The 54567-nt window shown below is 70.3% G+C and carries 56 protein-coding genes, 1 tRNA gene and 1 pseudogene (1 of these 58 only partly in view); 37 read left to right on the top strand and 21 right to left on the bottom strand.

Translation table 11 applies throughout. The features are described from left to right. Positions 1-2071 carry the 3' portion of an alanine--tRNA ligase gene (gene alaS / locus IC605_RS20280; RefSeq protein ID WP_216328374.1) on the top strand. It extends 983 nt beyond the left edge of the window, so only the last 2071 of its 3054 coding nucleotides appear in the window; its start codon lies off the left edge, out of view; it ends in the stop codon at positions 2069-2071. Positions 2072-2177: 106 nt separating this feature from the next. On the opposite strand, the gene IC605_RS20275 is transcribed toward alaS, so the two are convergent. Then, complete coding sequence (locus IC605_RS20275) at positions 2178-2546, bottom strand: MmcQ/YjbR family DNA-binding protein (protein ID WP_216328372.1); 369 nt, start codon at positions 2544-2546, stop codon at positions 2178-2180. 214 nt (positions 2547-2760) lie between these two features. On the opposite strand from IC605_RS20275, the gene IC605_RS20270 reads away from it, so the two are divergent. The 3 genes and pseudogenes from IC605_RS20270 to IC605_RS20260 all read left to right on the top strand — a co-directional run. After that, positions 2761-3429: a response regulator transcription factor gene (locus tag IC605_RS20270; protein ID WP_102127617.1), complete on the top strand. Its 669-nt coding sequence runs from the start codon at positions 2761-2763 to the stop codon at positions 3427-3429. Positions 3430-3535: 106 nt separating this feature from the next. Next, the gene (locus IC605_RS20265) at positions 3536-4450 is read left to right on the top strand and encodes a P1 family peptidase (protein ID WP_216328370.1); all 915 of its coding nucleotides are present in this window, start codon (positions 3536-3538) and stop codon (positions 4448-4450) included. Next, positions 4408-4794: pseudogene (locus IC605_RS20260) on the top strand (HIT family protein); the annotation flags it as partial. The gene IC605_RS20265 and the pseudogene IC605_RS20260, both read left to right, overlap by 43 nt. Before the next feature lie 114 nt (positions 4795-4908). Here IC605_RS20260 and IC605_RS20255 read toward each other — a convergent pair. Continuing rightward, positions 4909-5649, bottom strand: coding sequence for a GNAT family N-acetyltransferase (locus IC605_RS20255; RefSeq protein ID WP_216328369.1), 741 nt, complete (start codon positions 5647-5649; stop codon positions 4909-4911). Positions 5650-5741: 92 nt separating this feature from the next. Here IC605_RS20255 and IC605_RS25280 point away from each other — a divergent pair, with 92 nt between their 5' ends. The 4 genes from IC605_RS25280 to IC605_RS20235 all read left to right on the top strand — a co-directional run bounded on the left by IC605_RS25280 (position 5742) and on the right by IC605_RS20235 (position 8864). Further along, the gene (locus IC605_RS25280) at positions 5742-6110 is read left to right on the top strand and encodes an MliC family protein (protein WP_216328366.1); all 369 of its coding nucleotides are present in this window, start codon (positions 5742-5744) and stop codon (positions 6108-6110) included. A gap of 49 nt (positions 6111-6159) precedes the next feature. Beyond that, positions 6160-6519, top strand: coding sequence for an MliC family protein (locus IC605_RS20245; protein WP_216328364.1), 360 nt, complete (start codon positions 6160-6162; stop codon positions 6517-6519). Positions 6520-6676: 157 nt separating this feature from the next. After that, the gene (locus IC605_RS20240; RefSeq protein ID WP_216328362.1) at positions 6677-7837 is read left to right on the top strand and encodes a DUF418 domain-containing protein; all 1161 of its coding nucleotides are present in this window, start codon (positions 6677-6679) and stop codon (positions 7835-7837) included. A 232-nt stretch (positions 7838-8069) separates the two neighbouring features. Then, complete coding sequence (locus tag IC605_RS20235) at positions 8070-8864, top strand: AIM24 family protein (protein ID WP_216328360.1); 795 nt, start codon at positions 8070-8072, stop codon at positions 8862-8864. 93 nt (positions 8865-8957) lie between these two features. Here IC605_RS20235 and IC605_RS20230 read toward each other — a convergent pair whose 3' ends face one another. After that, a complete protein-coding gene (locus IC605_RS20230; RefSeq protein WP_216328358.1) occupies positions 8958-9431 on the bottom strand; it encodes a hypothetical protein in 474 nt (157 codons plus the stop codon). Between the two features lie 40 nt (positions 9432-9471). On the opposite strand from IC605_RS20230, the gene IC605_RS20225 reads away from it, so the two are divergent. The 6 genes from IC605_RS20225 to IC605_RS20200 all read left to right on the top strand — a co-directional run bounded on the left by IC605_RS20225 (position 9472) and on the right by IC605_RS20200 (position 14171). Beyond that, complete coding sequence (locus IC605_RS20225) at positions 9472-9960, top strand: hypothetical protein (protein WP_216328356.1); 489 nt, start codon at positions 9472-9474, stop codon at positions 9958-9960. A gap of 56 nt (positions 9961-10016) precedes the next feature. Next, positions 10017-11177: a radical SAM family heme chaperone HemW gene (hemW, locus tag IC605_RS20220; RefSeq protein ID WP_343216677.1), complete on the top strand. Its 1161-nt coding sequence runs from the start codon at positions 10017-10019 to the stop codon at positions 11175-11177. A 62-nt stretch (positions 11178-11239) separates the two neighbouring features. After that, positions 11240-12643: a dihydrolipoyl dehydrogenase gene (gene lpdA, locus IC605_RS20215; protein WP_216328354.1), complete on the top strand. Its 1404-nt coding sequence runs from the start codon at positions 11240-11242 to the stop codon at positions 12641-12643. Between the two features lie 53 nt (positions 12644-12696). Further along, positions 12697-13383 carry a hypothetical protein gene (locus tag IC605_RS20210; protein ID WP_216328352.1) on the top strand — a complete coding sequence of 229 codons (687 nt, stop codon included), beginning with the start codon at positions 12697-12699 and terminating at the stop codon, positions 13381-13383. Further along, positions 13380-14021 (top strand): hypothetical protein, encoded by a 642-nt coding sequence (locus IC605_RS20205; RefSeq protein WP_216328349.1) that lies wholly within the window; start codon positions 13380-13382, stop codon positions 14019-14021. The genes IC605_RS20210 and IC605_RS20205 overlap by 4 nt, the downstream gene beginning before the upstream one ends. A 73-nt stretch (positions 14022-14094) precedes the next feature. Continuing rightward, a tRNA-Arg gene (locus tag IC605_RS20200) sits at positions 14095-14171 on the top strand. 87 nt (positions 14172-14258) lie between these two features. Here the strand turns inward: IC605_RS20200 and IC605_RS20195 are convergent. Beyond that, positions 14259-14624, bottom strand: coding sequence for a DUF1499 domain-containing protein (locus tag IC605_RS20195; RefSeq protein ID WP_216328347.1), 366 nt, complete (start codon positions 14622-14624; stop codon positions 14259-14261). A 163-nt stretch (positions 14625-14787) separates the two neighbouring features. Between IC605_RS20195 and IC605_RS20190 the strand changes: the two genes are divergently transcribed. Together IC605_RS20190 and IC605_RS20185 are read left to right on the top strand one after the other, a co-directional pair. Beyond that, entirely contained in the window at positions 14788-14961 is a 174-nt protein-coding gene (locus IC605_RS20190) for a hypothetical protein (RefSeq protein ID WP_216328345.1), read from the top strand. Positions 14962-14988: 27 nt separating this feature from the next. Further along, positions 14989-15219, top strand: a complete 231-nt coding sequence (locus tag IC605_RS20185; RefSeq protein ID WP_216328343.1) for a hypothetical protein — start codon at positions 14989-14991, stop codon at positions 15217-15219. 61 nt (positions 15220-15280) lie between these two features. Here IC605_RS20185 and IC605_RS20180 read toward each other — a convergent pair whose 3' ends face one another. Together IC605_RS20180 and IC605_RS20175 are read right to left on the bottom strand one after the other, a co-directional pair. Continuing rightward, positions 15281-15520 carry a hypothetical protein gene (locus IC605_RS20180; protein WP_216328341.1) on the bottom strand — a complete coding sequence of 80 codons (240 nt, stop codon included), beginning with the start codon at positions 15518-15520 and terminating at the stop codon, positions 15281-15283. A 132-nt stretch (positions 15521-15652) separates the two neighbouring features. After that, entirely contained in the window at positions 15653-16516 is an 864-nt protein-coding gene (locus IC605_RS20175) for a peptidoglycan-binding domain-containing protein (protein ID WP_216328339.1), read from the bottom strand. 108 nt (positions 16517-16624) lie between these two features. On the opposite strand from IC605_RS20175, the gene trmH reads away from it, so the two are divergent. From trmH to IC605_RS20160, 3 genes are all read left to right on the top strand, one after another. Then, complete coding sequence (gene trmH, locus IC605_RS20170; protein ID WP_216328337.1) at positions 16625-17275, top strand: tRNA (guanosine(18)-2'-O)-methyltransferase TrmH; 651 nt, start codon at positions 16625-16627, stop codon at positions 17273-17275. Positions 17276-17346: 71 nt separating this feature from the next. Next, entirely contained in the window at positions 17347-18150 is an 804-nt protein-coding gene (locus IC605_RS20165; RefSeq protein ID WP_216328335.1) for a TerC family protein, read from the top strand. A gap of 103 nt (positions 18151-18253) precedes the next feature. Next, a complete protein-coding gene (locus IC605_RS20160; protein ID WP_216328333.1) occupies positions 18254-19498 on the top strand; it encodes a 2,3-bisphosphoglycerate-independent phosphoglycerate mutase in 1245 nt (414 codons plus the stop codon). Positions 19499-19559: 61 nt separating this feature from the next. Here the strand turns inward: IC605_RS20160 and IC605_RS20155 are convergent, their stop codons facing one another. Continuing rightward, positions 19560-20087: a P-loop nucleotide/nucleoside kinase family protein gene (locus tag IC605_RS20155; protein ID WP_216328331.1), complete on the bottom strand. Its 528-nt coding sequence runs from the start codon at positions 20085-20087 to the stop codon at positions 19560-19562. Between the two features lie 151 nt (positions 20088-20238). On the opposite strand from IC605_RS20155, the gene IC605_RS20150 reads away from it, so the two are divergent. After that, positions 20239-20766, top strand: coding sequence for a HEAT repeat domain-containing protein (locus IC605_RS20150; protein WP_216328329.1), 528 nt, complete (start codon positions 20239-20241; stop codon positions 20764-20766). Between the two features lie 165 nt (positions 20767-20931). Then, entirely contained in the window at positions 20932-23379 is a 2448-nt protein-coding gene (locus tag IC605_RS20145; RefSeq protein ID WP_216328327.1) for a transglycosylase domain-containing protein, read from the top strand. 15 nt (positions 23380-23394) lie between these two features. Here IC605_RS20145 and IC605_RS20140 read toward each other — a convergent pair whose 3' ends face one another. After that, positions 23395-24366 (bottom strand): phosphotriesterase family protein, encoded by a 972-nt coding sequence (locus tag IC605_RS20140; protein WP_216328325.1) that lies wholly within the window; start codon positions 24364-24366, stop codon positions 23395-23397. Between the two features lie 197 nt (positions 24367-24563). Here IC605_RS20140 and IC605_RS20135 point away from each other — a divergent pair, with 197 nt between their 5' ends. Continuing rightward, the gene (locus tag IC605_RS20135; protein ID WP_216328323.1) at positions 24564-25835 is read left to right on the top strand and encodes a hydroxyacid-oxoacid transhydrogenase; all 1272 of its coding nucleotides are present in this window, start codon (positions 24564-24566) and stop codon (positions 25833-25835) included. A gap of 6 nt (positions 25836-25841) precedes the next feature. Here IC605_RS20135 and IC605_RS20130 read toward each other — a convergent pair whose 3' ends face one another. The 3 genes from IC605_RS20130 to IC605_RS20120 are packed head-to-tail and all read right to left on the bottom strand — an operon-like array spanning position 25842 to position 27263. Next, complete coding sequence (locus tag IC605_RS20130; RefSeq protein WP_216328321.1) at positions 25842-26186, bottom strand: YraN family protein; 345 nt, start codon at positions 26184-26186, stop codon at positions 25842-25844. Positions 26187-26196: 10 nt separating this feature from the next. Continuing rightward, entirely contained in the window at positions 26197-26865 is a 669-nt protein-coding gene (locus IC605_RS20125) for an HAD family hydrolase (protein ID WP_216328319.1), read from the bottom strand. Beyond that, a complete protein-coding gene (locus IC605_RS20120; protein WP_246581102.1) occupies positions 26862-27263 on the bottom strand; it encodes a putative dsRNA-binding protein in 402 nt (133 codons plus the stop codon). The genes IC605_RS20125 and IC605_RS20120 overlap by 4 nt, the downstream gene beginning before the upstream one ends. A gap of 105 nt (positions 27264-27368) precedes the next feature. On the opposite strand from IC605_RS20120, the gene IC605_RS20115 reads away from it, so the two are divergent. Continuing rightward, a complete protein-coding gene (locus IC605_RS20115; protein WP_216328317.1) occupies positions 27369-28640 on the top strand; it encodes a uracil-xanthine permease family protein in 1272 nt (423 codons plus the stop codon). 71 nt (positions 28641-28711) lie between these two features. Here the strand turns inward: IC605_RS20115 and uvrB are convergent, their stop codons facing one another. The 3 genes from uvrB to IC605_RS20100 are packed head-to-tail and all read right to left on the bottom strand — an operon-like array spanning position 28712 to position 32239. Continuing rightward, on the bottom strand, positions 28712-30727 hold the full coding sequence (gene uvrB, locus IC605_RS20110; protein ID WP_216328315.1) for an excinuclease ABC subunit UvrB: 2016 nt from the start codon (positions 30725-30727) through the stop codon (positions 28712-28714). A gap of 26 nt (positions 30728-30753) precedes the next feature. Next, positions 30754-31293, bottom strand: coding sequence for a P-loop NTPase family protein (locus tag IC605_RS20105; RefSeq protein WP_246581101.1), 540 nt, complete (start codon positions 31291-31293; stop codon positions 30754-30756). 49 nt (positions 31294-31342) lie between these two features. Then, positions 31343-32239, bottom strand: coding sequence for a LysR family transcriptional regulator (locus IC605_RS20100; RefSeq protein WP_216328313.1), 897 nt, complete (start codon positions 32237-32239; stop codon positions 31343-31345). Between the two features lie 150 nt (positions 32240-32389). Between IC605_RS20100 and aceE the strand changes: the two genes are divergently transcribed. Together aceE and IC605_RS20090 are read left to right on the top strand one after the other, a co-directional pair. Further along, the gene (gene aceE, locus IC605_RS20095) at positions 32390-35107 is read left to right on the top strand and encodes a pyruvate dehydrogenase (acetyl-transferring), homodimeric type (RefSeq protein ID WP_216328311.1); all 2718 of its coding nucleotides are present in this window, start codon (positions 32390-32392) and stop codon (positions 35105-35107) included. A gap of 127 nt (positions 35108-35234) precedes the next feature. Continuing rightward, a complete protein-coding gene (locus IC605_RS20090) occupies positions 35235-37064 on the top strand; it encodes a 2-oxo acid dehydrogenase subunit E2 (RefSeq protein ID WP_216328309.1) in 1830 nt (609 codons plus the stop codon). A gap of 61 nt (positions 37065-37125) precedes the next feature. Here IC605_RS20090 and IC605_RS24850 read toward each other — a convergent pair whose 3' ends face one another. Then, positions 37126-38418: an ankyrin repeat domain-containing protein gene (locus IC605_RS24850; protein ID WP_246581100.1), complete on the bottom strand. Its 1293-nt coding sequence runs from the start codon at positions 38416-38418 to the stop codon at positions 37126-37128. A gap of 32 nt (positions 38419-38450) precedes the next feature. Next, complete coding sequence (locus tag IC605_RS20075; protein WP_216328307.1) at positions 38451-39620, bottom strand: acetyl-CoA C-acetyltransferase; 1170 nt, start codon at positions 39618-39620, stop codon at positions 38451-38453. Positions 39621-39721: 101 nt separating this feature from the next. Between IC605_RS20075 and IC605_RS20070 the strand changes: the two genes are divergently transcribed. Continuing rightward, on the top strand, positions 39722-40303 hold the full coding sequence (locus tag IC605_RS20070) for a DoxX family membrane protein (RefSeq protein ID WP_216328305.1): 582 nt from the start codon (positions 39722-39724) through the stop codon (positions 40301-40303). 112 nt (positions 40304-40415) lie between these two features. Continuing rightward, positions 40416-40853, top strand: coding sequence for an acyl-CoA thioesterase (locus IC605_RS20065; RefSeq protein WP_216328303.1), 438 nt, complete (start codon positions 40416-40418; stop codon positions 40851-40853). On the opposite strand, the gene IC605_RS20060 is transcribed toward IC605_RS20065, so the two are convergent. The 3 genes from IC605_RS20060 to dcd form a co-directional block, all read right to left on the bottom strand. Continuing rightward, a complete protein-coding gene (locus IC605_RS20060) occupies positions 40850-41239 on the bottom strand; it encodes a DoxX family protein (protein ID WP_425514233.1) in 390 nt (129 codons plus the stop codon). The genes IC605_RS20065 and IC605_RS20060 overlap by 4 nt on opposite strands. A 46-nt stretch (positions 41240-41285) precedes the next feature. Beyond that, positions 41286-41507 (bottom strand): hypothetical protein, encoded by a 222-nt coding sequence (locus IC605_RS20055; protein ID WP_216328300.1) that lies wholly within the window; start codon positions 41505-41507, stop codon positions 41286-41288. Positions 41508-41579: 72 nt separating this feature from the next. Then, the gene (gene dcd, locus IC605_RS20050) at positions 41580-42143 is read right to left on the bottom strand and encodes a dCTP deaminase (RefSeq protein ID WP_216328297.1); all 564 of its coding nucleotides are present in this window, start codon (positions 42141-42143) and stop codon (positions 41580-41582) included. Between the two features lie 39 nt (positions 42144-42182). On the opposite strand from dcd, the gene IC605_RS20045 reads away from it, so the two are divergent. Together IC605_RS20045 and IC605_RS20040 are read left to right on the top strand one after the other, a co-directional pair. After that, complete coding sequence (locus IC605_RS20045; protein WP_216328295.1) at positions 42183-42932, top strand: metallophosphoesterase family protein; 750 nt, start codon at positions 42183-42185, stop codon at positions 42930-42932. A 30-nt stretch (positions 42933-42962) separates the two neighbouring features. Then, positions 42963-44042 (top strand): hypothetical protein, encoded by a 1080-nt coding sequence (locus IC605_RS20040; RefSeq protein WP_246581099.1) that lies wholly within the window; start codon positions 42963-42965, stop codon positions 44040-44042. A 51-nt stretch (positions 44043-44093) separates the two neighbouring features. Here the strand turns inward: IC605_RS20040 and wrbA are convergent, their stop codons facing one another. Both wrbA and glpX read right to left on the bottom strand, forming a co-directional pair. After that, positions 44094-44702, bottom strand: coding sequence for an NAD(P)H:quinone oxidoreductase (gene wrbA, locus IC605_RS20035; RefSeq protein ID WP_216328293.1), 609 nt, complete (start codon positions 44700-44702; stop codon positions 44094-44096). An 89-nt stretch (positions 44703-44791) separates the two neighbouring features. Continuing rightward, positions 44792-45802 (bottom strand): class II fructose-bisphosphatase, encoded by a 1011-nt coding sequence (gene glpX / locus IC605_RS20030; RefSeq protein ID WP_216328291.1) that lies wholly within the window; start codon positions 45800-45802, stop codon positions 44792-44794. 298 nt (positions 45803-46100) lie between these two features. Here glpX and pgm point away from each other — a divergent pair, with 298 nt between their 5' ends. The 8 genes from pgm to IC605_RS19990 form a co-directional block, all read left to right on the top strand. Next, entirely contained in the window at positions 46101-47744 is a 1644-nt protein-coding gene (gene pgm, locus IC605_RS20025; protein WP_216328289.1) for a phosphoglucomutase (alpha-D-glucose-1,6-bisphosphate-dependent), read from the top strand. Continuing rightward, positions 47741-48190: a hypothetical protein gene (locus IC605_RS20020; RefSeq protein WP_216328287.1), complete on the top strand. Its 450-nt coding sequence runs from the start codon at positions 47741-47743 to the stop codon at positions 48188-48190. The genes pgm and IC605_RS20020 overlap by 4 nt, the downstream gene beginning before the upstream one ends. Before the next feature lie 320 nt (positions 48191-48510). Beyond that, positions 48511-48915, top strand: a complete 405-nt coding sequence (gene rpsL, locus IC605_RS20015; protein WP_102126478.1) for a 30S ribosomal protein S12 — start codon at positions 48511-48513, stop codon at positions 48913-48915. A 112-nt stretch (positions 48916-49027) separates the two neighbouring features. Next, positions 49028-49498: a 30S ribosomal protein S7 gene (gene rpsG, locus IC605_RS20010; RefSeq protein WP_102126464.1), complete on the top strand. Its 471-nt coding sequence runs from the start codon at positions 49028-49030 to the stop codon at positions 49496-49498. Positions 49499-49624: 126 nt separating this feature from the next. Next, positions 49625-51718 carry an elongation factor G gene (gene fusA, locus IC605_RS20005; protein WP_216328286.1) on the top strand — a complete coding sequence of 698 codons (2094 nt, stop codon included), beginning with the start codon at positions 49625-49627 and terminating at the stop codon, positions 51716-51718. An 82-nt stretch (positions 51719-51800) separates the two neighbouring features. Further along, positions 51801-52205 carry a hypothetical protein gene (locus tag IC605_RS20000; protein ID WP_216328284.1) on the top strand — a complete coding sequence of 135 codons (405 nt, stop codon included), beginning with the start codon at positions 51801-51803 and terminating at the stop codon, positions 52203-52205. A 90-nt stretch (positions 52206-52295) separates the two neighbouring features. After that, a complete protein-coding gene (ggt, locus tag IC605_RS19995) occupies positions 52296-54050 on the top strand; it encodes a gamma-glutamyltransferase (protein ID WP_216328282.1) in 1755 nt (584 codons plus the stop codon). A 267-nt stretch (positions 54051-54317) separates the two neighbouring features. After that, on the top strand, positions 54318-54567 hold a 250-nt coding region (locus IC605_RS19990; protein ID WP_246580693.1), incomplete at its 3' end, for a GTP-binding protein.

Raw genomic sequence — 54567 nt, 5'->3', positions numbered from 1 at the left:
TCACGCCTACCTCCTCGGCCTGCGCGAGCCGACGCTCTACAAGCTCGTGCCCCTCGTCGTCGAGAAGATGGGCGGCGCGTACCCCGAACTGGTGACGGAGGAGGCGCGGGTGACGGCGGCCATCCGGGCGGAGGAGGAGCGGTTCTTGAAAACGCTGGAGAGCGGGATGCCTCTAGTAGAAAAGTCGATAGCAGAGTCCATGAGTGGTTCACTGGATGGCGTCCGTCGCATTCAAGAGCTTATGTCTTCTCCAGAATTTTCGAGGGCCATTCGAGATAGTAATGTTCAACTACTCGAAACGCTGAAAAGTATCCAGTCAAGTCCAGTTCTTGAGAGTATCAAGCAGACCCAAAAACAATTATCTTCTGCATCTCATATCGCCTCTATTGAAACCATCCGAGATAACAATAAGATTTTAGCGCAAGCCTTACGCAAAACTCAGGAAAGCCCTTTAGCAGAGAGCCTTCGACGTTTACAAGAGCAATTCAAGGCGAGCGGTCTCGATACTTCTATCTCGCAAACCCCACAATTCGGCGAAAGCATTAAATCTACGCTCTCCTCCCTTGAACCTAAGTTGAAAGGCGAAGTGGCATTTCAACTGTCTGATACTCACGGCGTTGCATTGGATTTAACAAAGGAGATCGCCGAGGAGTACGGCGTCAGCGTGGACGAGGCCGGGTACGCCGAGAGCCTGGAGAAAGCGCAGGAACTCGCGCGGGCCGGGAGCAAGTACGGCAAGTCCGAACTCTTCGGCGGCGGGCAGGAGGCGCTGGAGGGGCTGCCGCCAACGCAATTTGTCGGCTACGACGACCTCGACACGCAGGGCGAGGTGCTTGCCATCGTCGGTGCGGGCGAGCGGCTGGACCACCTGACGGCGGGCAGCGAGGCGACCGTCGTCCTCTCGCGCACGCCCTTTTACGCGGAGGGCGGCGGCGAGGTCGGGGACACGGGCGTGCTGGAGTGGGAGGGGGCCAACGGTCAGGCGGGACGCGGCCTGGTGCGCGACACCCGCAAGACGCCGGGCGGCGTGTTCCTCCACGACGTGCTGGTGGAGGAGGGGACCCTGACCCCCGGCCTGACGGTGCGCGCCCTCGTCGCCCCCGAGCGGCAGGCGATCCAGCGGCACCACACGGCCACCCACCTCCTGCACGCGGCCCTGCGCGCGGTGCTGGGCTCGGGCGTGCGGCAGGCGGGCTCGCTCGTCGCCCCGGACCGCCTGCGCTTCGACTTCAGCCACGGCGCGGCGCTGAGCGCGGACGAGATCGCGGCGGTCGAGCGGCTGGTCAACCGCTGGGTGACGGCCAATTTCCCGGTGACGTGGCGCGAGATGCCGCTGGAGGAGGCGCGGGCGGCGGGGGCCACGGCCCTCTTCGGCGAGAAGTACGGCGACCGGGTGCGGGTGGTGAGCGTCGAGGGCGGCGTGCCCTTCGAGGGGCGGACGGTGACGAGCAAGGAGCTGTGCGGCGGGGCGCACGTGGCCCGCACCGGGGACATCGGCGCCTTCGTGATGGTGTCCGACGAGAACGTGGCGGCGGGCGTGCGCCGCATCGAGGCGCTGGCGGGCGAGGCGGCGAGCACCTGGGTCCGCGAGCGCCTGAACACGGCGGGCCGGGTGGCCGGGCTGCTGAACACCAACCTTGACGGGCTGGAGGGGCGCGTTTCTGGCTTGCAGGCCGCGCTCAAGTCTGCACAGCAGGAAGCGGCACAGGCCCGGCGTCAACTCGCCGAGGCGCAGATGGGCGGGGGAAGCGGCGTGGCCTCCCAGGTGCGCGAGCTGGGCGGCTTCAAGGTCGCGGCGCTGCGGCTCTCCGGCATCGAGGGCAATGAGCTGCGCGGGGCCGCCGACAAGCTGCTGGACGGGAGCGGTGCCGACCTCGCCGTGATCGCCAGCGACAAGGGGCTGGTCGTCAAGGCGACGAAGGACGCGGTGAGCCGGGGCGCGCACGCGGGGCAACTCGTGGGCAGGCTCGCCGCCGCCGCCGGGGGCAAGGGCGGGGGCAGGCCCGACATGGCGCAGGCGGGGATTCAGAACCCGGAAGCGGCGTTGGGGGCGCTGGAGACGGCGTTCTAGCCCCTCGAAAACAGGAATGGAGAAAGCTGGGGCCGATGCTCCGGCTTCTTTCCTTTGCGGTGCGCCCTGGGAAAAGGACAGGTCGCCGTCCCCAACGACACCCCTCTCACCCCAGCCCCAGTTCCGCCCGCTCGGCCCGCGTCATGCCGCGCACGACGAGCGCGTGGCTGCCCGCCAGCAGTTCCCGCAGCAGCGTGTCCGGCACCGTGCCGTCGAGCGTGACCGTCACCCAGTGGCGCTTGTTGAGGTGATACCCGGGGGCAATGGCGGCGTACTCGGCGCGCAAGTCCTCGCCCCGTTCCGGCGTGACCTTCACGGACAGGCTCGCCGGGTCGGCCAGGATGTCGGTCAGCGCGTACATCTTGCCGTCCGGTCCGCCCACCTTGAACACCAGAGTCGTTTCACCGAAGGGGAAGGTCTCCCGCGAGTGGGGAAGGGCCGCCGCCGCCGCTCGCACCTCGCCGATAGAACGCATGGGGGCAGCGTAGCCAGCTCGCAAGGGCCGGGGCTCGGGGAGAAGGCCTCCTCCGGGCGGAAAACGGTGCACAGAACAGAAAAGTGACGTGCTGACGGGCCTTTTTCGGCGGCGGTGTTAAGGGAGCATAAACCGGGGCAGTTCCCGCCTCCCTCTCTCCGGCCCCTACGATGGCGGGAAACAGGCTTATCGCCGGGAGAAAAAGGCATACCTCATGGACCAACGTATCCTGCTGATCGAAGACAATCCCGATATCACCCGCGTCGTCCAGTACGAGCTGGAGCAGGCCGGGTACAAGGTGCTGACCGCCCCCGACGGGGTGACGGGTCTGACGAGCGCCCGCGAGAACAGCCCCGAACTCGTCATCCTCGACCTCGGCCTGCCCGACTTCGACGGCGCCGAGATCGCCCGCCGCCTGCGCAAGACGAGCAGTGTGCCCATCATCATCCTGACCGCGATGGACGCCGTGGACCGCAAGGTCAACCTCCTGGAGGCGGGCGCCGACGACTACATGACCAAGCCCTTCCACCCGGAGGAACTCGTCGCCCGGGTCAAGGTGCAGCTTCGCCACCAGCAACACGGCGAGGTGATCTCCATCGGCGCCCTCGAAATCCACCCGCAAAAGCGGCTGTGCCACTACAACGGCCACGAGGTCCGTCTCTCACCCAAGGAGTTCGACCTCCTGACCTTCCTGGCCCGCCAGCCGGGCCGCGTGTATTCGCGCGCCGAGATCGAGCGCGAGGTCTGGAACGGCGAGCTGCCCAGCAACTCCAACGTGGTGGACGTGCACATGGCGAACATGCGCGCCAAGCTGCGCGACCTCGACGGGTACGGGATCATCCGCACGGTGCGCGGCATCGGGTACGCGCTGAAGACGCCTTAGAAGCGGTTCGCTCTCAGCGATCAGCAGAAGCGCCCTGGGGGAGTCCCCGGGGCGCCGTCGTTGCGTCGTCTCCTCGGCCATGTGCCCGGCGTGCTGCAATACGGGAATGACCCTGCCCAATTCCACCCTCACCGCCGTGCCCGGCTTTCGCGTGGGCCACTGGACCGACTCCGTGGGCCAGACGGGCTGCACGGTGATCCTCTGCCCCGACGGGGGCGCGGTCGCCTCCGCGAGTTTTCTCGGGCCAAGTCCGGGCACGCGCGAGGGGGTGCTGCTCTCGCCCGAGAAGAAGGTCGAGCGGGTCCACGCCCTGCTGCTGACGGGCGGGAGTGCCTTCGGTCTCGCGGCGGCGAGCGGCGTGGTGCGGGTGCTCGAAGAACGCGGGGTCGGACACGAGACGCCCTGGGCGCGCGTGCCCCTCGTCCCGGCGGCGGTGGTCTACGACCTCGGGGTGGGGGACCCCCGGGCCCGCCCCGGCGAGCGCGAGGGCGAGGCGGCGGCCCGGTCGGCGTCGGACGCCCCGGTCGGGCGCGGACGGGTGGGCGCGGGCACGGGCGCCACGGCGGGCAAGTACCTGGGGCAGGACTTCACCGTGCCGGGCGGCCTGGGCAGCGTCTTCGTGGAGCGCCACGGCGTCCGGGTCGGGGCGCTGGCGGTCGTCAACCCCATCGGGGACGTGCTCGACGAGCGCGGCGGCGTGCTGGCCGGGCCGGGTGTGGGGCCGGGGGCGGCGGCCTTCGGGGGCGGCACCGTCACGCCGGGCGACGTGGAGAGCACCACCCTCGTCGCCGTCGCCACCGAGCACACGCTCACCAAGAACGAGGCCCGCCGCCTCGCCGACGCCGCGCAGACCGCGCTGGGCCGGGTGATCCACCCCAGCCACACCTTCTGGGACGGGGACAGCGCTTTCGTCCTGAGCGCCTGCACCCTGCCCCCCGCCGATCCCATGCTCCTCGGCGCCCTCGTGCAGGAGGCGGTGTGCGCGGCGGTGCGGGACGCGGTGCGGACGGCGAGAGGGTGACCCACGCCCCGTCCGGCTACGTCTGCCCCTTCTGCCTCCTCGCGGCGGGGGTGGTGAATGGGCACGTCTGGAGCCGCGAGAGCGACGTGGTATACCGGGACGCCCAGGTCATCGCCCTGATCGCGGCGAAGCAGTGGCCGGGCACGCCGGGGCACGTCCTGGTCATTCCCACCGCTCATCACGAGAACCTCTCCACCCTCCCGGACGACCTCGGCGCGCGGATTCACGCCCTGTCGCGCCGGGTGGCCCTCGCCATGAAGGCCGCGTACGGCTGCGAGGGTGTGAGCTTGCGGCAGCACAACGAACCCACCGGAAATCAGGACGTGTGGCATTATCACGTCCACGTCTTTCCACGCTGGGCGGGCGACGACCTGTCCCTGACCCACGGTGCGGTGATGCCCGCCCAGCGGCGAGCCGGGTACGCGGCGCGGTTGACGGCGCACCTCGGTCCCCCACATTCACTCCCGCGTGAAGGTCAGCCGCGCACCCGCCAGCGCGAACCCGGCGCGGCGCACGTTGCGCTCGCTGCCGCTTTCCGGCGTGACGAACACGCTGGCGAGGTCGGCTCCCATGCGGGCGGCGAGATGCAGCCGCGCGGCGAGGAGGGCCGTCTGGACCCCCCGGCCCCGCCACCCCGGCAGGGTCGCGGCGCTGTAGAACGCGGCGATTCCTCCTTGCAGGCTCAGGGCCGCCACCCCGGCGGGCACCCCCTCCACCCCCGCGACGAGGCGGCGCGTGCCCGTCAGGCGGGCGTTCACCCGCATGACTCCCTCGCTGCCCGCCCCGAAGCCCCGCGCGGCGAGGTCCGCCCAGGCGTCCGGGTCGGGCTCCTCGCGGACGTCCAGGTCGGGGGGCGGGGGCAGGTGCGTCAGGTCGTGGGTGTAGGCGTGCAGCACATGGTCGAGCGCGTACCCGCGCGCCCGGAGGAGGGGCAGCAGGGGCGGCGCGGCGTGCGACAGGACGTGCAGGGTGGCCCGCTCCCCGCGCGCCGCGCTGAAGGTCTCGAAGGCGTTCAGGTCCGGCTCCGTGAGCCCCGCGCCTCCGTCGTGCCAGGCGGCGTTGACGGGCAGGTCAGGCCCGGCGTGCGCGGCGACGAGCGGGCCGAAGCGCTCCACCCCCCCGAACTCGCGGTAACGCCCCTGCCCCGCTGCCTCCGCACGGGCGAGGCGGGCGAGGGAGTCGGGCACCGGGGGGGTCACGTCGTCAGCGTACCCGGTGCGCCCGGCCCGGTGGGTCGGACAGAAACCGTGGGCGCCTCCACCCTGGGAGAGCGGTGTGAAATACTCGGCACGTGAACCCCTTCACTGTGGTTTTGCGGGTCGGCCTCTGCCTGACGGCGCTGCTCCCGGCGGGCGGCACGGCGTTCGCCGACGGTGCGCCCGGCCTCACCACGGCCTCTGCCCCGGCGGGCCAGGACCGGGTGATCGAGCGGGTCGTCTTCCGCTGTCAGGGGGGCGTGCGCGTGCAGGTGACCCGGATGCCGAACCGGGCCCGGATCGAGTTCGCGGGGCAGACCCGGACCCTCGACCTCGCCGACGGGGTGAACGGGGTGCGTTACCGCAGCGGCGGCTTCGCCTGGGTCAACGACGGCAAGGTCGCCTCCATGCAGAACACCCGCAGCGGGGCCCAGCCCGTCAGCGGCTGCGTGCGCGTCAACTGACCGCGAGGGGGGCGGCGCGTCCCCCCGCCCGATGTGAAATACTCGGCCCATGACTTCCCCTGCCGCGGCCCTGCGTGTCGGTCTGTGTTCGTCGGTTCTGCTCGGGGTGGGTGGAACCGCCCTCGCCGACGGTGGGCCCGCCGCCCCCACCACGGCGGGCGGGGAACAGGTGCTCGGGCGGGCGACCTTTCGCTGCCAGGGCGGCGTGCGCGTGCAGGTGACCCTGCTGCCGAACCGGGCCCGGGTGCAGTTCGCCGGTCAGACTCGGATTCTGAATCAGGCCGACGGGGTGGGGGGCGTGCTGTACCAGGGCGGCGGCTTCGCCTGGGTCAGCACCGGCGGGGTCGCCTCCATGAAGGAGGTCCGCAGCGGCCGACTCGCCCTGAGGGGTTGCGTGCAGGTGAGCTGAGGCGTGGGCGGCTCCCGGGCAGACCCCGGGCCGGGGGAAACTCGGCTGCATAGCTTGACGCTCCGTGTATAGGACGCTCTCTTCTTTCCATCACCGCCCGAGGGGCGGTTTTTTCTTGCCCCGTCCCTGGGACGCTCCCGCGCGCTAGCCTGCGCCCATGAGCCTCGTTTCCCCGCCGGATCAGGCCCCTGCCCCCGAGACCGGCCCGCCGCGCCCGGTGGGGGTGGGGGAACGCGCGGCCCTGCCCGACGTGCTGCGGGGGCTCGCGCTGCTGGGCATCTTGATCGTGAACGTGCAGACCTTCGCGGGCTTCCGCGAGTGGCAGCAGCGGGGCGTGGACGGGGTGGTGCAGGTGCTGACCGACGTGCTCGTGAACGGGCGGGCGATCAGCCTCTTCGCCATGCTGTTCGGGTGGGGGACGGCGGGGCTGCTCGCGCGGCACGGGGCCGGGACGCTGCTGCGGCGGCTGGCGGTGCTGCTCGTGATCGGCACGGCGCACTTCGTGTTCGTGTGGCACGGGGACATCATCTCCAACTACGCGCTGCTGGCAGTGGCGCTGCTGCTGGGCGCGCGCATGACGGCCCGCGAACTCGTCACCCTCGCGGGGGCGCTGGGGGGCTGGTGGCTGCTGCTGGGGCTGCTGGCGGGCGTCGGCAGCCTCGCGGGCCCGGTGCGCCCCCGGTTCGACGGGCTGCCCGACCTCACGCCCGGCATGACCTACGGGCAGGTCGTGGCCGACCGCGCGGCGGAGTTCCAGTCCAACCTGATCGGGGGCAGCGTGTACAACGGCCTGTGGCTCGTGGCGCTCTTCTGCCTGGGGGCCGCCGCCGGGCGCGCGGGAGTGCTCACCCGCCCGCAAGACCACCTGCCGCTGCTGCGCCGCCTCGCCACCTACGGCCTGATGATCGGCCTGCCGCTGGGCGTGCTCCTCGCGTGGCTCAACACCGGGGGCACCCAGACCGCCGGGCTGCTCGCCATCCCCGTCCGCATGGGCGGCGGCCTCGCCTCGGCGCTGGGGTACGCCGGGGTGCTGGGGCTGCTCGCCGCGCGGGGGAGCCTGGGGCCGCTGAAAGCCTTCGCGGCGAGCGGACGGCTCGCCATGACCAACTACATCGCCCAGAGCCTGATCATGACGACCGTGTTCTACCCCTACGCGGGCGGGGGGTACGGGCGCTGGGGAGCCGCCGCCGCCGTGCTCCTCGCCCTCGCGGTCGGCCTCGCGCAGGTGCCGCTGAGCGCGTGGGTGCTACGCCGCTTCGGCACCGGACCGCTGGAGGCCCTCACCCGCGTCCTGGTGTACGGCCGCGCCCGGCGTTAGGACCTTGGCTGGAAGAAAAACGGTCGCCCTGAGCGCGGGCGAAGGGTCTCGCACACGATGTCAGGAGGTTTTGCCCGCTCTCGGCAGCACCGCTGGCACGGTCAATCTCTCCAGGGTGACGCGAAGTGAAGTCACCGCAGGGAAAGCGCGGCAACCCGGCGCGGCGCCACCTTCTTTGCGCCTCCCGGTCCGCCCCCGGAACCTGGAGCCCACCCGGCGCGTACTCCCTGGCATGGAATTTATCTGGAAGGCCCGCACGGTGCGCGAGATCGGCGGCGAGGGCGCCCGCCTGGAGGTTGTCGAGCACACCGCCCACCCCGCCGAGGCCCCGCTGGAGGGCTACCTCCAACCCGTGACCCGCCCCGCGCCCTGGCGGCAGCTCACCCTGCACCTGGGAGGAGGCACGGCGGTCCTCGAACCCGGCGCCCTCCAGTCCCTGCGCGGCGAGATCGAGCTGAGCGCGAGCGTGGCGGGCGGCGGAGGCGGGCTGGGCGGCCTGCTGCGCGGGGCGGTCACGGCGGCGGCGACCGGCGAGGGCCTGTACAAGACCGTTTACCGGGGCGCGGGCGTGATCCACACCGAGCCCACGCGGCTGCACCTCCTCCTCGGCGAGCTGCGCGGCGAGGAAGTGATCGTGGACGACGGCGCCTTCGTCGCCTGCGTGGGGGACGTGACGGTGGGGCGGCACGTCAACCGGGGCCTGAGCGCCGCCCTCGGCAGCGGGGAGGGGCGGGTGCAGCCCAAGCTCTCGGGCACGGGTGTCTTCGCCCTGCAAAGCCCCGTCCACCCGGACGAGTTTCAGGTTCTCGACCTCCGGGACGAGACCCTCAAGGTGGACGGCAACCTCGTCGTGGCGTACACGGGCGGCCTGACCTTCAGCGTCGAGAAGAGCGCGCGCGGCCTGCTCGGCAGCGGGCGGACGGGCGAGGGTTACGTGCAGGTCTACCGGGGCAGCGGGCGGGTATGGTTCGCCCCCACCCTGCCGCTGCGCCTGCCCCCCGCCCTCACGCCGACACTGGGTGCATAGGGTTGACACCCCCTGCATCCCACGCTATTTTTTGACTATCAGCGTCCGGAGAGGGCGCTTTTTTGTTGCCCCTCCCCGGCATTGCGGGCACGGTCAGGTCGGTCCCGGCGCCGCCAGCCGTGCGGCCTCGACCAGCGCGGCCAGCCGCTCCAGCCGCCCCCGCAGCGCCAGGAGGTAGACGGCGGGCTCGACCTCCTCCCCGAAGGTCCAGACCCGCAGATGGTCCGGGGCGGCGAGCACGCGGTCCAGCAGGTCGAGCGTCCGGGTGCGGGTGGCGCGGGCCTCCTCCAGCAGTTCCGGCAGGCCCATCTCCGCGAGCGGCGCGGTGAGGCGGTGGGGCAGGTCCGCCGCGCGCTCGCCCAGGCCGATCCGCATCTCCATGCCCATCTTGCGCTCCATGCCGATCACGCGCCGCAGGGTGTCCTCGGCCCCGGCTCCCCAGCCGTCGGCGGCCAGGAGAGCCCGGTACACGGCGGTCCCCTCCTCCAGCTCGGCGCGCACCTGTGCGGGTGGGGTCACGGCGGCCTGCGCTCGGAGGGCCTCCAGGGGGTGAGGGTCGCCCGTCATGTCGGGCAGTATTCCACCCCACCCCGCTATCCTGAGCGCGATGAGGCACACGGGCACCTGGACGGACATCTACGGCTCGGCCCACGCGACCTTCGAGGGACGCGCCGGGGGGCACCGCTGGCTGGTCGCCGCCCCACCGGACCTCGCCGCCGGGGTGCCCGACCAGCTCACCTCCCTCGACGGCAAGGGCCGCGCCGACCTCCTCGTCCACGACGGCCTGACCCCCCTTCTCGCCGCCCTGCGCGAACTGGAGCCACGCGGGGTCCTCGTCGTCGCGCCGCTCGCCTTGGGTTCCGGCCCCGCCGTGACCGTGCCGGAGCGGGTGGTGGACGACCTGGACGGCACCCCCTACCGCGAGGGGGGCGAGTACCCGGCGTGGCAGGGCGACCTACCCCTCGCGGGCGAGTCGGGCGAGAACGAGGCCGCGAGCGCCGTCTCCGAGGCGGGCGTGCCCGTCGTCGTCACCACGCCGGACGGGGTGCGCGCCGCCCTCGAAGCCTGGATGGACGCCACGCCGCACGGTCGGTAGGGCCAAAAGCGACCGCGTACCGCACGCCCCGCCCGGCCTCCCCCTACACTTCCCGCGTGACGGCCCCCCACCCCGACTCCACCGTGCGCCACCTCTACGTGCACGTGCCCTTCTGCCCGACCATCTGCCCGTACTGCGACTTCCACGTCCTGACGCGGCGGGCCGGGCTGGTCGAGCGGTATCTGGAGGGCATCGAGGCGGAGGCGGCCCGGCTGGCGCAGGGGTACGCGGTGGACCTCGACACGGTGTACCTGGGGGGCGGCACCCCGAGCTTCCTGCGGGACGCGGAGCTGGCGGCTCTCGTCGGCAGCGTCCGGCGTCACCTGGGCTGGGGCCGGACCGAGAACACGCTGGAGGTGAACCCCGGCACCGTGTCCCCCGAGCGCGCGGCCCACTGGCGGGCCCTCGGCTTCGGTCGCGCCTCCGTCGGCGTGCAGAGCCTCGACGACGCGACGTTGAAGTTCCTGGGCCGCCAGCACGACGCCCAGCAGGCGCGCGAGGCCGTGACCACGCTGATCGGCGCGGACTTCCGGGTCAGCGGCGACCTGATCACCGCCGTGCCGGGTCAGCCTCTGGAGTCGGACATTCGCGGCCTGGTGGACCTCGGCGTCGGGCACGTGAGCGCCTACACCCTGACGGTCGAGCCCGGCACCGAGTTCGCCCGGCGGGGCGTGACCGTCGAGGAGGACGACGAGCGCGAGGGCTTCGAGCGCACCGAGGCCCTGCTGGGCGCCCTCGGCTTCACCCGCTACGAGGTCAGCAACTACGCGCGCCCCGGCGAGGAGTCGCGGCACAACCTCGCCTACTGGCACAACCGCCTCTACCTGGGGCTGGGACCGGGCGCGGCGGGGCATTACCCGGCCAGTGGGAACGGCTTCCTCTCCCGCCGCTGGACCAATCCCCATCTCCACGACTGGCTGGCGGGCGAGCGGCCCGAGGTGCAGGACGTGGACGCCGCCGAGTTCGTCACCGACGCCCTCTTCATGGGCCTGCGGCTGCGGGACGGGGTGGACCTCGCCGAGTTGTCGGGCCGCTCGGGGGTGGACGTGCGTGGGGCCTACGCCGAACCTATCGCGGCCAACGTGCGGCGGGGCCTGCTCATGCTGGAGGGCGAACGGCTGTGCGCGACGCCGCAGGGGTGGTGGGCGCTCAACCGCGTGGTGACGGACTTCCTGGAGGAGCCCGGCGCCGCACTCACCACTTCCAGTCGTCAATGAACCCTTCACGACTTTCGACGGATGTTACTGGCGCCCTCCCGCACTCGCTTTAGACTGCCCGCATGACAAATGCTTATGACTTTGACGTGCTCGTGATCGGCGCGGGTCCCGGCGGCTATCACGCGGCGATCCGGGCGGCCCAGCTCGGCCTGCGGGCGGCGTGCGCCGAGCGCGAGGCGGTGGGCGGCGTGTGCCTGAACATCGGCTGCATTCCCACCAAGGCGCTGCTCCACGCGGGCGAGCAGGTTGCCGCCGCCCGCCACGCCTCCGACTTCGGCCTGACCTTCGGCGAGCAGAAGCTCGACGTGGCGAAGCTCAACGGCTGGAAGGACGGCATCGTCAAGAAGCTCACGGGTGGCGTGGCGGGTCTCTTCCGCGCGAACAAGGTGACCCACCTCGTCGGCCAGGCGAGCTTCGTGGACCCCCACACCGTCAAGGTGGGGGACAAGACCTACACGGCGGCGAACGTCATCATCGCCACCGGGAGCGAGCCCGCCAAGATTCGCGGCCTGGACGTGGACCAGCAGTCCATCGTGGACTCGACGGGGGCGCTCAACGTGCCCGATCCCATCCCCGCCCGGATGCTGTGCGTGGGCGGCGGCGTGATCTCCTTCGAGTTCTCGCACATCTACAACAACCTCGGCTCGAAGGTGAAGATCATCGAGTTCCTGCCGACGATCATCCCCGGCGCGGACGCCGACGCGGTGCGCGAGTTCGGCAAGTCGATGAAGAAACAGGGCATCGAGTTCGAGACCGAGACGAAGGCGAACTCCGCGGTCAAGAAGGACGACGGCGTTCACGTCGAGATCGAGAACGTGAAGACGGGGGAGAAGCGCACCGAGGTCTTCGACCGCGTGCTCGTCGCCGTGGGCCGCCGCCCGCGCCTCGACGGCCTGAACCTGGAGGTCACGGGCGTGGCGCAGAACGAACGCGGCTTCATCCCCGCCGACGAGCAGCAGCGCACGAACGTGCCCCACATCTTCGCCATCGGGGACGTGGCCGGAAACCCCATGCTCGCCCACAAGGCGATGAAGGAGGGGGTGGTGGCCGCCGAGGTGATCGCCGGGAGGCCCGCCGCGCAGGATGCGGTCGCCATCCCCGGCGTCGTGTACACCAGCCCTGAACTCGCCTGGGTGGGTCTGACCGAGGGGGAGGCCCGCGACAAGGGCTACAACGTCCGCACCGGCGTCTTCCCCCTCAGCGCCTCGGGCCGCGCGATGACCCTCCAGCAGACCGACGGCTTCGTGAAGATGGTCGTGGACCACGACACCGACCTGCTGCTCGGCGTCCATATCGTCGCCGCGCACGGCAGCGACATGCTGGGGGAGGCGAGCCTCGCGCTGGAGATGGGGGCGACCGCCACCGACGTGGCCCTGACGATCCACGCCCACCCCACCCTCGGCGAGAGCGTGCTGGAGGCCGCCGAGGCGGTGCACAAGCAGGCCATCCATATCGTGAACCGCTGAGCGCCGCACATTCGCCCACAGGTGGCCCCTTCATCGCGTACGGTGAGGGGGCCATGAAGATTGCGCGAAAACAAACCCTCACCCTGCTGGTGGTCAGCGGGTTGGGCGTCTCCCTGCTGACCGCCTGCCCCGACCCGACCCCTTACCTGCCGCCGACGCAGCTCAACTTCCAGTTCCCGGCGCTGAACGACACGGCGGACGTGAAGGTCGCCGCTGTCGCCTATCTCGGCGATTCGGTCAACGTGGTGGGCCAGGGCTACCTGACGGGCCCCGGCACGGCGACCCTCTCCCTGTGGGGCGACACGCTCAAGACGCTCGCCGCCGATCCCCGCTGCACCACGCCCTTCCTGACGGGCGAGGCGGCGGACAAGCGGGAGGTCACGGTCACGCCGAACACCGCCAGGACCTGCAACGTGTACTTCCTCGTCTTCCGGGACGCGAACCGCGACGGCAGGCCCACGGCGGAGGAGGAGCTGTACAACACCCACGACCTCTACAGCTTCGCCTCGGAGGCTTTCAGCTACCGCTTCGTGAGCCCGGACGGCCGCAGCACCGAGACGGGCACGCGCACCGCCGGGTGGTCGCTGGTGCGCCACCTCGTCCTGCAACCCTCGGCCACGCCGGACCGCTACCTCGTGACCATGAACAGCGTCCCGCAGGCCGACGAGGCGCTGACCCTGCGGATGCACGAGCCGACCGACTACTTCACCAGCCAGGGGCTGACCGGAGGCCGGAAGTGAAGCGTTCGAGGATGATGGGCCTGCCCCTGCTTGCCCTGCTCGCGGCCGCCCTGACCGCCTGCGGGAGTTCGTCGTCCTCGACCGGGGGCCGCCCGCCGCTGCCTTCCGGAGTGGAGGTCCGGCACCCTGCCGCCCCCATCGGGGGGACCGTCTACCTCAACCTGCTCACCGAGTCGGGCGAGAGCGTGTTCCAGCAGGCGGTCACGGCGGGGGCCACGAGCACGGCGGTGAACGTGAATCCGGCCTCCTGGCAGGGGCCCGTGAGTCTCGCGCAGCCGGTGGAGAGCCTGCTGCCTGCGGGCGCCGAGGGCGTGCAGGTCAGCGCCCCGGGCACCCGCGTCCTGTTTCTGCGCTGGCTGATGTGGCAGGACCGCAACAGCAGCGGCACCCGCGACCCCGGCGAGGCCCTCGACCTGATGACCCACGACCGGGTGGTCTACGCCGCCGGGGCGGTGAACGTCTCCTTCACCACCGCCGAGCCGAAGATGCTCCAGCGCTGGCAACTGGGCCAGGGCTGGGGCCGCGCGGAGCACTTCGTCTACCTGCCGCTGGGGAGCGACACCTACCGCCGCAGCCTGGAAAGCCAGGGCCTGCAACGCTACGAGCTGCACGTGCCGACGCCGATCACGAGCCAGTGAGGGGAGGGATGTCCCGCGCCCCGTGGCCGGAGGTTCCTGACCGTTTCCTCCCTGCTATACTCCCGGCTGCTACGCACTCGTAGCTCAGTCGGATAGAGCGGGGGACTCCTAAGCCCTAGGCCACTGGTTCGATTCCAGTCGAGTGCACCAGAGCAGAGGCGGCAGGACGGTGGTTGTTCGGACCACGCCCTGCCGCGCCTCTTGTGCTGACAAGCGCCTCCGGTGTGGGCCGGGGTGTCACTGCCGTTTGAACCTCGCGTCCAGGGCCGCCGTGAGCTTTTGCCGCATGTAGGCCGCCGCCGGGCTGGTGCTGATCGCCACCGTGGCGAGGGTGCTGTCCCCGGCCACCGCCACCATGACGGTCATCCCCTCCGGAACGCCCGCGTTCGGGCCCGACGGGACCACCCGGGGGTCGCGGGCCTCCGCCTTCAGGTAGCCCTCGTCGCGCTCCACGATGTTCCAGCCTCCCGGCGCCCGCCGGTCCGCCGCCACGGTCTGGGCGACCGTCGCCAGCACCTGCGCCTGCGAGGCCACGTAGGTCACCGGGGGCTGATACCGGGGCGCACAGGACGCCAGCAGCGCCGGGAGCAAGAGCCCCCTCATCCTTCCTCCGGGCTGGCGGCCCCGCGTGGTCGTCTCGTTCTCCATGCCGCACCTCCCCGGTCAGGGTAACGGTCGGGAGCCGCTTCGGTTCCTCGTCCCCTCTCGTTCCGAACCTTGAGGCCCCGCTCACCCGCCGCACGTCGCGGCGGCGCACCATGCCGACATGAGCCACAAGGACAACTACAACCAGGGCGACCGCGACCACAGCCGCAACCCGGGCGCCAACAAGGGAAGCGCCGACGAGAAAAGCGGCGACGGGCGGCGCAACGGCAGCCAGAGCGGCGCCGGAGGGGGCGGGAAAGGCAGCGGCGACAGCAAGGGCAACGGCAAGGGCTGAGCGCAGTCACCCCTCCCGGAGGTCAACATGACGGGCGATGGACCGAACGAGCAAAAGCAGCACGCGGACGTCGGGGATGTGCCCGCCGCCGACGCCAGCGACCTGAGCCAGCAGGAGATGGCCGAACTGAACGCACGTCCCGGTCGCGGGGCCCGAGAGGTCGCCGGGGCCGAACCCTCCGACGACTTTGTGTTCGGGCACGTCAAGGGCGACGACGCGCAGGGCCCCGATCTGCCCACCGAAACCCGGCAGGAGTGAGGAACAGCGTGAGCACACGGGCCCCGACGAAGCTGTCGGGGCCCGTCGCTCTTTCAGGAGGCTAGCGAACAGCGCCCGGCGGCAGGCTGGTCAGGTGGAAGGAGCCCGCCGCCGGGTCCGCCTGCGTGATGCGGAAGGGCCAGGGGCCATACTCGGTGTTCAGGAGCACCTGCCCGTCCCCGGCGGCGGCGCGGCGCAGGGCCGCGAGATCCTCCCCCGTCACGCTGCCCGCGATGACGATGAAGTGCTGCTGCTCGTGTCTCACGTCCCCCACCACGATCCGGCCCCGGAGTTTTTCCATGCCCCCAGGGTACCCCCTGCTGACCCGCGTTCCCAGGGTTTCCGGAGAGGCCCGCGGAGGGTGAGGCGCAGGCCGCAGGAAAAAGCCCCACCCGGTCGTCCTGGGCTGGGGCCTTCTCCGGCCGGATGGGTTCTAGCGGATCGCGCTCGCAGGAAAGGTCCGGGCGGCCTCGCTGAAAAGGAGGTTCCAGGTCGCCCCGTCCACCCGGCCCGTGACGGGCAGCCCGTTGGAGCCCTGGAAGGCGCGCACGGTGGCGGCGGTGACCGGGCCGTACCAGCCGTCGCCGCGACCGCCGCCGCTGGGGCGCGTGAGGGCGATCAGGCGGTTTTGCACGGCCGCGACATCCGCGCCGTTTTGCCGCTGGGCTTGCAGTTGCAGCGTCCGCCGGAAGGGCACGGGCGCGAGGGTCCCGGCGGAGCTGGCCGGGGCGGACGCCTGCGGCGGCGGGGGGGTGCGGGCCGGGGCGGCGGGCGTGGTGGGCTGGGGGGTCACCTGGGACGCGGGCCTCGCCGGGGTGGTGGGGGCGGCCGGGGGAGGACGCTGCACGCTCACGCCCGCCTGGGGGGCGAGAGATGGCGTCACCGAGCCCGCATTCCCGTTGCCCGTGTCGGCCCCGCTGTTGGGGGGCAGGTCGAGATACACCAGGGTCTGCGCGCGGCCGTCGGGGTCGGGCTGGACGCGCACGTAGACGTAGCCGCCGGGCGTCCGCAGCCAGTTGTAGACGCTGCGCTGCTCGTCGCGGCTGCGCCACACGCCGTAGAGGTCGGCGCCCAGGGCCGAGCCGAGCCGCACCCGCACGCCCTCGACGGTGCCGCCCGCCCCCACGCACTTCTTGTCGGGGGTGCCGATGCGGGCGAAGCTCGCCGGGCAGTTGCGCAACACCCCGTCGAGGGCCTGAGCGACGCGCGTGGTGGCCCGCTCCACGTCCCCCGCGCCCGGGGCGGCGAGGGCGGGGCAAAGCAGTAGGGCGGCGAGGAGGAGCAGGGCGAGCCTCATAGGGGTAGTGCTAGCACGCGCAACCTGACGGATGCTGAGGCCCCGCCCCGGCAGGATTGAGGCTGCCGTCGTCTGTGCCTTCCCATCCCTGCGCTACCCTGCCCCCTGATGACCCCCGAGCGGTACGAGAAGATTCGCCGCGTCCTGAGCAGACGCCAGCCCACCCTGGGCGTGCTGATGGACGAGGTGCACAAGCCTCACAACTTCAGCGCCATCCTGCGCACCTGCGACGCGGTGGGGGTGCTCACCGCCCACGCCGTCCCCCCGAAGGGCGGGGCCCTGCCCACCTTCGACGCCACGAGCGGCAGCGCCCACAAGTGGGTGGCGGTCCGCAAGCACGCGGACGCCGTGAGCGCCGTGCGCGAGTTGCAGGCGCAGGGCGTGCAGGTCCTCGCCACCCACCTCTCGCAGCGCAGCCTCGACTACCGCGAGCCCGACTACACCCGCCCGACCTGCGTGCTCCTCGGGGCCGAGAAGTGGGGGGTGTCCGACGAGGCGGCGGGGCTCGCCGACGCGAACATCGTCATCCCCATGTTCGGCATGGTGCAGAGCCTCAACGTCTCGGTCGCCGCCGCCACCATCCTCTTCGAGGCCCAGCGCCAGCGCCTCGTGGCGGGGATGTACGACGCGCCGCAGCTTTCTCCGGAGGAGCTGGGCCGCCTCGCCTTCGAGTGGGCCTACCCCGACCTCGCCCCCGGCCTCCGCGAGCGGGGCGAGCCCTACCCGGCGCTCGACGGGGCGGGGCAGATTCTGCGCTGAGGGCCGCTTTGCATTCCGTGTGTTCCGTGCGCCCCATCCCGGCCGGGGCGGGCGGGTAGACTGCCCTGATTATGTTCGGACTCGAAATGCCCCCCCTCAACGCCGAGACCTGGGCGATCCTCGGCACCCTCGTCCTGCTGGAGGGCCTGCTCTCGGCGGACAACGCCCTCGTTCTGGCGGTGATGGTGCGCCACCTCGCCACCGACCTCCAGCGCAAGGCGCTCGCCTACGGCATCGGCGGCGCGGTCGTGCTGCGCATCCTGGGCGTGCTGCTCGCCTCGTACGTGCTGGAATACTGGTGGCTGCGCGCCTTCGGGGCCCTGTACCTCGCCTACCTCGCCCTCAGCCACTTCGTCAAAAAGGGCCACGGGGACGCCGGGGGCGTGGGCGGCACCAGGGGCCGGGGCTTCTGGGCGACCGTCGTGCTGCTCAACCTGACCGACCTGGCCTTCAGCGTGGACTCGATCCTGGCGGGGGTGGCGCTGATCCCGCGCGACATGCCGCCCCAGCAGGGCCTGACCATCGTGGTGATCGGCGGCATCATCGGCCTGATCCTGATGCGCTTCGCGGCGACGATCTTCCTCAAGGTGCTCAACCGCTACCCGGCGATGGACAACGTGGCCTACGCGCTGGTGGGCTGGATCGCCGTCAAGCTCGGCATCGAGACGCTGGAGGCCGCCCACGAGGTCTTCCCGGCGGTACCCACCTTCCACCTGCCGCAGACCCTCTTCTGGACGGTGATGGCCGCCATCGCGGTGATCGGCACCTTCCTCGCCACCCGCAAGCCTGCCATGTCCGAGGCGCAGGCCGAGGCCGAGGCCCACCGAGAGGGCGTGGACCTCCTCGAGACCGACGAACAGCTCAAGCAGGGCTGAAAGCCTTATTCTCTGCGCCTGCGCCGGCCTCCCCTGTCGTTCAGGACGGGGGACCGGCTGTTTTTTGGGGGGCGTGCGCGGACCCGGGCGTAGACTGGACGCCATGAGCGACCTGATCGACACGATCCGTCCCCTCGCCAAGAAGACCGACAGCAAGATCCTGATGGTCGTGCTCGACGGGGTGGGCGGGCTGCCCCTCACGGTGAACGGCGAGAGCGAACTCGCCTCCGCGCGGACGCCCAACCTCGACGCGCTGGCGGCGCAGGCGCAGCTCGGGCTCGTCGAACTCGTGGGCGCGGGCATCACGCCGGGGAGCGGCCCGGGGCATCTCAGCCTCTTCGGGTACGATCCCCTGAAGTACGTGGTGGGGCGCGGGGCGCTCTCGGCGGTCGGCATCGGCGTGAGGCTGAATGCCGGGGACGTGGCCGTGCGCGGCAACTTCGCCACGCTGGGCGCCAACCGGGTGATCGAGGACCGCCGCGCCGGGCGCCCCTCCAACGAGAAGAACGCCGAGATCGTGGCAAAACTCCGCGAGGCCATCCCCGAGATCAACGGCACCCCGGTCGAGGTCTACACCGAGAGCGAGCACCGCTTCGTGGTCGTCTTCCGCTCGCGCGGGCTCGACGAGGCGGGGCAGGGGCTCGGCGCGAACATCAGCGACGTGGACCCCCAGGTGACGGGCGTCCAGCCCATGCTCGCCGTCGCCGCGGACACGACGAGCGCCCCCACCGCCGACCTCGTGAACGCCTTTGTCCAGCGTGCCGAGGCGGTCTTGCAAGGCGAGCCGCAGGTCAACGGGGTCCTTTTCCGGGGCTACAGCGACGTGCCGCACTTCCCCAGTTTCGCCAACATCTACGGCCTGCGCGCGGCGTGCATCGCCTCCTACCCGATGTACCGGGGCCTCGCCAGCCTCGTCGGCATGGACATCCTGCCTGTCGAGGGCGAGGAGGACGCGCTGGAGGGCAAGGTCGCCGCCCTGACCGAGAACTGGGCCAAGTACGACTTCTTCTACTGGCACGTCAAGAAGACCGACTCGACCGGCGAGGACGGCGACTTCGCCGAGAAGGTCCACAAGATCGAGCTGTTCGACGAGCTGCTCCCGGACCTGCTGGCCCTGAAGCCCGACGTGATCTGCGTCGTGGGTGACCACTCCACGCCGAGCAAGCTGAGGAGCCACTCCTGGCACCCGGTCCCCCTCCTGATCCACAGCGACTACGGCCGCAAGGACCTCGCCGCGCGCTACACCGAGGAGGAGGCGCAGAGGGGGAGCCTGGGGCTGAGGCGCGGCACCGACCTCATGCCGCTCTTGATGGCGAACGCGCTGAAGTTGCAGAAGTACGGGGCGTAACACAAGCGGCCAGCTTCCAGTCGCCAGCAGGAGGGGAAGAGTTCCGGGTGGGGCCTTCCCCTCAGCCGTTGTGCCGGACCCACCGGGCGAGGTCCGGCAGGTCGAGGGGCGTGGTCGTGTCCACCCGGAGCAGTGCGGCGTCCAGCGCCAGGGGAGACCAGCAGGCGTTCCCCGGCAACTCCGCATGGTCGAACGGCAGGTCGATGTGGGGCCGGGCACCCGAGGCCACCCGTTCGGCGTGTCGCCGCTTCAGCTCGGGGAGGGGTGCCTCGCAGAAGAGTTGAACGACCCGCGCGGCATGAGGGTCGGCCAGTCGTTCGATCTTCGGCTCGCTCAGCCCCAGATAGAAATGCGTCTCCAATACCACGCTCCCGCCCGCCGCGAGGATCACGCCCGCCACGTGGTACATGATCCCGAAGCTCAGCGGTCCCGCCTGCGCCCGCGTCAGCTCGGGGAGATGGTCGTGCAGGAGCTGCTTGTACTCGTCCTTGCTGACGAACGGCCACCCCAGTTCCCGCGCCAGCCGCGAGCCGAGGTGCGTCTTGCCGGAGGCGGGCAGGCCCGAGACGAGGAGAAGGGTGGGGGACATGGGGGGAGTGTAGGGCGGCGCTGCTCTTCGGCGCAGAGGAGGGGACGCGCGCTGTAACGTGGAGAGACGTTCAACCCGGTGGACGACGGGCGGTCAATGTGAGGGGCTTTCCAGGGGATAACTGCGGCCCAGGTGTGAGGAGAAACGCTGCATGGTTGCAGATCGGCAAACGACGCTGGACCGCCTCGCACGGCTGCTTGAGGCTGCGGCCACAGGCAATCCTGCTGAAGAGTGGAACGCCCTCTGGCCCGCAGTGCATCAGCTCGCCGAGGGGCAGGACGGCGACCTCCTGCCCCACCTGAGCCGTGCCCTCCAGCATCCTGATGGGTTCATTCGCCTGGGTGCGCTGGAGCTTGTTGGGTTTCACTACGACCTGGCAGACGCCGCCGAACTGCTCGGGCAAGTCCGTTTCATGCTGCTTTCGGACTCACGTGAGGATGTACGCCTGGCCGCTGCCGCTGTCCTTGGCGTACAAGCAGACGCGTGGGATGATGCTCTCGTTCGGGCCTTGACAGATGATCTGGACGAGGATGTTCGCCGGGTCTCCTTCGAAGCGCTCTTGAAATTGTTGAGACTGGGACCTGGCCCGGAAGCCCGTTGGCTGAGCGAGGTTGGTGACGGACACCTCGTGCCGACTCTCGATGCTCTCCGTGCCATAGCTGCTCGCTACGACCTCTGATTGTCCCGCGTTAACCCCCGCCTAACCCCCCTCCCTCATTCTTCCGGCGGATGACGCGCCCTCCCCATCCCCCTACCCTGGGCGGTGAGATGTTCGCCCCCGCCCCTCCTTCCACCGTGACCCGTGCCCCGGGTCGTCACATCAAAGGCCGGTAGAGTGAGAGCCATGCGGTTTTTCACTGGCCTCGGTGTGCTGCTCCTGCTCGGAACGGCGGGGGCGGGCGGCCTGTGGTGGATGTGGGGGCGCGACCTGCCGAGCGTGGGGGACCTCGACGTGCTGGAGTTCAGCGGCCAGACCCGCGTGTACGACCGCACGGGCAAGCTCGTGGGGACGCTGACGCCCACCCTCGGCAGCGGCGAGAGCGTAAACCGTCACCTCCTGCAACTCGGCGAGATCAGCCCTCCCCTCCAGAAAGCCATCGTGACGAGCGAGGACCGCCGCTTCTTCGAGCACCACGGGGTCGATTACATCGGGATCGCGCGCGGGCTGCTCAAGGGCCTGCTGAAAAACGACCTGGAGGGCGGTTCTTCCATCACCCAGCAGGTCATCAAGAACACGTTGCTCGCCGACCTGAAGAGCGCGCGAACGCCCGAGCGTAAGTTCAAGGAGGCTGTCCTGGCCTACCAACTGGAGCGCAGCTTCAACAAACAGCAGATTCTGAACGCGTATCTGAACGTCATCTACTGGGGCGACGGGGGCCGCAGCGACATCGTGGGGGCCGAGACCGCCGCGCGGGCGTACTTCAAGAAGAGTGCCTCGGACCTCAACCTCGCCGAGAGCGTGTACCTCACGACCCTGGTGCCCGCGCCCAACAAGCGGTACAAGGATTTCAAGGCGTACCGGCCCCTGATGCGCGACCTCCTCGACCGCATGGTGGAGGACGGGCGGGTGACCCGCGGGCAGGCGAACGTCGCGTGGCGCACGCCGATCTACCCGGCGGGCTGGCGCATCGGCTGGAACAGCGACGGCACCGTGCGCTCCGCCGTGCTGGAGCGGCCCGGGAGGTTGCAGGAGAACATGCCCCGGCCCCCCGTGCAGTCGGCCTTCCACTACCTCCAGGCGGTCGAGCGCGAACTGATCCCCCTGATCGGGCGCAAGGCGCTGTATGGCGGCGGCAAGGTCTTCACCGGGATGGACCTCCAGGCCCAGCAGAGTGCCGAGCAGGCCAGCCTGAACGCGCGGCTGCCGGAGGGCGCGACCCTCGGTATGGCGCTCGTGAACCCGGCGAATGGGGAGGCGCTCGCGCTCGTCGGGCAAAAGCTCACGGGCGGGCGCCCGGGCGACTGGAACAACGCGACCCAGGCGCGGCGGCAGGTCGGCAGCTCGATCAAGCCGCTCCTGTACACCCTCGCGCTGGAGAAGGGCTGGAAGCAGAGCGACGTGGTGCTCGATTCTCCCATCGTGGGCGACTACCAGCCGCAGAACTACGACGGGCGCTGGACGGGCCGCTACGTGACGATGCGCTACGCCCTCGACCACAGCCTCAACCTCCCCACCGTCCGCATCGCGCAGGAGATCGGGCTGAACACCTTCGAGGCCAAGCTGCGCGACCTGGGCCTCAATCCTCCCGCAAACGCGGGCCTGCCCCTGAGCATCGGGACGCTGGAGGCGAGCCCGCTTCAGATGGCCGCCGCATACGCCACGTTCGCCAACGGCGGGCTCTACTACGCGCCCTCCCTGGTGCGGCGGGTGGAGGACGGGCGCGGCCAACTGCTCTACACCCGCCCGACGCCGCAGGCCAAACGGGTCTGGGACGCGCGGACGGCGTGGCTGGGGCTGGACATGATCCGGGGGGTGGTGAACGACCTCACCGAATACCAGGGCGGCCTCGCCACCCGCGCGCAGATTCCCGGCTGGGACGTGGGCGGCAAGACGGGCACCACGAACGACGTGAAGGACCTGTGGTTCGCGGGCGTGACGCCCCTGGTCGCGGGCGCCGTCTGGGTCGGCAAGCAGGCGGGCGGGCCGCTCCCGAACTGGGCCTACAGCGGCGAGATTCCCACCCCGGTCTGGCAGCAGGCGGTCTCGGGCGCTCTCGCCGGGCGGTCCCGGCAGGCTTTCCGCGAGCCCGGCGGCGTCACCTACCGGGTGGTGCGGCAGGTCGAGATGGCCTTCCGCGAGGAGGAGGCGGATGCCGAGCAGGTGGCCCACGACGGCGGCCGTCAGGAGAGCGGGGGAGGCGGCTTCTTCGGCAGGCGCAACCGCTACACGGCCCCGACCCCCCAACCCCAGCCCGAGATCGTTACCGAGCCGCCCGTGGTCGAGGTGCCCGTCGAACCCGTTCCCCAGGAGGAGGTGCCCGTCGGCGAGCCGCCCACCGACGAGAGCTTCACCGGGGATCAGGGCGGCTTTGACAGCGGCCCCCCGGTGGATGTGCCCTTCCCGGAGGAACCCGAGCCCCAACCCGAGGAGAACCCGCGCGTCGAGCAGGGGCTTTCCGAACCGGGCCTCACCGAAACTCCCGAGGCGCTGCCGCCGACCGAGCCCGAGCCGTTGCCTGAGGTCACGCCCGGTGAGGAAGGCACCCCCGGCGACTTCTCCCCGCCGCCCGACGGCTTCTTCCAGAACGGCGAGGACGGAAGCGGCGGCCAGGACGCCCCACCCACGTACTGACCCTCCGGTCCCCGGCTAGCCGAACACCCGCGCCGGGTTCCCGACCGTCATCTGTTCAATCTGCGCGCGGGTGATGCCCCGGCGCTCCAGTTCGGGCAGGATGTCGTCGAAGAGGTGCAGCGGGTGCCAGTCCTTGACGGCGGGCAGCAGCATCTCGGGCATGGGAATCGGGCGGCCCAGCCAGTGCCAGATGCTGTCGTGCGAGAGCAGGATGCGGTCGGCGTATCCGTCGCCCAGCAGCGCCTCCAGCACCCGCAGCCGGTCGCTGTCGAGCGGCATCCCCACGATGCCCTGGAGGCCGATACGGTCGAGGGCGATGTTGACCCCGTGCCGCAGCGTCTCCCGGTGGTAGTCGGGGTCGGTGTTGCCGTCCATGTGGCCGATCATGACGCGGTTCGGGTCGGCGCCCTCGCCCACCAGGAGTTCGGCCTGCTGCGGTCCCTGCGTGCCCTCCTGCGTGTGGGTGATGATGGGCACGCCCGTCTCGCGCTGCACGCGGGCCGCCGCCTGGAAGAAGACCCGCTCGTAGGGGGTGATCTCGTCCCGGCTGCTCGCCAGCTTGAGGACGCCCGCCCGGATGCCGGTTCCCCCGATGCCCTCGGTGACCTCGCGGAGCATCATGTCGTAAACCTCCTCCACGCCCGCGCCCAGAGAGAAGCGGAACTTGAAGTAGGTCGTGCCGCCCTCCCCCTCGTAGTAGTAGCCGCTGGAGCAGAGGATGTTCAGGCCGGAGCGCTCGCTCACCTCGCGCAGGAACAGGGGATCGCGCCCGCACTCGTTCGGGGTGGCGTCCACGACGGTCCTCACGCCCCGCGCTTTGACGGCCTCGGCCATCTGGAGGCACTGGGTCAGCACGGCCTCCCGATCAAAGCCTCCGAGGGTCACGTCCCCCTGGTAGCCGGGGTAGCCGAAGATCACGTGCTCATGGGGCAGGGTCAGGCCGAGTTGATCGGCCTCGACGGGTCCGGTGACGGTCTGTGCGCTCATGGATTCGCTCCTGGGGAAAGGGATGGGGACGGACGCTCGCCGCCCGTTCGGGTGCCTGCCTGTGGAATGGGGCTCATCTTAACGCCTCGTCCGGGGGCGTCCAGCCGCACGGTTGAGCCGTGCCGGGGCGGGTGTTAGGCTGCCCGGACTTCAAAAGGACGATCTGGCTGGAGTTTGTCTCCGCCTGGAGGTGACGCATGACGGCTGGCGAACACGAGACGATCTTCACCATCGAGGCCACCCCCGTGAAGTTCGGGGCGGGCGCCGCGCACGACGCCGGGTGGGAACTCGCGCGCCTGGGCGTGCGCCGCGCCTTCGTGGTGGTGGACCCGGGGGTGCGGGGGGTGGCCGGTCCGATCCTGGAAAGCCTGCGCGCGTCCGGTGCCGATCTCATCGAGTGGGACGACGTGGAGACCGAGCCGAGCCTGGACGCGTTAAACCGGGCGGTGGCGGCCGCGCGCGAGGCCAACCCGGACGGTTTCGTCGCCATCGGCGGGGGCAGCGCCATCGACACGGCGAAGGTCGCCAACCTCCTCACCACCCACGGCGGCGAGATCATGGACTACGTGAATCCGCCCGTCGGCGGCGGCAGAAAACCGCCCTCGCCCCTGCGCCCCCTCCTCGCCCTCCCGACGACCGCGGGCTCGGGCTCCGAGGCGACGACGGTGGCGATCCTCGACCTGCCGGAACTGGGCATCAAGACCGGCATCAGCCACCGCACCATGCGCCCGACACAGGCCATCGTGGACCCGGAACTCACCCGCTCGGCGCCGGGGGCCGTCATCGCCTCGGCGGGGCTGGACGTGGTGTGCCACGCTGCCGAGAGCTTCCTGGGCCGCCCGTACACCAGCCGCCCCCGGCCCGGTAGTCCCGACGACCGCCCGCCCTATCAGGGGAGCAATCCGGTCGCCGACCTCTGGTCCGCGCAGGCGATCCGCTACGGGGGCGAGTACCTGCGCCGAGCTGTTCACGACGCGGACGACGTGGAGGCGCGCGGCTTCATGATGCTGAGCGCGACGATGGCGGGGGTCGGCTTCGGCTCGGCGGGCGTCCACATCCCGCACGCGTGCGCGTACCCGCTGGCGGGCCTCAGGCACGTCTACCGCCACCCCGGCTACCCCGGCGGGAAGGTCTTCGTGCCCCACGGCTTCTCCGTGATCGTGACCGCCCCCGCCGCCTTCCGCTTCACCTTCGACGCCGATCCGGAAAAGCACGTGCGGGCCGCGAGTTTCCTGACGGGCGAGGCGTACAGCCCGGACGACCGGGAAGCGTTGCCGAACGCCCTGATCTCGCTGATGCGCGACGTGGGGGCGCCGAGCGGCGTGCGCGAACTCGGGTACGCCGAGGCCGACATCCCCGCGCTGGTAGAGGGGGCCCTCAAGCAGCAGCGCCTCCTCGCCGTCGCGCCGAAGGTTCCGAGTGGAGACGATCTGGCGCAGATTCTCCGGGACTCGATGGTGAACTGGTAGCCCCGGCTACGCGCCGTCCAGCGGGATCAGCGTGACCCTCCCCGTCTGCGCCGCGCCGTCGATGGTCAGCACCTCCAGGCGGCAGGGGAGGTCGTCGCGGCCATGCTCGCGGGTGAGGTAGGTCAGGGCGGCGCGGTGCATCAGGGCGAGCTTGCGCGCGGTGACGCTCTCGGCGGCGCCCCCGAAGCGGGCGTTCTTCCGCTGCCGGACCTCGGTGAAGACGAGCGTCTCGCCCTCGCGGGTGATCAGGTCGATCTCCCCACCCGGCATACGGTAGTTGCGGGCCACGACCTCCCGCCCCAGGGCTTGCAGATACGCGGCGGCCCGGTCCTCGGCGTCGGCGCCCTTCAAAGCTGGACCTTCAAGCCAGCCATTCGCGCCAGCGGGTGAAGTCGGGAACGGTCACCGTCGCCCCCGCCGCGAGCAGGACCTCGGAGGAAGCCGTCGTCGTCAGCGCCACGACCGTGCAGCCCGCGCCCGCCGCGCTCCTGACCCCATTCACCGCGTCCTCGTGGGCGAGGCAGTCTTTAGGATCGAGGCCGAGCAGCGCCGCCCCCCGCTCGAAGGGCTCGGGGTGGGGCTTGCCGCGCGTGACGTGTTCGCCCAGCACGCGCGGCCCGAAGCGGTGCCCGACGCCCAGCGCCTCCATGCCGAACTCGACGTTCACGGCGTCCGCGCTGGTGACGAGGGCGAAGGGGACGCCGCGCTCCTCCAGCGCGTTCAGGTACTCGCCCAGGCCCGCGACTTCCCGGAGCTGCCCGCGCGCCAGGTCCCGGTAACGGGTCTCCTTGGCGACGTGGAAACGCATCGCCAGGTCCGCGTCGGGTGCCTTTCCGGTCAGCCGCTCGATGATCTCGGGGTTGCGCCCGCCGTCCACCTTGGTGTCGAGGTCGTGGGGGCTGAGCGTCAGGCCGAGCAACTCGGCGGCGACCTCCTGCCAGGCCTGACGGTGCCAGGGGTTGTTGCTCATGAGCACGCCGTCCATGTCGAACAGGACGCCCGCCGGGCGGGTGGGGAGCTTGAGGCTCACCCTTCCCCCGGCCCGTGCCCGAGGTCGGCGAGGAGGTCGCGGTAGAGGCGGGCGGCCTCGCGGCGCACGTCGTCGAGCGCGGCGTCATCGTCCGCGAGTTCGAGGGCCACCTCCAGCGCCTCGGCGAGGACGGGGGCGTAGATGGGCCACGCGCCGCTTCCCTCCGCTGTTCCCGGCCCGGCGTCCAGCGCCGCCAGGGCCGCCTCCGCCGCCGCGCGCTCGGCCTCGCGTTTGCTGCGGCCCTCGCCCTCGCCCAGCACGCGGCCCGCCGCCGTCACCGTCGCGTGGAAGGTGAGGTCGTGGGGCGGGCCCTCCGAGGTGGCGTCGAAGGTCGGCGTGCCCAGCCCCAGCGCCGCGAGGCGCGCGATCAGGTCCCCCTTGGGATTGATGCCCGTCATGCCCGCCAGCGTAGCGTGCCCGGGGTCGCGGTGCCCGGCCTCACGTCCAGCCCGCCCGCCTCTGCCCCGAATCGGCAGGGGCTATGCTCGCCCACTGGAGGCCCCATGACCCAGACTGCCGACCCCGCCCCGCCCTCCGCGCCGACTCGCCCGGAGCGCCGCCTCGTGCTGGGCCTCCAGCATTCCATCGCCATGTTCGGCGCGACCGTCCTCGTGCCCATCCTCGTCGGCCTCTCGCCCAGCGTGGCCCTCTTCGGCGCGGGGGTCGCCACCCTGATCTTCCACCTCCTCACGGGCGGGCGGGTGCCCATCTTCCTGGGGTCGAGCTTCGCCTTTATCGCGCCCACCACCCTGGTCGTCAGGGAATTCGGGCCGGGTGCGGCGGCGGGCGGGCTGATCGCCGCCGGGGCGATGTACCTGCTCTTCAGCGGGCTGGTGAAGTGGTTTGGCACGAACCGCCTCTTGCAGGTGTTCCCGCCCGTCGTCACCGGCCCCGTCATCATCGTGATCGGGTTGGGGCTGTCGAACGTGGCGGTGGGCCAGGCGAAGACGAACTGGTGGCTGGCCCTCGCCACCCTCCTCGCCGCCGTGGTCGCCAGCGTGTTCGGGCGCGGCCTTTTCCGCATGATCCCGATTCTGGTCGGCGTGGTCGTCGGGTACCTCGTCGCGCTCGCCGCCGGGCAGGTGACCCCGGACGCCCTCGCGGCCATCCGCGCCGCGCCCCCGCTCGGCCTGCCGGACTTCCACGCCCCGACCCTCGACTGGCGGGCGGTCGCCATCATCGCGCCGGTCGCCGTCGTGACCTTTATCGAGCATGTGGGGGACGTGATCGTCAACGGGCGGGTGGTCGGGCAGAACTTCCTGCAAAACCCGGGGCTCAGCCGCACCCTCTTCGCGGACGGCATCGCCAACATGAGCAGCGCCGCGCTCGGCGGCCCGGCGGCGACCACCTACGCGGAGAACACGGGCGTGCTGGCCCTCACCCGCGTCTATGACCCCGCCGTGCTGCGGATCGGGGCCGTGTTCGCCATCCTCTTCGGCTGCTCGCCCAAGCTCGCCGCCGTGTTGCAGAGTCTGCCAGCGGGTGTGCTGGGCGGCGTGTCCATCCTCCTTTTCGGGATGATCGCTTCCGTGGGCATCCGCACCCTGGCCGAGGCGCGGATCGACTTCGCGCACTCGCGCAACCTGATCGTGGTCAGCCTGATCCTGGTGCTGGGGCTGGGCGGGGCGGCCTTTCCCATCGCGGTGGGCGGGACGACCCTGACGCTTTCCGGCATGGCCCTCGCCGCCGTCGTCGGGATCGTCGCCAACCTCGTGCTTCCGGCGCAGCGGCGCGAGGTGGACGGGGCGGAGGAGGGAGGGCGGGTCTTGCACTGAACGTCAGGCAGAACACGGGGCCGCTCCGGTGGGATGGAGTGGCCCCGTGGGCTTGCGGGTGGTCTGTGGTCCTACCGCCGCCCCTTCCTGCGCACCTTCTGTCCCGGCACCGTCGCCTGCTTGAACTCCTTGCCCTGAAGTCTCGCCTCGATGGCGCGAATCTGGTCACGCAGGCTCGCGGCCCGCTCGAAGTCGAGGTCCTCGGACGCCTGCCACATGTCGAGTTCGAGTTCGGTGAGCTGGGCGGTCAGGGCGTCACGGTCGTCGCCGACGCTCTCGGAACTGATCTCGTCGGGCGTTTCCTCCCCGCGAATCACGTTGCGCACTCCCTTGACGACCGTGGTGGGCGTGATGCCGTGCGCCTCGTTGTACGCGATCTGCTTCTCGCGGCGGCGGGCCGTCTCGTCCATCGCGCTTCTCATCGCGGGCGTCATCTCGTCGGCGTACAGCACAACCTCGCCGTTCAGGTTGCGCGCCGCCCGCCCGATGGTCTGGATCAGCGCCCGCTCGCTGCGCAAGAACCCCGGCTTGTCCGCGTCGAGAATGGCGACGAGCGACACCTCCGGCAGGTCCAGCCCCTCGCGCAGCAGGTTGATGCCCACCAGCACGTCGTAGTGCCCCAGCCGCAGGTCGCGGATGATGACCTGCCGCTCCACCGAGTCGATGTCCGAGTGCATGTAGCGGGTCCGGACTCCCTTTTCGAGCATGTATTCGGTCAGGTCCTCCGCCATCCGCTTCGTCAGGGTCGTGACGAGGGTGCGCTCCCCCTTCGCCGCCCGCGCGCGCACCCGGCCCAGCAGGTCCTCGATCTGGCCCTTGATCGGGCTGACGGTGACGGGTGGGTCCACCAGCCCGGTCGGGCGGATGATCTGGTCGGCCACGCCGTCGCTCACCTCGCGCTCGAAGGGGCCGGGGGTGGCGGAGACGAAGACGGTCTGCCCGGTCTTCTCCAGGAACTCCTGGAAGTTCAGCGGGCGGTTGTCCATCGCGCTGGGCAGGCGGAAGCCGTAGTCCACCAGCGTCTGCTTGCGGGCCCGGTCGCCGTTCGCCATCCCGCCGATCTGTGGCACCGTCACGTGCGACTCGTCGATGAAGGTCACGAAGTCGTCCGGGAAGTAGTCGAGCATGGTGTACGGCGTGGCCCCGGGAGTGCGTCCGTCGATGTGCCGCGAGTAGTTCTCGATGCCCGAGCAGTAGCCCAGCACCTTGAGCATCTCCAGGTCGTAGAGGGTCCGCTCCTTGATCCGCTGGGCTTCGAGCAGCTTGCCGACACTCTTGAAATATTCGAGCCGCTCGTCCAGCTCCTGCTGGATCGTCACGATGGCCCGCTCGATGTTCCCCGCGCTGGAGACGTAGTGCTTGGCCGGATAGACGATGGTGGCGTCGAGGTCAGCCAGCTTGTCGCCCGTCACCGGATGCACGACCTGAATGCGGTCCACGTCGTCGCCCCACAGTTCGACCCTCAGCGGCTGTTCGTCGTAGCTCGGCCAGACCTCCACCGTGTCGCCCTTGGCGCGGAAGCGGCCCGGCGCCATCTCGAGGTCGTTGCGCTCGTACTGCATAGTCACAAGGCGGCCCAGAATCTCGTCGCGGCTCACCTTCTCGCCCACTTTCAGGATCAGATTCAGCGCCCGGTACTCGGCGGGGTCCCCCAGGCCGTAGATGCACGACACCGACGCGACCACGATGGTGTCCCGGCGGGTGAGGAGGCTGCGGGTGGTGGAGTGCCGCAGCCGCTCGATCTCCTGGTTGATGGAGGCGTCCTTTTCGATGAAGAGGTCCTTGCCGGGGACGTAGGCTTCCGGCTGGTAGTAGTCGTAGTAGGAGATGAAGAACTCGACCGCCGCGTCGGGGAAGAACTCGCGGAACTCGGCGGCGAGCTGGGCGGTCAAAATCTTGTTGGGGGCCATGATCAGCGCGGGGCGGCCCGTCTCCTCGATGACCTTCGCCATCGAGTAGGTCTTGCCCGTGCCCGTCGCGCCGAGCAGCGTCTGGAAGCGCAGGCCCGACTCCAGGCCGTCCACCAGACTGCGAATGGCGGTCGGCTGGTCTCCGGAGGGCGTAAAGTCGGACTTTACCCGTAGCATCCTTTTATTTTACGCTGAAAACGTAGTCAGGGGGAAGGGTGGGGAGGAGGTGTTGCGGCTGGGTGAAGGAGGAGCGGGGTGACGGAGATCAGCCCAGCCACCGCCATATCGGCGTCGCTGTGCAGCACCTTCACCCTCAGTCCCGGCACCGTCCGCAGTTGCGCGAGCTGCCAGTCGGCCTGGGGTTGAAACTGCCAGATGTCCAGCAGGAGGGCACGGGAGGGCCACTTCGCGGGGTGGTCGCCGTGGAGGTGCCTTCCCAGCGCCTCTCGCCAGAAGGCCCGCCACAGACACACCCGGCGGGGCGGCCTCAGGAAGAACACCGTGTCCGCCCGGTACGCCCGCTCCAGCAGGGTGGTCGAAAAGTTGCCGTCGAGAATCCAAGCCTCTTCGCCGAGAGCCTTTTGCAGCCGCCTGTGCCACAGGGACGGCTCCACTCGCCTCCAGCCCGGGTGCCAGTACAGCTCATCCAGATGTGTGAGGGGGAGGCCCGTCCGCACGGCCAGCCCCCGGGCGAAGGTGCTTTTGCCCGCACCGGGGCAGCCGACGACGAGGACACGCCGCATAGGCCGCAGGGTAAGGAGCCTGGGCCCCGCCGCCTATAGGCCGGAAGGACTATGCTCCCTCTCCCTTCTCCAGCGCCTCCCGCGCCACCGTCAGGAAGGCCCGCAGCGTCGGGTCCCTTCCTGCCTCCCTTCTCCACACCGCGACGATCTCCACCACCGGGGCGTCCTCCAGCGGTCGGTAGACCACGCCGGGCAGGGCGAGGCGGCTGAAGAACTCGATGGGCAGGAAGACGCCGATGCCCGCCGCCACGAGGGAAAGCAGGGTGGGAATCTCGATGGCCTCCTGCACCACGTTGGGCGTGAAGCCGGAGGAGGCACACCAGCGCATGACCTGATCGAAGTAGGTGGCGCGCAGGTGGCGGGGGAAGAAGACGAAACGCTCCCCCGCGAGGTCCCCGATCTTCAGGCGGCGCTTGCGGGCCAGGGGATGTCCGGAGGGCAGCGCGGCGACGAGGGGCTGACGCCAGAGGGGACGCGAGTCGAGCCCCGGGTCGCGCACGGGCAGCAGCATCAGGCCGAGTTCGATCTGGCCGCCGCGCAACGCCGCCTCCTGCTCCTGGGCGGTCAGCTCGCGCAGCTCCACGCTGACGTTCGGGAAAGCTTCGCGGAAGGAACGCACGATCTCTGGCAGGCCGCCGAAGGCCAGCCCGCTCACGAAGCCGACCGTCAGGTGCCCCACCTCGCCCCGCGCCGCCCGCCGCGCCCGCTCGACCGTCTGCGCCGCCTGCGCCAGCGTCTCCCGCGCGCCGATCAGGAACTCCCGGCCCGCCGGGGTGAGCTGCACCCGCCGCGTCGTCCGCAGCACGAGCGGCACGCCCACCTCGTCCTCCAGGTTGCGGATCGAGTTCGACAGCGCCTGTTGCACCACGAAGACGCGCTCGGCGGCCCGCCCGAAGTGTTCCTCCTCGGCGAGGGCAACGAAGTGGCGGAGGTGGCGGAGTTCCATGCGGGGTGACCTTTGGGGGCGGGTGGTTGAGTGGCGAGGGCTTCTTCCCGCACCAGCCTACCCCAGGTGATCCAACCCACCAACCGGAGTGGTGAATGATTGGGTTTTGCCTTGTTGGAAGGGGTGAATCCGGGAGCATAGACTACCCGCATGACAAAATTGCCGCCGCGCGCAGGCCTGTCGCCGCAGGAACGCGACCAGCTCAACACCGTGGAGACGCAGGAGTGGCTCGACTCGCTCGCGTACGTCTTTGCCCACGCGGGCGACGACCGGGCGGCGCAGCTTCTGGAGGACCTCGACCACTACGCCTACTTCCACGGGGCGCCCATCCAGTTCAAGCAGAACACGCCGTACATCAACACCATCGACGCCGATCAACAGCCCGAGTACCCCGGCGACCTGGAACTCGAACGGCGCATCCGCAACATCATCCGCTGGAACGCCGTGGCGATGGTCGTCAAGGCGAACAAGAAGTCGGACGGCATCGGCGGACACCTCGCCACCTACGCGAGCAGCGCCGAACTGTTGGAAGTCGGCTTCAACCACTTCTTCCGCGGACACGGGGCGGGCGTCAGCCGCGACCTGATCTTCTTCCAGGGGCACGCGAGCCCCGGCATCTATGCCCGCTCCTACCTGGAGGGCCGCTTCAGCGAGGCGCGGCTGAACAACTTCCGCCGCGAACTCAGCCCGGATGGCACCGGCCTCAGCAGCTACCCCCACCCCTGGCTGATGCCCGACTACTGGGAGTTCCCGACCGTCAGCATGGGGCTCGGGCCCATCCAGGCGATCTACCAGGCCCGCTTCATCAAGTACCTCGAAAACCGGGGCCTGCGCGAGAAGGGCGACGCGAAGGTCTGGGCCTTCCTGGGCGACGGCGAGATGGACGAGCCCCAGAGCACCGGCGCTCTCCGATTTGCCGCCTACGAGAACCTCGACAACATCGTTTTCGTGCTCAACGCCAACCTCCAGCGCCTCGACGGGCCGGTGCGCGCCAACTCCAAGGTCATTCAGGAGTTCGAAGCGCTCTTCCGGGGGGCGGGCTGGAACGTCATCAAGGTCGTCTGGGACTCGAAGTGGGACGAGCTGCTCGCCAAGGATTACAACGGCGCCATCGTCAAGCGGTTCGAGGAGCTGGTGGACGGCGAGTCGCAGCGGTACGCGGCCTTCGGGGGCAGGGAGCTGCGCGAGAAGTTCTTCAACACGCCCGAACTCCAATCTCTCATCGAGGGGTGGACCGACGCCGACCTCGAACTGCTCAACCGCGGCGGCCACGATGTCAAGAAGATCTACGCGGCGTACAAGGCGGCGACCGAGCACCGGGGCAGCCCGACCGTCATCATCGCGCGCACGGTGAAGGGCTACGGGCTGGGGGAGACGGCGCAGGCGCGCAACGTCGCCCACCAGGTCAAGAAGCTGGAGTTCGACGCCCTGAAGAACCTGCGCGACCTGCTGGAGCTGCCCCTCACCGACGAGCAGGTCGAACACCTCGACTTCTACAACCCCGGTCCCGACTCGCCCGAGGTCAAGTACGCGCTGGAGCGCCGGGCCGCGCTGGGCGGCTTCGTGCCCGAGCGGATCGTGGACTACCCGCACCCCACGGTGCCGACGGGCGAGTTCTACGAGGAATTCGCCGCCGGAAGCAAGGGCCGCGCGGTCAGCACCACGATGGCCGCCGTGCAGGTCATCTCCAAGCTGCTGCGCGACAAAGGCATCGGTAAGTACATCGTGCCCATCGTGCCCGACGAGGCGCGGACCTTCGGCATGGACGCGCTCGTGCCGCGCATCGGCATCTACTCGCCGCGCGGGCAGACGTACCAGCCGGTCGATGCCGGGTCGTTGATGGCCTACAAGGAGAGCGTGGACGGGCAGATGCTGGAGGAAGGCATCACGGAAGACGGCGCGATGGCCTCCTGGATCGCCGCCGCGACGAGCTACGCGAACCACGGGGTGCCGACCATCCCCTTCTACGTCTTCTACTCGATGTTTGGGATGCAGCGCATCGGCGATCTGGTGTGGGCCGCCGCCGACCAGCGGGCCCGCGGGTTCCTGTTCGGGGCGACGGCGGGCCGCACCACCCTGGCGGGTGAGGGCCTCCAGCACCAGGACGGCAACAGCCTCCTCCAGGCGTATGTGGTGCCCACCCTCAAGGTGTACGACCCGGCCTTCGCCTACGAACTCGCGGTGATCGTGGAGCGCGGCATCCAGCGGATGTACGTGGACGGGATCGACGAGTTCTACTACGTCACCATCGACAACGAGAACGAGGTCCAGCCCGCCATGCCGGAGGACGGGCGCAGCCACGAGGAGATTCGTGACGGCATCGTCCGGGGCATGTACCGCTTCCAGGCGAGCGCGAACAAGAAGGCCAAGCTGAAGGCCCAGATTCTTGCCAGCGGTCCGGCGATGGGTGCGGCGCTGGAGGCGGTGCAGAAGCTCGAAGCCTACGGGGTCGCCGCCGACGTGTGGTCCGTGACGAGCTACAAGGAACTCCACCAGGAGGCCCTGGCGGTCCAGCGCCACAACATGCTGCACCCGACCGAGAAGCCGCAGGTCAGCTACGTCGCCTCGCAACTGAGCAAGGAGAACGCCCCCGGCGTCCTGATCTCGGTGAGCGATTACGTGAAGCTGGGTGCCGACGGCCTGAACGGGCACCTCGACCGCAAGCTGTGGACGCTGGGGACCGACGGCTTCGGTCGCTCGGAGGCCCGAGAGGAGTTGCGTGACTTCTTCGAGGTGGACGCGAACCACATCGTCCTCGCCACCCTGTACGCCCTCCAGCGGGACGGGCAGGTGAAGGGAGACGTGGTGCAGAAGGCGATCACGGAGCTGGGCATCGACCCCGAGCGGATGAATCCGGCGGTGCGTTAAGGGTTAAGGAAAGCCCAGACCCCGGAGCTGTGAGCAAGATGGGGGCGCAGCGGCCCCCGGCTCGGGGCTCACAGCTCCTTTCCCTGTTCCGCCCGCACTTTCCAGCGTTTTCCAAGGAGCGTCCAGCATGGCGACCGAAATCAAACTCCCCGACGTGGGAGACAATATCGAGCAGGGCACCGTCGTGACGGTCCTCGTCAACCCCGGTGACAGCATCACCGAGGGCCAGCCCATCATCGAGATCGAGACCGACAAGGCCGTCGTCGAGGTTCCGGCCAGCCAGGGCGGCACGGTCGAGAGCGTCGGCGTGAAGGTCGGCGACACCGTGCCCGTGGGCGGCACGATTCTGACTCTGGCGGTCGGTGACGCCGCTCCTGCCGCGAGCGCCCCGACTGCCCCCGCCGCTGAGCCGGAAGCCCCCACGGTCGCCGCCGACCCCGGCACCGCGAACCGCGTGGCGCAGGCCCAGGTGGACGCGCAAAAAGAACAGGCCGGGCAGCCGACCGGAGCTTCCGAAGGGACGGGCGGTGAAGGGGGCGGCGCCCAGATCACCCTCCCCGACGTGGGCGATAACATCGAGCAGGGCACGGTCGTCACGGTCCTCGTCAAGGCGGGTGACACCCTCACCGAAGGCCAACCCGTCATCGAGATCGAGACGGACAAGGCCGTGGTCGAGGTGCCCGCGAACGCCGCCGGGACGGTGGAGGACGTGCGGGTGAAGGTAGGCGACTCCCTGAGCGTGGGTGGAGTCATCCTGACGCTGGCGGGAGGGGCATCTTCTGCCCCCGCCCAGCCTGCCCCCGGTCAGGACAGCACCGCCCAGATGAGCGACTCGCCCGGCGTGGTCGGCCCCGCCGCCGAGCCCGACAGCTCCGCCGTGGCCGACGACCCGAACACCGCGAACCGGGTCGCGCAGGCCCAGGTGGAGGCGCAGAAGGAGCAGGCCGCCACGCCGGGGCCGACGGTCGCCACGACCTCGCCGACGCCGCCCACCTTCGACGGTCGCCCGGTCCTCCCCGCCTCGCCCAGCGTGCGGCGCCTGGCCCGCGAGTTGGGGGTGGACCTGCGGAACGTGCAGGGCACCGGAACCGCCGGACGCATCAGCGAGGAGGACGTGCGGCAGAGCGCGGCGGCGAAGGCGCCTGCCCCCCAGCCCGCCCCGGCTCCGTCTCCTGCCCAACCCGCCCCCGCTCCGGCGGCCCCGGCCCAGGCGCCCGCCGCTGCCGCCGCTCCCCTGCCCAATTTCGAGAAGTGGGGCACCGTGCGCCGCGAGGACATGAGCGGCATCCGCAAGGCGACGATCCGCTCCATGACGACCTCGTGGACGACGATTCCGATGGTCACGCACTTCGACAAGGCGGACGTGACCCGCATGGAGGAAACGCGGCGTCAGTTCGGGGCACGGGTCGAGAAGGCGGGCGGCAAGCTCACGATGACCCACATCCTGATGAAGGTCGTGGCGAACGTGCTGCGCAAATACCCCAAGTTTGGCGCCTCGCTCGATCTCGCCGCGCAGCAGGTCGTCTACAAGGATTACGTGAACCTCGGCGTGGCGGTGGACACGCCCCAGGGCCTGCTCGTCCCCGTGCTCAAGGACGCCGACCGCAAGAGCATCACCGAGATCGTGCTGGAGCTGAACGAGTTGGCGGGCAAGGCGCGCGAGCGCAAGCTGAGCCCGGGCGAGATGCAGGGGGCCACCTTCACCATCTCCAACCTCGGCGGGATCGGCGGCCACGCCTTCACGCCCATCGTGAACGCGCCGGAAGTCGCCATCCTCGGCGTCTCGCGCGGCGGCTTCGAGCCCGTGTGGAACAAGGAGACGGGCAGTTTCGAGCCCCGCAACATGCTCCCCCTCTCGCTGACGTACGACCACCGCCTGATCGACGGGGCCGACGCCGCACGCTTCGTGCGGGCGATCTGTGAGACGCTGGAGGACCCGTTCCTGATCAGCCTGTAGAGAGGAGCGGCCAGCAAAAAGCCCCCGTCCGAGTGGCGGGGGTTTGGCTTTGGGTGGGGACTTACGAGTCTTTGGGGTCGCCGTCGCCCTGCACGGCTTCCTGCACCTCGGGGCGGACGCCGGGGGGGAGGTCGCCGGGGGTGGAGCCGAGGTGGGGAGGGACCTCCTGGGCGGGGGGCGTGTAGCCGGGGTTGGGGTCGATGGCCTCCTGCCTGCGCTCGGAGACGGTCAGGAGGCTGGCGTTCACGCCGAGGCCTGCGGGAACCGTGGCGTCGAGGACGGCGCTGTCGAGGCCGGTGCCCACCGTCTGGGCGCCCGCGAACTCGGGGGCCTGAAGGCGGTGTTCCATCGCCTCCGGATCGCGGGTGGCGAGGTGGTCGAACTGCCCGGTCACCGCCTTGGGGTCGGGCATCTCCACGGGCTCGTACCTGCTCTCGTTGGAACTGCTTACCCGGTCCTCGGCGGGCGTGCTCGTGTAGAAGGGCTGGGAGGTGTCCTTGGGATCGGGGGCCTGGTAGCCCGTGTGGTCGTCGGGTCGCCCCGTCAATTCGTTGACTGGCTCCCCGGTGGGAGGGCCGGGAGGGGCGTCGATCCGCCGTCCGTCGCCGTTGTTCGTCATGGGCCCAGTGTTCTCCCCCCGGGCGGGCGGCGCATTCCGGCTTTCTTCAGCGTCGTGCCCGGCCCCGCTCAGAATCGCCAGGACCTTCCCGTGCCCCTCCTCGCGGGCGAGGTCCGCCGCGCCCCTCCCGCCCTCCGTCCGTGCTCCCGGGTCCGCCCCCGCCGCGAGCAGCGCCCCCACCAGCACGGCATTCCCGTTCTGCGCCGCACCGAGCAGGGGCGTGAAGCCGCCGTGCTGGGAGGCCTGGACGTCCGCTCCCGACGCGATCAGGCGAAGGGCGAGGGCGGTGTGATCCCCCGCCACGGCGGAGTGGAGGGGCCGGGCCCCCATCGCGTTCGTGCTCGTCCGGTTCACGTCCGCGCCCCGCGCGAGCAATTCGGCGGCAACCTCCCCCCGCCCGAAGAAGGCGGCGAGACCGAGGGGCGTGAAACCGTCGGGGCTGCTGGCGTCCACGAGGTCGGGCTGGGCGTCAAGGTGTTCACGCAGGGCGGAGAGTTCCCCCGTCGCGGCGGCCTCGAAGACGGTGAGGGGCACGCCCGCCTTCCGCATCCGCTCGATCAGCAGCCGGGTCAGGTCGTGCTTCCCGTAGTACGTGGCGAAGAGGACGGGGGAGACGCCCAGCGGGCTGACGGCGCGCAGGAGCTCGGGGTCGTGGTCGAGCAACGCGCGGACATTCCCCTCGTCGTTCGTCTGGAGGGCGGCGAAAAGGGCCCGTTCGGGGGAGGGGTGGGTCATGGGGTCATGCTAGGGGGAGAGGACCCCGCCCCTCACCTCACCCGCACCACCATCGCGATGCCCATCCCGCCCCCGATGCACAGGCTGGCGACGCCCGTCTCCTTGCCCTCGCGCCGCAGGGTATGGATCAGGGTGGTCAGCACCCGCGCCCCCGACGCGCCGATGGGATGCCCCAGCGCAATCGCCCCGCCCGTCAGGTTCACCCGTGCGGGGTTCACCCCCAGGTCCCGGATCACGGCGAGACTCTGCGACGCGAAGGCCTCGTTCAGTTCCAGCAGGTCCACGTCCGCCAGCGTCATCCCCGCCTTCTCCAGGGCGATGGGAACAGCCCTGGCCGGGCCGATCCCCATGATCGCCGGATCGACCCCGACCGCCGCGTAGCTGACGATCTCGGCGAGCACCGGCAGCCCGTTCGCCCCCGCGTATTCCCCCGTCGTCACGGTCAGCATCGCCGCCCCGTCGTTCAGGCCGCTCGCGTTCCCGGCGGTCACCGTGCCGTCCTTCCTGAAGGCGGGCCTGAGCCCCGCGAGGGCCTCCAGCGTCGTGGCACGCGGGTATTCGTCGGTGTCGAAGAGGGTCGGCCCCTTCTTGCCCGGCACCTCGACGGGCACGGTCTCGTCTTTGAAGTGCCCGAGCTCGATGGCCCGGGCGGCGCGGCGCTGGGTGTCCAGCGCAAAGGCGTCCTGCTCCTCGCGGCTGAGCTTCCACTGGGTGGCGATGTTCTCGGCGGTGACGCCCATGTGCACGTCATGGAAGGCGTCGGTCAGGCCCTCGGAGAGCATGGAATCGACGAGCTGAGCGTGCCCCAGCCGGTGGCCCTGCCGGGACCGGGGGAGGAGGTGGGGAGAGCGGCTCATGCTCTCGGTGCCGCCCGCGAGGTAGAGCCTGCCGTCGCCGGACCGCAGGCCCTGCACGGCGGAGATGACGGCCTGGAGCCCGGAGCCGCACACCCGGTTCACCGTCAGTCCCGGGACGTGCTCGGGAAGCCCCGCCTTCACGGCGATCTGCCGGGCGACGTTCATGCCCTGCCCGGCCTGCAACACGTTCCCGACGATCACGTCCGCCACGTCGTCCCCGGGCACGCCCTCCAAGACTGCCCTCGCCACCGTCACGCCGAGGTCGGCGGCGCTCACCTCGGCGAGGCTGCCCAGAAAGCTTCCAATCGGCGTGCGCCTGGCCGCCGTGATCACCATCTTGTCCATGGGTGCAGTCTAGCGAGGGGACGTCACATGGCCCGTAACGCTGCGGTAATGGGGCGGCGGGACGATCCGGCTGGGGACCTTGCCCCCCAAAGGAGCCCGCCATGACGACCACTTCGGTTCGCACCGTGAATGAACCCTGGCTCTCCCGCCTGCTCTTCGCCGACACGCGCCTCGCTCCCCTCTGGGCACTCATCCGCATCTACGTGGGGTGGCAGTGGCTGGAGGCGGGCTGGCACAAGGTCACCGACTCCGCCTGGGTAGGGTCTCAGGCGGGCACGGCCATCACCGGCTTCCTGCGCGGCGCCTTGGAGCGGGCGGGCGGGGAGCGTCCCTCGGTCTCGGGATGGTACGCGTGGTTCATCGAGAATGTCGCGCTGCCGAACGCCACGCTGTTTTCGTACCTCGTGGCCCTCGGTGAAGTCGCGGTCGGCCTCGCGCTGGTCCTGGGCCTGCTGACGGGCCTCGCCGCCTTCTTCGGCGGGCTGATGAACGCGAACTTCCTGCTGGCGGGCACCCTCTCGACCAACCCCGTCCTGTTCATCCTGGCGACGTGGCTGGTGCTCGGCTGGCGGGTGGCCGGGTGGTGGGGCCTCGACCGCTGGGTGCTGCCGCGCCTGGGGGTGTTCAGCTCCTCCCTGACGGTTTCCCGCCCCACCGGGGGGAGGAAGGCCGACCCCTCCTGACCCCTGCCGCCCCGGCCACCGACGGGAAGATGCCGGAGTGTTCGGCGTCTTTTCGCCTGGCCCGGAGGGGGGCGTCGATGCTCCCTGGGTCGCTTTGCCCTAGGCTCGGCGCATGGCCCGGTCCACCCCCGCAGCGCGCGCCGCGTATCCGCACCACCACCCGACCCCGACCCGCTGGGCCGACAACGACGTGTACGGCCACGTCAACAACGTCACCTACTACGCCTATTTCGACACTGCCGTGAACGCCTACCTCGCCTCCCGTGGGGCGCTCGACGTGCAGGGGGGCGGGGTGATCGGCCTCGTCGTCGAGACGGGCTGCGTCTTTTTCGCCCCCGCCGCCTTCCCCGAGACCCTCAGCGTGGGTGTGCGGGTGGCGCACCTGGGGCGCAGCAGCGTTCGCTACGAACTCGCCGTCTTCCGGGAGGGGGAGGACACGGCCTGCGCCCAGGGCCACTTCGTCCACGTCTACGTGGACCGGGAGACCCGCCGACCGACCGGGCTTCCCGCCGCCTTCCGCGCCGCGCTGGAGGAGTTGCGGGTGGGTTAGGTCGTCCTCCCCGCCCTCCACACGAGCACCATCAGCAGAGGCTGGAGGGGCAACCGGGCCCACAACGCCCACTCGGGCAGGGGCCGAAACCGCTCCGCGTTCCACGCCATCCCCGCGTTCGCCGGAAACACGGCGACGAGCAGCGCGAGCAGGCCCACTCGGGCGGCGGGGCGCGTGGCGGGGTGCAGCAATCCCAGCCCGCCCGCGATCTCCGCCGCGCCGCTCACGAGGGTGGCCGTGCGCGGGGACATGGGGACCCACGGCGGCACGATCCGGTCGAAGGGCCCGGGCCTCAGAACGTGCAGCGCCCCCGCGCCCACGAACAGGGCGGCGAGGGCGAGGAGGCTGGGGGTGGGGGGACCGCCAGCCTCCGGTCCCCGCTCCAGGCGAGGAGGCCGGACCCCCGGCCCGGCCCCCGAACGGCCCTTCACCTCAGCCCTGCTGGCTCGCGGGAACGCTGCGGGCCTCCTCCACGTCCTTTTTCTCCTTATGCCCGTCGTGCTCGGTGTTGCGAGCACCCCCCGCCTCTCGGTCGTTGGCCCCCTTGAAGGAGGGCTTGCCGCCCTTGTCGCGCTCGTGGACCTCCTGCTTGTTGCGCTCGTACTCGCCGGGCTGGCTGGTGTGGCCCTTGTTCTTGTCGTCCTTGTCTGGCATGGGGGCAGCCTGTCACGTGGGCCGCGCGGCCGGAGGAGAAAAATCCCAGCGGACGTTAAGGGACGGGGCGGGTCACAGGCGCGGCAGGGTCACGCCGGTCTGCTTCTGGTACTTGCCGCCCCGGTCTCCGTACGTGACCTCGGGCCGCTCGCCCTCGAAGAAGAGGAGCTGCACACAACCTTCGTTCGCGTACATCTTGGCAGGAAGGGGTGTCGTGTTGCTGAATTCGAGGGTGACATATCCTTCCCAGCCGGGCTCCAAAGGCGTTACGTTTGCGACGATACCGCAACGTGCGTATGTTGATTTTCCCAAAGCTACGACCATAATACTACTTGGAATTCGCATATATTCCAAGCTGCGGGCTAGAACGAAAGAATTGGGTGGAATGATAATTTCTTTCGCTTGAATATCGATAAAAGCCCGTTCGTCAAACGCCTTGGGGTCCACGATGGTGTTGCCGTGCGCGTTCGTGAAGACCTTCCACTCGTCGGCGCAGCGCAGGTCGTAGCCGAAGCTGCTCAGGCCGTAGCTGATGACGTGCCCGTTCTCGGCCGTGCGCACCAGACGGTCCTCGAAGGGCTCGATCATGCCCGCGCGGGCGAGGTCGCGGATGCGCCAGTCGGGGAGGATGCTCATGGGCCGCATGGTAGCGGGCGGGGGAGGTAGCCTGTCCGGGTGAGGGTGGCGGTCATCGGCGACGTGCACGGCAACGCCTTCGCGCTGGAGGCCGTGCTGCGGGAGGTGCGTGCCGCGGCCCCCGATCTCGTCGTCAACCTCGGCGATCAGGTCGAGGGCTCGGCGGACCCGGCCCGCGCGGCGGCCATGCAGGCGGACCTCGCCGCGGCGGGGGCGCTGGAGGTGCGCGGCAACAACGAGGAAAAGCTGTGGCCGGGCGGGCGCCGTTCCCCGCTGAGCCGCCTGTACGGCGAGTGGCTGGAGGCGCACGTGGACGCCGCCCTGCTCGCCCGGCTGGCCGCCCTGCCCCTGAGCGCACGGGCCCTGGACGGCGCCCTCTTCGCCTGTCACGGCACGCCGGAGAGCCCCTGGGACAGCCTGCTGTGGGTGTGGCAGCCGGACCCGGCGGGCGGGGGCTTTTACCGCGCCCGCGAGCCCCGTGAGCTGCGCGACCGGGTGGAGCCGCTGGCCGCCGAGGTCGTCTTGTGCGGGCACACCCACCGTCCCGGCGCAACGCGTGTGGGCGACACCCTCGTCGTGAATGCGGGCGCGGTGAGCGATCAGGTGGACGGCGACCCGCGCGCCCGCTGGACGCTGCTCGACCTGCGCCGGGACGGGTGGACGGCCGGGTTCCGGGCGGCGGCGTACGACGTGGAGGCCGCCGTCCGGTGGTCCGTCCTCCACACCCCGTTCGGGGAGGGTCAGGCGGCGCTCCTGCGTTCGGGCACCTTCGACGTGCGGGGCGGGTAGGTCCGGTGGCGACGGGGGTACGCTGACCCCATGCACAACAGGCTCGGTGTGATCGTGGGATTGACGCTGGCCTCGTCCGCGCTCGCCCGGGGCGCCCCGGCCTCCTGTCAGGGGCAGGCGGGTGCGCCAACCTGGGCCCGGGCGGGGGTCTTCCGGGGAACGCTCGGCGGCCAGCCTGTCGCCCTGCGGCTCGGTCTGGGGGAGGACGGGCGGGAGGCCCGGTACTTCTACGAGCGGCGGGGCGTGAATATCGGGCTCGTGCCGACCCGATTGCGGGAGACCCTGCTCCTGCGGGAGGAGGTCTGGACGCTCTCGGGCACGAAGGTTACCGGCTGCCTGCGCCTGGAGCGGGACGGCAGGGGCCTGCGGGGGGGCTGGACCAGCCCGGACGGGGGAAGGACCCTCCCCGTCGCCCTCGCCCCCCTGGACGTGACGCGCCTGCCTCTCAACCTCCCCGGTTCCCCCGGCCTGCGGAGGCTGCGAACCTCCGACCCGCTCGCCTTCCTCAAGCTCAACCGCGCCTGGGTGAAGGAGGCGGGGGGCACCCGCGTCCGGGAAGCGCTGAGCGGCGTGCGCTATCCGCGCGTGGTGGGTGGGCGTCCGGCCCTCGACGCCGCCCTGCAAGACCGGCAGCTCCTCCACGCCGCGAACGCCCTCGACTGCCGGGCGGGGCTGGAGGGGGCGGGGGAGGACGCCTACGTGCTGGGCGCGCGGGTCACCTTCCGCAGCCCCCGCCTCGTCAGCCTGTTCGAGAACGCGGGCTACTACTGCGGCGGCGCCCACCCGGACGGCTTCGACGTGGGCCTGATCCTCGACCGCGCCACGGGCCGCCCGGTGCCCGTCACGGCGATCTGGCCGAGTCTCACGCCTGCGCGCCTGCGAACCCTGTACCTCGCCCGCAGCGGGGCGGACGCCGAGTGCCGGGAGGTGTTGACGGGCAACGATCTGGACCTCACGGCCCACCTCACCCCGGAGGGTCTGGCCCTCACGCCCACGAGCCTGCCGCACGTCGTGGCGGCGTGTGCGGAGACGGTCACGCTTCCCTTCGCGGGGCTGCGTGCCCAGGCCGACCCGCGCGGGGCGTACCTCCGCGACCTCTCTCCTCGTTAAGACGAAAACCGCGCCCCAGGTCTCCCCGGAGCGCGTCCCTGGACCCTCGCCTCAGCCCTTCAGCTTGCGGGTGATCTCGACCTGACGGCGGGCCTGGTGGCGGATGGAGGCCTTGTCCTCCTCGCTGAGGGGCTGGCCGTTCGCCGTGACGCTCGCGCCGTAGGGATTGCCGCCCGAGGCGAAGATCGCGGGGTCGGTGTAGCCGGGCGGCACGATGATCGCGCCCCAGTGCGCCGCCATGACGTAGAGGGTCTGGATGGTCGTCTCCTGCCCGCCGTTGGGGTTCTGGGCGCTCGTCATGCAACTGAAGGTCTTGTCGGCGAGCGCCCCCGACGCCCACAGCCCGCCCAGCGTGTCGATGAACACCCGGAGCTGGCTCGCCGCGCCGCCCCAGCGGGTGGGCGTGCTGATCATGATGGCGTCCGTGTTCTCCATGTCGGCGGCGGTCGCCTCCGGCACGTGCGCCGTGCGCTCCTGCTGGGCCTTCCAGGCGTCCTGGCCGTTCACGACCTCCTGCGGCGCCGTCTCGCGCGCCTTCACGAGCCGCACCTCCGCCCCGGCCTCCCGGGCGGCCTCGGCGGCCACCTCCGCCATCTGGTGGTTTGTCCCGTAGGTCGAGTAGTAGAGGATCGTCATGCGGACCGGAGTGGGGTTCGTCATGGCCCCACCCTAACGCCCGGCCCCACCTTCTTCAACGTTCAATGATCGGTGAATTTCTCGGGGCCGAGCCCCGGGGCGGCGGGTCACGTTCAGACCCGGATGGTCACCCGCGCCCCGTCGTCTTCGAGGTGCACGGAGTCGATGAAGCGCACCACGCGGCTCGCGTAGCCCATGACGAGGGTGTGGGTCCTGGCTCCACCGCCGAAGCGGCGCACCCCGTTCAGGAGTTCGCCGTAGGTGATGCCGGTCGCGCTGAAGACGATCTGCGAGCCCGAGGCGAGGTCGTTCGTCTTGTAGACGCGCTCCTCGTCGACGCCCATCGTTCGGAACCGCTCGCGCATCGCGTCGTCCTCGGCGATGAAGCGGCCCTGGATCTCCGCGCCCAGGCACTTCATCGCCGCCGCGCTGAGCACGCCCTCGGGCGCCCCGCCCGAGCCCATCAGCGCGTGGACGCCCGTGCCGCGCACGCCGACCGCCAGGCTCGCCACCACGTCCCCGTCGCCGATCAGCTTCACGCGCGCTCCCGCCCCCCGCACCTTCTGGATCAGGTCCGCGTGGCGCTCGCGGTCGAGGATGGTGATGAGCAGGTCCTCCACGTCGCGGTCGAGACTCTGGGCCAGGACGCTGAGGTTCGCCTCCACCGGCCAGTCGAGGTTCACGCGCCCGGCGGCGGGGGGCGGCACGACGAGCTTGTCCATGTAGCAGTCGGGCGCGTGCATCAGCCCGCCCCGCTCGGAAAGGGCGATCACCGCGAGGCCGTTGGGCAGCCCCTTGGCGGTGACGACCGTGCCCTCCACCGGGTCCACGGCGATGTCCACCTCGTGCTGCCCGGTGCCGAGCTGCTCGCCGATGTAGAGCATGGGCGCCTCGTCCATCTCGCCCTCGCCGATGACCACCGTGCCCCGGATATCGAGCGAGTTGAGCAGCTCGCGCATGGCCTCGGTCCCGGCCCCGTCCACCGCGTTCTTGTCGCCCATGCCGACCCAGCGGCTCGCGGCGAGGGCCGCTCCCTCCGTCACCCGCGCCGTCTCCAGCACCAGGGCGTGCTCGAAGCTGTCCGTCCCGGGTGTTGCGCCCGCCCTCTTGGTATTGCCCGTCATGGTCGGACCGTATCACGCAGGCACAGAAAACGGCGCTGGGAGTGCTTCCACGCTGTCACTCGCAGGAGGGTCGTCCGCAGCGGGGCCTAGCGCAGCACGCCCGCCCACACCAGCAGCAGCCACACCATCACCGGAATCGCCAGCGAGAGGGCGGTCAGCTTGATCAGGCGCCACCAGTCGTTGAGAAACTCGCGCATAGCCCGAGGGTAACAGGAGGGGAGCGGGCCTTTCCGCGTCCGTGTTCACGCTGTCTTGCCCGAAGGGAGCCCGCCCGCGCCCCTCTGCTTAAACTGCCCCCATGACCCCCAGCGACCTCGCCGGTAAGAGAGCCCCGCAGAGCCTACTGACCAACATCCCCCGCCTGGTCGCCCGCTACTACGAGACGCGGCCCGATCCCGGCAACGCGGCGCAGCGGGTCTCCTTCGGCACGAGCGGGCACCGGGGAACCTCGTTGAACGGCACCTTCAACGAGGCGCATATCCTCGCCGTGGCCCAGGCCGTCGCCGAACACCGCGCCTCGGCGGGCATCACCGGGCCGCTGTTCATGGGACTCGACACCCACGCCCTCAGCGAGCCCGCCTGGATGACGGCGCTGGAGGTGCTGGTCGCCAACGGGGTCCGGGTGCGTGCCCAGCCGGGCTTCTTCACGCCCACGCCGCTGATCAGCCACGCGATCCTGGGTCACAACCGGGCGGGGCAGGGCGGCACGGCGGACGGCATCGTGATCACCCCCAGTCACAACCCCCCGCAGGACGGCGGCTTCAAGTACAACCCCCCCAGCGGCGGCCCCGCCGACACCGACATCACAAGGGCCGTGCAGAACCGGGCGAACGCGATCCTGGAGGGTGGGTTGCGCGAGGTGAGAAGAGTCAATCTCGACGACGCGCTGGCGGGTCTCGACCCCTTCGACTTCATCGCGCCCTACGTGTCCGAACTCGGCGAGGTCGTGGACCTCGACGCGATCCGGCAAAGCGGCGTCCGGCTGGGCGTCGATCCGCTCGGCGGGGCCAGCCTGCCCGTGTGGGAGGCGATCAAGGCTCAGTACGACCTCAACCTCACCATCGTGAACGAGCAGGTCGATCCCCGCTTCGCCTTCATGACCGTGGACCGCGACGGCAAGATCCGCATGGACTGCTCCAGCCCCTGGGCGATGGCGAGCCTCCTGGCGCTGAAGGACGACTACGACGTGGCCGTGGGCAACGACCCCGACGCCGACCGTCACGGCATCGTGACCGCAGACGGCCTGATGAACCCCAACCACTACCTCGCCGTCATGATCGACTACCTCTTCCAGAACCGCCCCGGCTGGAGCGCGGACGCGGGGGTGGGCAAGACGCTCGTGAGCAGTGCCCTGATCGACCGGGTGGCGGCGGGGATCGGGCGGCGGCTGGTGGAGGTGCCCGTCGGCTTCAAATACTTCGTGGAGGGCCTGCTGACGGGTTCCCTCGGCTTCGGCGGTGAGGAGTCGGCGGGGGCGAGCTTCCTGCGTCGGGACGGCGGCGCGTGGAGCACCGACAAGGACGGCCTCATCCCCGGCCTCCTCGCCGCCGAGATCACCGCGAAGACGGGGCAGACGCCCTCTCAACGCTTCGCCGCCCTGACGGAGAGGTACGGTTCCACCGCCTACGACCGCCAGGACGCCCCCGCCAACTCCGAGCAGAAGAAGGTCCTCGCCAACCTCCGCCCCGAGCAGGTGACGGCCTCCACCCTGGCGGGCGACCCCATCACCGCCAAGCTGACCCGCGCCCCCGGCAACGGTGAGCCCATCGGCGGCCTGAAGGTGACGACCGAGCACGCCTGGTTCGCCGCCCGCCCCAGCGGCACCGAGGACGTGTACAAAATCTATGCCGAGAGCTTCAAGGGCGAGGGCCACCTGCGGCAGGTGATGGAGGAGGCGCGCGAAGTCGTCGCCGCAGCCTTCCGGGCCGGGGGCGCGGCGTGAGCCTGACGGAAGGCCACACCGTCATCACCCGCGAGGAGATCACGGGGGTCGAGTTCGACTGGTTCGCCGCCGACGATCACGGGCACGTCGCGCAGTTTCTGGCGGCGGGTGACCCCCACGTCCCGGAGGCGGCGCTGGCGTCGGAGGAACTCCTGGAAGCGGTCCACGTCTGGATCGACACCCGCCCCGAGACTGAGGAGCCCAATGCCCTCGCGGGAGGGTTCGACGACCACCTCACCCCGCCGCAGCGCCGGGGGGCCTACGTGTACGACCATGTGCCGGGCGAGCCGGGCGTGTACCGCCTCGTCGCCGCGCCCCGCACGCCCATCCACCTCTCCGAGATGCCCGAGCGGATGCAGGTGTATCTGGGAACGCTTACCCTCGCCCTCCCCCTCGGAACGCCCCGCCTGCGCGTCCACGAGGACGGAAGGGTAGAAGAGGTCTGACCGGCGGGTCGTCCCTCTCCACGGGGAGACGGAGGTCAGACGCCCTCTGACACAATCGCCGTTCTTGCGCTGCCCATGCGCGGCGGGGTATACTTCTCAGGTTGAAAACTGACCGGGACAGGGTTGCACCGGATCAGTTTCTCGGCACGCGCGCCGCCCCTAGGCTTGCTGATGGCCGATGCTGACGGTCACGACACGGCGCGTCGATCACCTCGGGTTCTGGGCCTCACGGCTCCCAGGCCCGCCAACCCGTGCCTGCCCCCAGGAGTGGGCGGGACCATCCCACAAGACCCTTTTGTCAGAGACTAGGAGTGATTGCCCTGCCTACCGTTCAACAACTGCTCCGCAAGGGGCGCGCGGTCCAGCCCAAGAAGAGCAAGGTCCCGGCCCTCAAGGGGAGCCCCTTCCGCCGGGGCGTGTGCACCGTCGTGAAGACCACCACCCCCAAGAAGCCCAACTCGGCGCTGCGCAAGATCGCCCGCGTGCGGCTTTCCAGCGGCTTCGAGGTCACGGCCTACATCCCCGGCGAGGGGCACAACCTCCAGGAGCACAGCGTCGTGCTGATCCGCGGCGGCCGCGTGAAGGACCTTCCCGGCGTGCGCTACCACATCGTGCGCGGCTCGCTCGACACCCAGGGCGTGAAGGACCGCAACAAGAGCCGCAGCAAGTACGGCACGAAAAAGCCCAAGGCGGGCGCTGCCGCCGCCGCCGGCAAGAAGAAGTAAGACCCCGCTGAGACGCAGGCGGGGGAGCAAAAGGCCCCCGCCGCGAGGCGGGATCAGGCCGTCCCCCCGGGGGTGAGGCCCATGTACCGAGTCAGGGAATAAGGAGCAAAGCATGGCACGTCGCCGCAGAGCAGAAGTGCGCCCCATCCAGCCGGACCTGGTGTACCAGGACGTGCTGGTGAGCGCGATGATCAACCGCATCATGCGGGATGGCAAGAAGAACCTCGCCAGCCGCATCTTTTACGGGGCCTGCCGCCTCGTGCAGGAGCGCACCGGCCAGGAGCCGCTCAAGGTCTTCAAGCAGGCCTACGACAACGTGAAGCCCCGGGTCGAGGTCCGCAGCCGCCGCGTCGGTGGCTCGACCTACCAGGTGCCCGTCGAGGTGAGCGTCCGCCGCCAGCAGAGCCTGACGCTGCGCTGGATGCTCTCGGCGACCGAGGGCCGTCCCGAGCGCACCGCCATCGAGCGTCTCGCGGGCGAGATCATGGACGCCGCGCAGGGCCGAGGCGGCTCCATCAAGAAGAAAGACGATGTGGAGCGCATGGCGGAAGCCAACCGCGCCTACGCGCACTACCGCTGGTAAGGCCAGCACCCCGCTGAAGAGCGTGACCGGACAGCGGCTTTTCGGCCCGCTGTCCCGTTTCGCTGCCCGGCGAGCGCTCGACCTCACGGTGACGCGAGGGCGTCATCCACGAGAATAGGGAGTCCTATGACCACCAAAGCCCAGAGCTACCTCACCCACTTCCGCAACATCGGGATTGCCGCGCACATTGACGCGGGCAAGACCACGACCACCGAGCGCATCCTGTACTACACCGGGCGCACCCACAACATCGGCGAAGTCCACGACGGCGCCGCCACGATGGACTGGATGGAGCAGGAGCGCGAGCGCGGCATCACCATCACCGCCGCCGCCACGACCGCCAAGTGGAAGCGTTCCGGCACCGACGACGAGTACACCGTCAACATCATCGACACGCCCGGCCACGTGGACTTCACCATCGAGGTCGAGCGGTCCATGCGCGTGCTCGACGGCGCGGTCGCGGTGTTCGACTCCTCGCAGGGCGTGGAGCCGCAGTCCGAGACGGTGTGGCGTCAGGCCGACCGCTACGGGGTGCCCCGCATCGCCTTCGCCAACAAGATGGACAAGACGGGCGCGAGCTTTGAGCTGGTGCTCAGCGACATCCGCGAGAGATTGGGCGCGATCCCCGCCCCGGTGCAGTACCCGATGGGCGAGGAAAACGAGTTCAAGGGCATCATCGACATCGTGCGCCAGCGGGCTTACACGTACACCAACGACCTCGGCACCGAGATCCAGGAGCACGACGTGCCCGCCGAGTTCGCGGACAAGGTGACCGAGATGCGCGCCGCGCTGATCGAGGCCGCCGCCGAGGTGGACGAGACCGTGATGATGAAGTACCTCGAGGGGGAAGAACCCACCGTCGAGGAGATCGTCGCCGCCCTTCGTCAGGGCACCATCGCGCAGCGCATCTTCCCGGTGCTGTGCGGCAGCGCGCTCAAGAACAAGGGCGTGCAGCTTCTGCTCGACGCCGTGATCGACTACCTGCCCAGCCCGCTCGAAGTGCCCGCCATTCGCGGCAAGCTGGAGGACAGCGAGGACACGGTGGAGTTCCCCGCCGACCCCGAGGGCAAGCTCGCCGCGCTCGCGTTCAAGATCATGGCCGACCCCTACGTAGGCCGCCTGACCTTCGTGCGCGTGTACTCGGGCACCATGCAGTCGGGTTCCTACGTGTACAACGCCTCCAAGGACAAGCGGGACCGCGTGGGCCGGTTGCTGAAGATGCACGCCAACTCCCGCGAGGAGGTCACCGAACTCAAGGCCGGTGAACTCGGCGCCGTGATCGGCCTCAAGGACGCGGGCACCGGCAACACGCTGATCGCCGACGGCGAGGACCGCGTGCTGCTGGAGAGCATCGACGTGCCCGAGCCCGTCATCAAGCTCGCCATCGAGCCCAAGACGAAGGCCGACCAGGAGAAGATGGGCGTCGGGCTCCAGAAGCTCGCCGAGGAGGACCCGACCTTCCGCGTCGAGTCCGACCAGGAAAGCGGCCAGACCACCATCTCGGGCATGGGCGAGCTGCACCTCGAAATCCTGGTGGACCGCCTGAAGCGCGAGTACAAGGTGGACGCGAACGTGGGCGCTCCCCAGGTGGCGTACCGCGAGACGATCACGCGGGCCGTGGATGTGGAGGGCAAGTTCGTCCGCCAGTCGGGCGGTCGCGGGCAGTTCGGCCACGTCAAGATCAAGGCCGAGCCGCTGGAGCCCGGCGCGGGCTTCGTGTTCGAGAACATCGTGGTGGGCGGCACCGTGCCCCGCGAGTTCATCGCGCCCGCCCAGAAGGGCATCGAGGAGGCCATGCAGTCCGGGCCGATGCTCGGCTTCCCGGTCGTGGACATGAAGGTCAGCCTCTACGACGGCTCGTACCACGAGGTCGACTCCAGCGAAATGGCGTTCAAGATCGCCGGTTCGATGGCCCTCAAGGAGGCGGTGCAGAAGGGCGCCCCGGCGCTGCTGGAGCCCGTCATGCGCGTCGAGGTGACGGTGCCCGAGGACTACATGGGCGACATCATCGGTGACCTGAACTCCCGCCGCGGCCAGATTCAGGGCATGGAGGCGCGCGGCAACGCCCAGATCGTCAAGGCGTTCGTGCCCCTCAGCGAGATGTTCGGCTACGCGACCGACATGCGCTCCATGACCCAGGGCCGCGCGAGCTACTCGATGTTCTTCGACCACTACAGCCAGGTGCCGAACAACCTCGCCCAGCAGCTCATGAAGAAGTAACCCTCTCGGGGGTTCGGGGGCCGTCTCCAGTGGGGGCGGCCTCTTCTTTGTGCCGTCCCGCCCGGCACGTTAGGCTGCGGGCATGACCGCACCCGTCTCCCGGCCCCCGCGCCTCTCCTTCATCACCGTGCCCCTGCTGATCCAGCTCGTGCTCAACGCCCTCTCGCTGCTCTTCCTGCCCTTCGCGGGCGGGCTCGTGAACACCCTGCTCGCCGATACGGCTCGGCAGACGGGCGGGGCGGCCCTGACGCTCACGCCGGAACAGGTCACGTCGGTGCTGTGGGTGGCCTTTGTCATCACGGCGGCCTTCGTGCTGCTGCTGTACTTCACGCGGCGGGCGGTGCTGGAGGGGCGGTCGTGGGGCCGGGTCGCCAGCATCGTGCTCGGCGTGCTCTCGCTGCTGAACTTCCCCTTCGGCACCATCCTCGGCATCTTCATGCTGATCGGCGCCTTTGACCGGGACGTGCAGCGGTACACCAGCCGGTAGCCGGGTCTCCGAACCTTCATGCGCCGCCTTCCCCGGGCGGCGGCTTTGTTATGGTGATTCCCCCGCACAGAGAGGGGAGAGGGGGCACACATGAAACGAGGCGTGGTGTTGCTGGGGGCCGCTCTGCTGCTGGGAGGCGTGGCGCAGGCGCAGACCGGATCGGCGGGGAACAAGGTGCCGCTGGCGACCGGGACGGGCGGGGCCGTGTCGACGGTGGACCTCGACGCGAGCCGGGCGGCCATGCGGATTCTGGAATCGGGCGGCAACGCCGTGGACGCGGCGGTCGCGGCGGCGGCGACCCTGGGCGTCACCGAACCCTTCTCCTGCGGGATCGGGGGCGGCGGCTTCATGGTGATCTACCTGGCACGGGAAAACCGGGTCGTCACCATCGACCACCGCGAGGCGGCCCCGGCGTCCTTTACCCCGACCGTCTTCATCGAGAACGGGCAGCCCATTCCCTTCGACGAGCGGGTGACGAGCGGCCTCTCGGCGGGGGTGCCCGGCACGGTGCGCGGGTGGCAGGAGGCGCTGTCGCGGTACGGAACACTGAGTATGCGCCGCGTCCTCAACCCGGCCATCCTGACGGCCCGTTACGGCTTCGTCGTGGACGGGAACTACCGGGGCCAGGTGCAGGAGAACGCGGCCCGCTTCCGCGCCTTCACGAGTACCGCCTCGCTCTACCTGCCGGACGGGCAACCCCCCGCCCTGGGCAGGCGGATCAACAACCCCGACCTCGCCCGCACCTACGAGACCATCGCCCGGCAGGGGGCGGCGGGCTTCTACACGGGCGAGATCGCCCAGGCCATCGCGGCGACGGTGAACAACCCGCCCGTGGCACCGGGCAACACCCTGAACATCCGCAGGGGCAACATGACGCCCGCCGACCTCGCCAACTACGAGGCCCGCGTCCGCCCGCCTGTGGTGAGCACCTACCGGGGCTACACGGTCTACGGGATGCAGCCCCCCTCCAGCGGCGGCCTCACCATCGCCGAGGCGCTCAACATCATGGAGGGCTACGACCTCTCGGCCCTGAGCGAGACCGAGGCGTATCAGAAGTACCTCGAAGTCTCACGCCTCGCCTTCGCCGACCGGGGGGCGTACATGGCCGACCCCGAGTACACGGACGTGCCCCGGAACGGGCTCCTCAGCCGGGAGTTCGCCGCCGAGCGCCGGGCCCTCATCGGCGCCCAGGCCGCGCCCGGCTCGGTGCCGCCCGGCGATCCCTTCAAGTTCCAGGCTGACCCGAGCTACCCCCTGCGCCCCGCCCCCGCGGGCTTCGAGGGCAACGACACGACCCACCTCACCGTCAGCGACAAGGACGGCAACATCGTCGCCTATACCTTCACCATCGAGTCCATCGGCGGCAACGGGATGGTGGTGCCGGGCCACGGCTTTCTCCTCAACAACGAGCTGACCGACTTCGACGCGGTGGCGCCGCATCCCAACGTTCCCGAGGCGGGCAAGCGGCCGCGCTCCAGCATGAGCCCCACCCTCGTCTTCCGGGAGGGCAAGCCGGTGATGGCCCTGGGGAGCCCCGGCGGCTCGACCATCATCACCACGGTGCTGCAAACCCTCTTCGACGTGATCGACCGCAAGCGGACCCTGGCCGAGGCCTTCACCGTCCCCCGTTTCTCGCAGCGCAACGCGGCGACGACCGGGGTGGACCTGGGTGGCGAGAACGCGCCGCTCGCTCAGGGGCTGGCCGCCCTGGGCTACCGGTGGGCGCCGACCCCCGAGATCGGGCGGCTGACGGCCATCGGCTTCAACGCGGACGGGACGGTCACGGCGGCGGCCGAGCCGGTGCGGGCCGGAGGCGGGAGCGCCCTGGTGCAAACGAGCAGGTAGGAGGCCACGACAGCCGGGGAGAGGGGCCGTCTGGGAGGGTGGGCAGCCCCTCTTTGTCTGTGTGGCACGCGCCGCTCGGCCCAGCCCGACTTGCCTTCTCCCGCCTTTTCCGCTAAGCTAGGCCTTCGGTGCGCTGAAAAGCGTCGGCGCAACGTGCCGTGAGACCAACCGTGGTCCCGGCGGGAATCAACCCAATGTGGACCCTGCCCCCGCACCCGGCCGAAGGGGCGAACTGGCATGGGCCCACCGCTTGGAGGAGCAGAGAACATGGCAAAAGGAACGTTTGAGCGGACGAAGCCCCACGTGAACGTGGGGACGATCGGGCACGTCGACCACGGCAAGACCACGCTGACCGCGGCGATCACCTTCACCGCCGCGGCGGCGGACCCGACGGTGGAGAAGCTGGCCTACGACCAGATCGACAAGGCCCCCGAGGAAAAGGCCCGCGGCATCACCATCAACACCGCCCACGTCGAGTACAACACCCCCACCCGCCACTACTCCCACGTCGACTGCC

Source organism: Deinococcus aestuarii (assembly GCF_018863415.1).
Taxonomy (GTDB): domain Bacteria; phylum Deinococcota; class Deinococci; order Deinococcales; family Deinococcaceae; genus Deinococcus; species Deinococcus aestuarii.
The sequence above is the reverse complement of the archived record's forward strand: the minus strand, read 5'-3'. Positions and strand labels throughout refer to the sequence as shown.

What these genes read in the sequence shown, in the direction of transcription:
- IC605_RS20275 (WP_216328372.1), bottom strand. Translation starts at nt 2,546, where the DNA reads ATGCGTTCTATCGGCGAGGTGCGAGCGGCGGCGGCGGCCCTTCCCCAC.
- IC605_RS20270 (WP_102127617.1), top strand. Translation starts at nt 2,761, where the DNA reads ATGGACCAACGTATCCTGCTGATCGAAGACAATCCCGATATCACCCGC.
- IC605_RS20265 (WP_216328370.1), top strand. Translation starts at nt 3,536, where the DNA reads ATGACCCTGCCCAATTCCACCCTCACCGCCGTGCCCGGCTTTCGCGTG.
- IC605_RS20245 (WP_216328364.1), top strand. Translation starts at nt 6,160, where the DNA reads ATGACTTCCCCTGCCGCGGCCCTGCGTGTCGGTCTGTGTTCGTCGGTT.
- IC605_RS20240 (WP_216328362.1), top strand. Translation starts at nt 6,677, where the DNA reads ATGAGCCTCGTTTCCCCGCCGGATCAGGCCCCTGCCCCCGAGACCGGC.
- IC605_RS20235 (WP_216328360.1), top strand. Translation starts at nt 8,070, where the DNA reads ATGGAATTTATCTGGAAGGCCCGCACGGTGCGCGAGATCGGCGGCGAG.
- IC605_RS20230 (WP_216328358.1), bottom strand. Translation starts at nt 9,431, where the DNA reads ATGACGGGCGACCCTCACCCCCTGGAGGCCCTCCGAGCGCAGGCCGCC.
- IC605_RS20225 (WP_216328356.1), top strand. Translation starts at nt 9,472, where the DNA reads ATGAGGCACACGGGCACCTGGACGGACATCTACGGCTCGGCCCACGCG.
- lpdA (WP_216328354.1), top strand. Translation starts at nt 11,240, where the DNA reads ATGACAAATGCTTATGACTTTGACGTGCTCGTGATCGGCGCGGGTCCC.
- IC605_RS20210 (WP_216328352.1), top strand. Translation starts at nt 12,697, where the DNA reads ATGAAGATTGCGCGAAAACAAACCCTCACCCTGCTGGTGGTCAGCGGG.
- IC605_RS20195 (WP_216328347.1), bottom strand. Translation starts at nt 14,624, where the DNA reads ATGAGGGGGCTCTTGCTCCCGGCGCTGCTGGCGTCCTGTGCGCCCCGG.
- IC605_RS20190 (WP_216328345.1), top strand. Translation starts at nt 14,788, where the DNA reads ATGAGCCACAAGGACAACTACAACCAGGGCGACCGCGACCACAGCCGC.
- IC605_RS20185 (WP_216328343.1), top strand. Translation starts at nt 14,989, where the DNA reads ATGACGGGCGATGGACCGAACGAGCAAAAGCAGCACGCGGACGTCGGG.
- IC605_RS20180 (WP_216328341.1), bottom strand. Translation starts at nt 15,520, where the DNA reads ATGGAAAAACTCCGGGGCCGGATCGTGGTGGGGGACGTGAGACACGAG.
- IC605_RS20175 (WP_216328339.1), bottom strand. Translation starts at nt 16,516, where the DNA reads ATGAGGCTCGCCCTGCTCCTCCTCGCCGCCCTACTGCTTTGCCCCGCC.
- trmH (WP_216328337.1), top strand. Translation starts at nt 16,625, where the DNA reads ATGACCCCCGAGCGGTACGAGAAGATTCGCCGCGTCCTGAGCAGACGC.
- IC605_RS20165 (WP_216328335.1), top strand. Translation starts at nt 17,347, where the DNA reads ATGTTCGGACTCGAAATGCCCCCCCTCAACGCCGAGACCTGGGCGATC.
- IC605_RS20160 (WP_216328333.1), top strand. Translation starts at nt 18,254, where the DNA reads ATGAGCGACCTGATCGACACGATCCGTCCCCTCGCCAAGAAGACCGAC.
- IC605_RS20155 (WP_216328331.1), bottom strand. Translation starts at nt 20,087, where the DNA reads ATGTCCCCCACCCTTCTCCTCGTCTCGGGCCTGCCCGCCTCCGGCAAG.
- IC605_RS20150 (WP_216328329.1), top strand. Translation starts at nt 20,239, where the DNA reads ATGGTTGCAGATCGGCAAACGACGCTGGACCGCCTCGCACGGCTGCTT.
- IC605_RS20145 (WP_216328327.1), top strand. Translation starts at nt 20,932, where the DNA reads ATGCGGTTTTTCACTGGCCTCGGTGTGCTGCTCCTGCTCGGAACGGCG.
- IC605_RS20140 (WP_216328325.1), bottom strand. Translation starts at nt 24,366, where the DNA reads ATGAGCGCACAGACCGTCACCGGACCCGTCGAGGCCGATCAACTCGGC.
- IC605_RS20135 (WP_216328323.1), top strand. Translation starts at nt 24,564, where the DNA reads ATGACGGCTGGCGAACACGAGACGATCTTCACCATCGAGGCCACCCCC.
- IC605_RS20120 (WP_246581102.1), bottom strand. Translation starts at nt 27,263, where the DNA reads ATGACGGGCATCAATCCCAAGGGGGACCTGATCGCGCGCCTCGCGGCG.
- IC605_RS20115 (WP_216328317.1), top strand. Translation starts at nt 27,369, where the DNA reads ATGACCCAGACTGCCGACCCCGCCCCGCCCTCCGCGCCGACTCGCCCG.
- uvrB (WP_216328315.1), bottom strand. Translation starts at nt 30,727, where the DNA reads ATGCTACGGGTAAAGTCCGACTTTACGCCCTCCGGAGACCAGCCGACC.
- IC605_RS20105 (WP_246581101.1), bottom strand. Translation starts at nt 31,293, where the DNA reads ATGCGGCGTGTCCTCGTCGTCGGCTGCCCCGGTGCGGGCAAAAGCACC.
- IC605_RS20100 (WP_216328313.1), bottom strand. Translation starts at nt 32,239, where the DNA reads ATGGAACTCCGCCACCTCCGCCACTTCGTTGCCCTCGCCGAGGAGGAA.
- aceE (WP_216328311.1), top strand. Translation starts at nt 32,390, where the DNA reads ATGACAAAATTGCCGCCGCGCGCAGGCCTGTCGCCGCAGGAACGCGAC.
- IC605_RS20090 (WP_216328309.1), top strand. Translation starts at nt 35,235, where the DNA reads ATGGCGACCGAAATCAAACTCCCCGACGTGGGAGACAATATCGAGCAG.
- IC605_RS24850 (WP_246581100.1), bottom strand. Translation starts at nt 38,418, where the DNA reads ATGACCCACCCCTCCCCCGAACGGGCCCTTTTCGCCGCCCTCCAGACG.
- IC605_RS20075 (WP_216328307.1), bottom strand. Translation starts at nt 39,620, where the DNA reads ATGGACAAGATGGTGATCACGGCGGCCAGGCGCACGCCGATTGGAAGC.
- IC605_RS20070 (WP_216328305.1), top strand. Translation starts at nt 39,722, where the DNA reads ATGACGACCACTTCGGTTCGCACCGTGAATGAACCCTGGCTCTCCCGC.
- IC605_RS20065 (WP_216328303.1), top strand. Translation starts at nt 40,416, where the DNA reads ATGGCCCGGTCCACCCCCGCAGCGCGCGCCGCGTATCCGCACCACCAC.
- IC605_RS20055 (WP_216328300.1), bottom strand. Translation starts at nt 41,507, where the DNA reads ATGCCAGACAAGGACGACAAGAACAAGGGCCACACCAGCCAGCCCGGC.
- dcd (WP_216328297.1), bottom strand. Translation starts at nt 42,143, where the DNA reads ATGAGCATCCTCCCCGACTGGCGCATCCGCGACCTCGCCCGCGCGGGC.
- IC605_RS20040 (WP_246581099.1), top strand. Translation starts at nt 42,963, where the DNA reads ATGCACAACAGGCTCGGTGTGATCGTGGGATTGACGCTGGCCTCGTCC.
- wrbA (WP_216328293.1), bottom strand. Translation starts at nt 44,702, where the DNA reads ATGACGAACCCCACTCCGGTCCGCATGACGATCCTCTACTACTCGACC.
- glpX (WP_216328291.1), bottom strand. Translation starts at nt 45,802, where the DNA reads ATGACGGGCAATACCAAGAGGGCGGGCGCAACACCCGGGACGGACAGC.
- pgm (WP_216328289.1), top strand. Translation starts at nt 46,101, where the DNA reads ATGACCCCCAGCGACCTCGCCGGTAAGAGAGCCCCGCAGAGCCTACTG.
- rpsG (WP_102126464.1), top strand. Translation starts at nt 49,028, where the DNA reads ATGGCACGTCGCCGCAGAGCAGAAGTGCGCCCCATCCAGCCGGACCTG.
- fusA (WP_216328286.1), top strand. Translation starts at nt 49,625, where the DNA reads ATGACCACCAAAGCCCAGAGCTACCTCACCCACTTCCGCAACATCGGG.
- IC605_RS20000 (WP_216328284.1), top strand. Translation starts at nt 51,801, where the DNA reads ATGACCGCACCCGTCTCCCGGCCCCCGCGCCTCTCCTTCATCACCGTG.
- ggt (WP_216328282.1), top strand. Translation starts at nt 52,296, where the DNA reads ATGAAACGAGGCGTGGTGTTGCTGGGGGCCGCTCTGCTGCTGGGAGGC.